This window comes from Novosphingobium sp. BW1 (assembly GCF_008107685.1).
Lineage (GTDB): Bacteria > Pseudomonadota > Alphaproteobacteria > Sphingomonadales > Sphingomonadaceae > Novosphingobium.
On record NZ_VIRF01000082.1, the window covers coordinates 56,119 to 113,789 of the forward strand.

At 65.1% G+C, this 57,671-nt stretch carries 45 protein-coding genes, 2 tRNA genes and 2 pseudogenes (2 of these 49 only partly in view); 28 read left to right on the forward strand and 21 right to left on the reverse strand.

The window, feature by feature from the left end; genetic code table 11:
• The 7 genes from argB to FMM79_RS15070 form a co-directional block, all read left to right on the forward strand.
• On the forward strand, positions 1 to 738 hold the 3' portion of the coding sequence (argB, locus tag FMM79_RS15040; RefSeq protein WP_148628278.1) for an acetylglutamate kinase. 174 nt of this gene lie to the left of the window's left edge; the window shows 738 of its 912 coding nt (coding positions 175-912); its start codon lies beyond the left edge, outside the window; its stop codon occupies positions 736 to 738.
• Between the two features lie 38 nt (positions 739 to 776).
• Positions 777 to 1,331 (forward strand): hypothetical protein, encoded by a 555-nt coding sequence (locus FMM79_RS15045; protein WP_148628279.1) that lies wholly within the window; start codon positions 777 to 779, stop codon positions 1,329 to 1,331.
• 183 nt (positions 1,332 to 1,514) lie between these two features.
• Positions 1,515 to 1,808 carry a YggT family protein gene (locus FMM79_RS15050; protein WP_039388887.1) on the forward strand — a complete coding sequence of 98 codons (294 nt, stop codon included), beginning with the start codon at positions 1,515 to 1,517 and terminating at the stop codon, positions 1,806 to 1,808.
• A gap of 1 nt (position 1,809) precedes the next feature.
• A complete protein-coding gene (gene folD / locus FMM79_RS15055) occupies positions 1,810 to 2,703 on the forward strand; it encodes a bifunctional methylenetetrahydrofolate dehydrogenase/methenyltetrahydrofolate cyclohydrolase FolD (protein ID WP_148628280.1) in 894 nt (297 codons plus the stop codon).
• Entirely contained in the window at positions 2,700 to 3,434 is a 735-nt protein-coding gene (locus tag FMM79_RS15060) for a hypothetical protein (protein ID WP_148628281.1), read from the forward strand. Before folD ends, FMM79_RS15060 begins: the two co-directional genes overlap by 4 nt.
• Positions 3,431 to 4,066: a MarC family protein gene (locus tag FMM79_RS15065; RefSeq protein WP_148628282.1), complete on the forward strand. Its 636-nt coding sequence runs from the start codon at positions 3,431 to 3,433 to the stop codon at positions 4,064 to 4,066. The genes FMM79_RS15060 and FMM79_RS15065 overlap by 4 nt, the downstream gene beginning before the upstream one ends.
• Before the next feature lie 128 nt (positions 4,067 to 4,194).
• Positions 4,195 to 4,584: a hypothetical protein gene (locus tag FMM79_RS15070; protein WP_148628283.1), complete on the forward strand. Its 390-nt coding sequence runs from the start codon at positions 4,195 to 4,197 to the stop codon at positions 4,582 to 4,584.
• A gap of 30 nt (positions 4,585 to 4,614) precedes the next feature.
• Here the strand turns inward: FMM79_RS15070 and FMM79_RS15075 are convergent, their stop codons facing one another.
• Together FMM79_RS15075 and FMM79_RS15080 are read right to left on the reverse strand one after the other, a co-directional pair.
• The gene (locus FMM79_RS15075; RefSeq protein ID WP_148628284.1) at positions 4,615 to 5,226 is read right to left on the reverse strand and encodes an LON peptidase substrate-binding domain-containing protein; all 612 of its coding nucleotides are present in this window, start codon (positions 5,224 to 5,226) and stop codon (positions 4,615 to 4,617) included.
• 24 nt (positions 5,227 to 5,250) lie between these two features.
• A complete protein-coding gene (locus tag FMM79_RS15080; protein ID WP_148628285.1) occupies positions 5,251 to 6,153 on the reverse strand; it encodes a tetratricopeptide repeat protein in 903 nt (300 codons plus the stop codon).
• A gap of 227 nt (positions 6,154 to 6,380) precedes the next feature.
• On the opposite strand from FMM79_RS15080, the gene FMM79_RS15085 reads away from it, so the two are divergent.
• Both FMM79_RS15085 and FMM79_RS15090 read left to right on the forward strand, forming a co-directional pair.
• Positions 6,381 to 6,455: transfer RNA gene (locus FMM79_RS15085), tRNA-Gly, on the forward strand.
• A 190-nt stretch (positions 6,456 to 6,645) separates the two neighbouring features.
• Positions 6,646 to 6,720, forward strand: a tRNA-Gly gene (locus FMM79_RS15090).
• Between the two features lie 99 nt (positions 6,721 to 6,819).
• Here the strand turns inward: FMM79_RS15090 and FMM79_RS15095 are convergent.
• Both FMM79_RS15095 and FMM79_RS15100 read right to left on the reverse strand, forming a co-directional pair.
• Positions 6,820 to 8,166, reverse strand: coding sequence for a TldD/PmbA family protein (locus FMM79_RS15095; RefSeq protein WP_148628286.1), 1,347 nt, complete (start codon positions 8,164 to 8,166; stop codon positions 6,820 to 6,822).
• 132 nt (positions 8,167 to 8,298) lie between these two features.
• Positions 8,299 to 8,715, reverse strand: coding sequence for a hypothetical protein (locus FMM79_RS15100; RefSeq protein ID WP_240339226.1), 417 nt, complete (start codon positions 8,713 to 8,715; stop codon positions 8,299 to 8,301).
• A 237-nt stretch (positions 8,716 to 8,952) separates the two neighbouring features.
• Between FMM79_RS15100 and lptB the strand changes: the two genes are divergently transcribed.
• From lptB to FMM79_RS15120, 4 genes are all read left to right on the forward strand, one after another.
• Positions 8,953 to 9,735 carry an LPS export ABC transporter ATP-binding protein gene (lptB, locus tag FMM79_RS15105; RefSeq protein WP_039388878.1) on the forward strand — a complete coding sequence of 261 codons (783 nt, stop codon included), beginning with the start codon at positions 8,953 to 8,955 and terminating at the stop codon, positions 9,733 to 9,735.
• Between the two features lie 26 nt (positions 9,736 to 9,761).
• Positions 9,762 to 11,312: an RNA polymerase factor sigma-54 gene (rpoN, locus tag FMM79_RS15110; protein ID WP_148628287.1), complete on the forward strand. Its 1,551-nt coding sequence runs from the start codon at positions 9,762 to 9,764 to the stop codon at positions 11,310 to 11,312.
• 288 nt (positions 11,313 to 11,600) lie between these two features.
• A complete protein-coding gene (locus tag FMM79_RS15115; protein WP_148628288.1) occupies positions 11,601 to 13,013 on the forward strand; it encodes a glycosyltransferase in 1,413 nt (470 codons plus the stop codon).
• Between the two features lie 131 nt (positions 13,014 to 13,144).
• Positions 13,145 to 14,749 (forward strand): ABC-F family ATP-binding cassette domain-containing protein, encoded by a 1,605-nt coding sequence (locus FMM79_RS15120; RefSeq protein WP_148628289.1) that lies wholly within the window; start codon positions 13,145 to 13,147, stop codon positions 14,747 to 14,749.
• Positions 14,750 to 14,856: 107 nt separating this feature from the next.
• On the opposite strand, the gene FMM79_RS15125 is transcribed toward FMM79_RS15120, so the two are convergent.
• A complete protein-coding gene (locus tag FMM79_RS15125; RefSeq protein WP_162528522.1) occupies positions 14,857 to 17,076 on the reverse strand; it encodes a tetratricopeptide repeat protein in 2,220 nt (739 codons plus the stop codon).
• Between the two features lie 171 nt (positions 17,077 to 17,247).
• On the opposite strand from FMM79_RS15125, the gene FMM79_RS15130 reads away from it, so the two are divergent.
• The 6 genes and pseudogenes from FMM79_RS15130 (at position 17,248) to FMM79_RS15145 (ending at position 21,075) form a co-directional block, all read left to right on the forward strand.
• Complete coding sequence (locus tag FMM79_RS15130; protein ID WP_148628291.1) at positions 17,248 to 17,853, forward strand: hypothetical protein; 606 nt, start codon at positions 17,248 to 17,250, stop codon at positions 17,851 to 17,853.
• Positions 17,854 to 18,144: 291 nt separating this feature from the next.
• Positions 18,145 to 19,142: pseudogene (locus tag FMM79_RS15135) on the forward strand (IS630 family transposase).
• Positions 19,130 to 19,174: pseudogene (locus FMM79_RS22320) on the forward strand (hypothetical protein); the annotation flags it as partial. The pseudogenes FMM79_RS15135 and FMM79_RS22320, both read left to right, overlap by 13 nt.
• Before the next feature lie 75 nt (positions 19,175 to 19,249).
• Positions 19,250 to 19,450 (forward strand): hypothetical protein, encoded by a 201-nt coding sequence (locus FMM79_RS21935; protein WP_240339228.1) that lies wholly within the window; start codon positions 19,250 to 19,252, stop codon positions 19,448 to 19,450.
• A gap of 42 nt (positions 19,451 to 19,492) precedes the next feature.
• Entirely contained in the window at positions 19,493 to 19,714 is a 222-nt protein-coding gene (locus FMM79_RS22325) for a hypothetical protein (protein ID WP_371710934.1), read from the forward strand.
• A gap of 77 nt (positions 19,715 to 19,791) precedes the next feature.
• Positions 19,792 to 21,075: a DUF3422 domain-containing protein gene (locus FMM79_RS15145; RefSeq protein ID WP_148628293.1), complete on the forward strand. Its 1,284-nt coding sequence runs from the start codon at positions 19,792 to 19,794 to the stop codon at positions 21,073 to 21,075.
• A gap of 9 nt (positions 21,076 to 21,084) precedes the next feature.
• Here the strand turns inward: FMM79_RS15145 and FMM79_RS15150 are convergent, their stop codons facing one another.
• The 5 genes from FMM79_RS15150 to FMM79_RS15170 all read right to left on the reverse strand — a co-directional run bounded on the left by FMM79_RS15150 (position 21,085) and on the right by FMM79_RS15170 (position 30,164).
• Entirely contained in the window at positions 21,085 to 22,599 is a 1,515-nt protein-coding gene (locus tag FMM79_RS15150) for a tryptophan halogenase family protein (protein ID WP_148628294.1), read from the reverse strand.
• 77 nt (positions 22,600 to 22,676) lie between these two features.
• Positions 22,677 to 25,664, reverse strand: coding sequence for a TonB-dependent receptor (locus FMM79_RS15155; RefSeq protein ID WP_240339230.1), 2,988 nt, complete (start codon positions 25,662 to 25,664; stop codon positions 22,677 to 22,679).
• A gap of 260 nt (positions 25,665 to 25,924) precedes the next feature.
• Positions 25,925 to 26,719, reverse strand: coding sequence for a GDSL-type esterase/lipase family protein (locus FMM79_RS15160; RefSeq protein WP_148628295.1), 795 nt, complete (start codon positions 26,717 to 26,719; stop codon positions 25,925 to 25,927).
• Positions 26,716 to 27,714 (reverse strand): alpha/beta hydrolase, encoded by a 999-nt coding sequence (locus FMM79_RS15165; protein WP_148628296.1) that lies wholly within the window; start codon positions 27,712 to 27,714, stop codon positions 26,716 to 26,718. Before FMM79_RS15165 ends, FMM79_RS15160 begins: the two co-directional genes overlap by 4 nt.
• A 14-nt stretch (positions 27,715 to 27,728) precedes the next feature.
• Complete coding sequence (locus FMM79_RS15170) at positions 27,729 to 30,164, reverse strand: glycoside hydrolase family 3 protein (RefSeq protein WP_148628297.1); 2,436 nt, start codon at positions 30,162 to 30,164, stop codon at positions 27,729 to 27,731.
• Between the two features lie 139 nt (positions 30,165 to 30,303).
• Between FMM79_RS15170 and FMM79_RS15175 the strand changes: the two genes are divergently transcribed.
• Positions 30,304 to 31,398: a LacI family DNA-binding transcriptional regulator gene (locus tag FMM79_RS15175; RefSeq protein WP_148628298.1), complete on the forward strand. Its 1,095-nt coding sequence runs from the start codon at positions 30,304 to 30,306 to the stop codon at positions 31,396 to 31,398.
• A 6-nt stretch (positions 31,399 to 31,404) separates the two neighbouring features.
• On the opposite strand, the gene FMM79_RS15180 is transcribed toward FMM79_RS15175, so the two are convergent.
• From FMM79_RS15180 to FMM79_RS15200, 5 genes are all read right to left on the reverse strand, one after another.
• Positions 31,405 to 32,238, reverse strand: a complete 834-nt coding sequence (locus tag FMM79_RS15180; RefSeq protein ID WP_148628299.1) for an aldose 1-epimerase — start codon at positions 32,236 to 32,238, stop codon at positions 31,405 to 31,407.
• Positions 32,239 to 32,240: 2 nt separating this feature from the next.
• A complete protein-coding gene (locus FMM79_RS15185) occupies positions 32,241 to 33,638 on the reverse strand; it encodes a sugar porter family MFS transporter (RefSeq protein ID WP_148628300.1) in 1,398 nt (465 codons plus the stop codon).
• Positions 33,639 to 33,702: 64 nt separating this feature from the next.
• On the reverse strand, positions 33,703 to 34,575 hold the full coding sequence (locus FMM79_RS15190; protein WP_148628301.1) for an SMP-30/gluconolactonase/LRE family protein: 873 nt from the start codon (positions 34,573 to 34,575) through the stop codon (positions 33,703 to 33,705).
• 44 nt (positions 34,576 to 34,619) lie between these two features.
• Positions 34,620 to 35,405 carry an SDR family NAD(P)-dependent oxidoreductase gene (locus tag FMM79_RS15195; RefSeq protein ID WP_148628302.1) on the reverse strand — a complete coding sequence of 262 codons (786 nt, stop codon included), beginning with the start codon at positions 35,403 to 35,405 and terminating at the stop codon, positions 34,620 to 34,622.
• Positions 35,406 to 35,457: 52 nt separating this feature from the next.
• A complete protein-coding gene (locus FMM79_RS15200; RefSeq protein ID WP_148628303.1) occupies positions 35,458 to 36,573 on the reverse strand; it encodes a fumarylacetoacetate hydrolase family protein in 1,116 nt (371 codons plus the stop codon).
• 137 nt (positions 36,574 to 36,710) lie between these two features.
• Between FMM79_RS15200 and FMM79_RS15205 the strand changes: the two genes are divergently transcribed.
• The 5 genes from FMM79_RS15205 to FMM79_RS15225 all read left to right on the forward strand — a co-directional run bounded on the left by FMM79_RS15205 (position 36,711) and on the right by FMM79_RS15225 (position 47,105).
• Positions 36,711 to 38,963: a hypothetical protein gene (locus tag FMM79_RS15205; protein WP_240339232.1), complete on the forward strand. Its 2,253-nt coding sequence runs from the start codon at positions 36,711 to 36,713 to the stop codon at positions 38,961 to 38,963.
• Positions 38,963 to 40,594: a DUF5597 domain-containing protein gene (locus tag FMM79_RS15210; protein ID WP_148628304.1), complete on the forward strand. Its 1,632-nt coding sequence runs from the start codon at positions 38,963 to 38,965 to the stop codon at positions 40,592 to 40,594. The genes FMM79_RS15205 and FMM79_RS15210 overlap by 1 nt, the downstream gene beginning before the upstream one ends.
• A gap of 27 nt (positions 40,595 to 40,621) precedes the next feature.
• Complete coding sequence (locus FMM79_RS15215) at positions 40,622 to 43,498, forward strand: TIM-barrel domain-containing protein (RefSeq protein WP_148628305.1); 2,877 nt, start codon at positions 40,622 to 40,624, stop codon at positions 43,496 to 43,498.
• 282 nt (positions 43,499 to 43,780) lie between these two features.
• Positions 43,781 to 45,433, forward strand: a complete 1,653-nt coding sequence (locus FMM79_RS15220) for an alpha-L-fucosidase (protein WP_148628306.1) — start codon at positions 43,781 to 43,783, stop codon at positions 45,431 to 45,433.
• Between the two features lie 73 nt (positions 45,434 to 45,506).
• Positions 45,507 to 47,105, forward strand: coding sequence for a DUF5597 domain-containing protein (locus FMM79_RS15225; RefSeq protein WP_240339234.1), 1,599 nt, complete (start codon positions 45,507 to 45,509; stop codon positions 47,103 to 47,105).
• Positions 47,106 to 47,234: 129 nt separating this feature from the next.
• On the opposite strand, the gene FMM79_RS15230 is transcribed toward FMM79_RS15225, so the two are convergent.
• The 3 genes from FMM79_RS15230 to pdeM all read right to left on the reverse strand — a co-directional run bounded on the left by FMM79_RS15230 (position 47,235) and on the right by pdeM (position 49,431).
• Entirely contained in the window at positions 47,235 to 47,879 is a 645-nt protein-coding gene (locus tag FMM79_RS15230; protein ID WP_148628308.1) for a trimeric intracellular cation channel family protein, read from the reverse strand.
• A 169-nt stretch (positions 47,880 to 48,048) separates the two neighbouring features.
• Entirely contained in the window at positions 48,049 to 48,570 is a 522-nt protein-coding gene (infC, locus tag FMM79_RS15235) for a translation initiation factor IF-3 (RefSeq protein ID WP_148628309.1), read from the reverse strand.
• A 168-nt stretch (positions 48,571 to 48,738) separates the two neighbouring features.
• The gene (gene pdeM, locus FMM79_RS15240) at positions 48,739 to 49,431 is read right to left on the reverse strand and encodes a ligase-associated DNA damage response endonuclease PdeM (protein ID WP_148628310.1); all 693 of its coding nucleotides are present in this window, start codon (positions 49,429 to 49,431) and stop codon (positions 48,739 to 48,741) included.
• A gap of 66 nt (positions 49,432 to 49,497) precedes the next feature.
• On the opposite strand from pdeM, the gene hemF reads away from it, so the two are divergent.
• Positions 49,498 to 50,361, forward strand: a complete 864-nt coding sequence (gene hemF / locus FMM79_RS15245) for an oxygen-dependent coproporphyrinogen oxidase (RefSeq protein WP_148628311.1) — start codon at positions 49,498 to 49,500, stop codon at positions 50,359 to 50,361.
• Complete coding sequence (map, locus tag FMM79_RS15250) at positions 50,358 to 51,167, forward strand: type I methionyl aminopeptidase (RefSeq protein WP_256376809.1); 810 nt, start codon at positions 50,358 to 50,360, stop codon at positions 51,165 to 51,167. The genes hemF and map overlap by 4 nt, the downstream gene beginning before the upstream one ends.
• 65 nt (positions 51,168 to 51,232) lie before the next feature.
• On the opposite strand, the gene FMM79_RS15255 is transcribed toward map, so the two are convergent.
• The 3 genes from FMM79_RS15255 to FMM79_RS15265 all read right to left on the reverse strand — a co-directional run bounded on the left by FMM79_RS15255 (position 51,233) and on the right by FMM79_RS15265 (position 55,907).
• Positions 51,233 to 52,855 carry an alkaline phosphatase gene (locus tag FMM79_RS15255; protein ID WP_148628313.1) on the reverse strand — a complete coding sequence of 541 codons (1,623 nt, stop codon included), beginning with the start codon at positions 52,853 to 52,855 and terminating at the stop codon, positions 51,233 to 51,235.
• A 95-nt stretch (positions 52,856 to 52,950) separates the two neighbouring features.
• Entirely contained in the window at positions 52,951 to 55,248 is a 2,298-nt protein-coding gene (locus FMM79_RS15260; protein ID WP_240339235.1) for a TonB-dependent receptor, read from the reverse strand.
• 278 nt (positions 55,249 to 55,526) lie between these two features.
• Positions 55,527 to 55,907: a PilZ domain-containing protein gene (locus FMM79_RS15265; RefSeq protein ID WP_162528524.1), complete on the reverse strand. Its 381-nt coding sequence runs from the start codon at positions 55,905 to 55,907 to the stop codon at positions 55,527 to 55,529.
• A 345-nt stretch (positions 55,908 to 56,252) separates the two neighbouring features.
• Here FMM79_RS15265 and FMM79_RS15270 point away from each other — a divergent pair, with 345 nt between their 5' ends.
• On the forward strand, positions 56,253 to 57,671 hold the 5' portion of the coding sequence (locus FMM79_RS15270; protein ID WP_148628315.1) for a bifunctional (p)ppGpp synthetase/guanosine-3',5'-bis(diphosphate) 3'-pyrophosphohydrolase. 675 nt of this gene lie beyond the right edge of the window; only the first 1,419 of its 2,094 coding nucleotides appear in the window; the start codon lies at positions 56,253 to 56,255; its stop codon lies beyond the right edge, outside the window.

A 57,671-nucleotide genomic window follows, 5' to 3' on the forward strand; every position in this document is an offset into this window, starting at 1 on the left:
GTGGGCATCAATCCGGTTGTCGTCCACGGTGGCGGCCCGCAGATCGGGGCCATGCTGAAGAAGGTCGGTGTGGAGAGCCAGTTCGTCGATGGCCTTCGCGTGACCGACCGCGAAACCGCGCAGGTCGCCGAAATGGTTCTGTCGGGCGCGATCAACAAGGAGATCGTGGGCTGGATTGCGCGGGCCGGTGGCCGCGCCATGGGCATTTCCGGCAAGGACGGCAAGATGGTCACTGCGCGCAAGGTTCAGCGCACCAAGAAGGACCCGGACAGCCTGATCGAGAAGGTCCTGGACCTGGGCTTCGTCGGCGAGCCGGAAACCATCGACACCACGGTGATCGAATCGATCTCGGCCTCGGGCATGATCCCGGTCATCGCCCCGATTGCAGCGGGCGCGGACGGAGAGACCTACAACGTTAACGCCGACACTATGGCCGGATCGATTGCGGCGGCGCTGGGCGCCGCGCGTCTGTTCCTCCTCACCGACGTGCACGGCGTGCTAGACAAGGAGGGGGAATTGCTGACCGACCTTCGTCCCTCGGACATTGCCTGCCTGCAGGAAGACGGCACGATTTCGGGAGGTATGATCCCCAAGCTGGAAACCTGCGTCCATGCGGTGGAAGCGGGCTGCGAGGCGGCGGTCGTCCTTGACGGGCGTGTCTCTCATGCCATGCTTCTGGAAATATTCACGCAGGAAGGTGCAGGCACCTTGATCCGCACGGATCCTGCGGCCATCTGAAGATAACAACGGGCAAGAAAAGGCAAAAATCCACCGTCATGCGTACCCAGTTCGTCATCGCCGCCGCTGTGTGCAGTGCCGCCCTGCTGCTCGCGGGATGCGAATCGAAAGGCCCCGAAGCCATTCCGAGCGACGGCGCGACGAATGTGGGTTCGGAACTTCTTGTCCCCGACATGATCCCCACCGATGCCGCGACCGGCGCGGTGAATGGCGGCATAGCCAATGACCTTGACATGGAAGCGCTGACCGAGCGCCGCGATCCCGAACGCCTCCTGCGCTATTACACGAGCGCCATTCGCCTGGGGGACTGGATCGACGCGGCCAAGGCCTGGAGCCTTGATGCGCAGATGAGCCCGGAAAAGCTGCGCGATGAGTTCGGCGGCAAGGCTGGCCCGAAGATCGCGGTCGGCAAGGGCGATATCGCAGGCGCTGCAGGTTCGCTCTATTATGAGGCCCCGATCGTCGTCGATTTCGCCGATGGGCGTCCCTCGCGCCGTGGCACGATCGTGCTGCGCCGCGTGAACGATGTGCCCGGTGCCAGCGAGGAACAGCTCAACTGGCGTATCGAGCGCACCTCGACGCTGACCCAGTAAGCTCGGCCTTGCGCGCCTTCCGGCGTGTCTCATTGCTATCCCTTTGTCGATGCAGGATGGTTCATTGCAGAGCCACCCTTGCCGGAATCGGTCTGCCTCGGCTATCAGCGCGGCAACGCGTGACCGCGCGGGCGTTTCAGTCCATGCGGGCATTGGCCAGTTCCAGCAGGAAAGGAGCAGGGCTTGCTCTTCTTAACGCTTTATCAGATCATCGATTACCTCGTTAACATCATCGTCTTCGTCGTGATCGTGCAGTTCGTGCTGGGACTGCTCATCGCCTTCAATGTCGTGAACATGCACAACCAGTTCGTGGCGACGATCTATCAGGCGTTGAACGCCATCCTCGAGCCCCTCCTGCGGCCGATCCGCAAGTTCATGCCCAACACCGGCGCAATCGACTTTTCGCCCATGGTGCTGATTATCGGGCTCACCATCCTCCAGATCATTCTCGCAAACCTGGCAAGGGCTTACGCATAAAATGACCGCTCAGATCATCGACGGAAAGGCCTTCGCTGCGGGCCTGCGCGAACGTGTCGGCACGGTAGCTGCCGATTTCGAGGCCAAGTCCGGCCGCAAGGCTGGTCTCGCAGTGGTGCTGGTGGGTGAGGACCCGGCAAGCCAGGTCTACGTGCGCAACAAGGGCAAGCAGACGCTCGCCTGCGGCATGAAAAGCTTCGAGCACAAGCTTTCCGCCGACACCAGCGAGGCGGATCTCCTTGCCGTGGTCGAGAAGCTCAACGCCGATCCGGCCGTGGACGGCATTCTCGTCCAGCTTCCGCTGCCTTCGCACATGAACGAGCAGAAGGTGATCGCGGCGATCAACCCGGACAAGGACGTCGACGGCTTCCACGTCGTCAACGTCGGGCGCCTGTCGACCGGCCTTCCGGGTTTCGTGCCCTGCACGCCGCTGGGCTGCGTGATGCTGCTCAAGGACCAGCTCGGCTCGCTCTCGGGTCTCGATGCGGTCGTGGTGGGGCGCTCGAACATCGTGGGCAAGCCCATGGCCCAACTCCTGATCGCAGAGAGCTGCACGGTCACCGTTGCGCACAGCCGTACCCAGGACCTGCCTGAGGTTGTGCGCCGCGCGGACATCGTGGTGGCTGCCGTGGGCCGTCCCGAGATGGTCAAGGGTGAGTGGATCAAGCCGGGCGCAACCGTGATCGACGTGGGCATCAACCGCGTACCTGGTGCCGAGGAAGGCAAGACCAAGCTGGTTGGCGATGTCGATTTCGCCTCGGCCAGCGAGGTCGCGGGTGCGATCACGCCGGTTCCGGGCGGCGTCGGCCCCATGACCATTGCGGTTCTCTTGCGCAACACTATCGTAGCTGCGCATCGCAATGCCGGTATCGAACTGGACGAGAGCACGATTTGAGCGCCGCGCGGCGCCTCCTGGCGCTGACCGTCCTCTCGGCAGCGCTGCTCGCGACGGGCCCTCTGGGCGCGCGGGACCGGCGCACGCCAAGCGGACGTCCCGGCGCCGGTACGGCCAATCCCAGTGCGCTTGTCGCCGCTGAGATCGCGCTTAACCGCCGCGCCCGCGAGAAGGGGCGCTACGATGCGATGCGCAAGTTCGCCGCCGACGAGGCGGTGCTGTTCGCGCCGACCCCGGTCCTGGCCGACGACTGGCTGCGCGGGCAGGCCGAACCGGCCGATGGCCTGCAGTGGGAGCCCGCCGAGATCTGGATGAGCTGCGATGGCACGCTTGGGTTGACTCAAGGCGGCTGGACGCGTGCGGACGGCAGCTTCGGGGCCTACGCCACGATCTGGCAGAAGCGCGAGAAGAAGTCGGAATACCGCTGGGTTCTCAACCTCAGCCTGCCCAGCGCCGAGCCGGTTGCGGTTCCCGATTTCCTCACCGGCAAGGTGACCGCCTGCCCTGCGCCGCAGCCCTGGAACAGGCAGCGCAAAAAGACCGAGGACGAAATCAAGGTGACGGCGGACGGGCCTCCCACGCAGGGGCGCTCGGACGATGGCACGCTGCGCTGGCGCTATGCGACGGCGCCTTCCGGAAAGACCGTGCTCACCGTTTCGCTTCTGACTGGCGGCGGGCTCCAGCAACTTGCGTTCGAGGCCGGGGCCCGGACAGGGGATACACGGCCATGATCGAATTGTTCATCAGCGCGTTCACCGCCTTTTTCGTGGTGATCGACCCGCTGGGCTGCGCGCCGATCTACGCGGGGCTCACGGCAGGGGCCAGTCGCCAGCAGGCGATCAGCATGGCCGCGCGGGCCTGCGCCATTTCGGTGGCGATCCTCCTTGTCTTCGCGCTCTTCGGCAAGCAGCTCCTGGGCGCGCTCCACATCGAGCTCGACGCCTTCCGCATTGCAGGCGGCATCATGCTCTTCATGATCGCCATTGAGATGGTCTTCGAGAAGCGCACCCAGCGCCGCGAGGAGCGCGCCGAGAAGATCATGGCACAGAACGCGGAAACGCCCGAGGTTGAGGACGTCTCGGTCTTCCCGATGGCGATGCCGATGATCGCGGGACCGGGCTCGATCGCGACGATCATGCTGCTCATGTCGCGCGCGCAGGGCTCGGAGCAGACCTTCGCAGTGCTCGGCGCCATGCTGCTGGTGTTGGCACTTACCTTTGCTGCGCTGGCGGCGGCGGGCCCGCTGATGCGCATCCTGGGTGAGAACGTGGAAGCGGTCATCACCCGTCTCCTGGGTGTCCTTTTGGCCGCGCTTGCGACGCAGTACGTGCTTGATGGGATCAACTCCGCGCTGCTGAGTTAAGAGGCATCTGTCGAGCAGTTCACCTGGCATTCAGGTAAAGAGCCCTTTCCTGTCGTCTTTACAAGAGCGATGGGAGGTGCGTCCTGCCCGGTCTGAACCGGCTTTCCTGTTTTGCGGTCCTGGCGCTTGTGCCCGGAGTGCAGGTCCATGCTGCCGAAAACGCGTCCGCCGATCCGGCCTCGCAGGCTGATGCCCAAGCCCCCGCGGCTGCAGAGCAAGTCGACCCTAATCGCCGCGATCCCGCGACCCTCGGTACCGGCTATGACGTGCAGATCTCGCAGCAAATTCGCGACACACGGCGCGATATTGGCAATATGTGCCGGGATGGCACCATGAGCCGTGGGCAGGCTCGGACCTTTCGCAAGCAGGCCAGCGTCCTTTCTGCGGCGAGCGACCGGGCACGCCGCCAGGCTGGCGGTATGAGCGCCTCCGAGGAGCGGGACATGGGTATGCAGGCGGCCATGCTGGACAGCGTCGTCAACGCCCCCATGGCGCACGACCGTTCGGGGCGGCGCTGAGGCGCCGCGCCCAGCGCTAAGGAAAGTTACTTACTGGAGTGTCGCGCCGTCCTCGTCGCTGTCACCGTGCTTGCCATAAAACTGCATGAGCTGGACCAGCATCTCGCAGCGTTCGGCGAGGGACGGGGCTTCGAGCAGGCCCTGCTTGGAGGCCGGATCGAACGGCGCGATCTGCGAGACACCGTTGATCAGCGCCTGGTCGTCGAGCCGGGAAACCTGCTCCCAGTCCACCGCATAACCCTGCCGTTCGGCGAAGCGACGCGCTTCGCGTTCGAACGAGGCGCGCTCGACCGGGGCGAGTACTTCGTCGAGCGGTTCGGCAAGGAGCTCGGCTTCGATCTGGCGGAAGGGTGTCGTGACATTGAGCTCGCGCGTCATGCGGAACAGGCGCTCGCCTTCCAGGATGATGTTGTAGCGCCCGTCCTGCAACGCCTCGACCTCACCGATGCGGCCGAGGCACCCCACGGAGAAGAGCGGGGCCCCCTCGATCGGGCGCTGGGGCTGGATCATGCCGATCATCCGGTCACGGGCGAGCGCATCGCTCACCATTGCCCGGTAACGCGGCTCGAAGATGTGCAGCGGGAGTTGCAAATTGGGATAGAGCACCGCGCCGGAGAGAGGAAAGATGGTGATGCGCGGCACGGCGTGGGTATCCTCTCTTTGGGCTCAGCCGAACAGGATCGTCGAGAGCTTGCGGCGCGTTGCCGAAACCCACGGATCTTCCAGGCCGACCGCCTCGAAGATTTCGAGCAGCTTGGTACGTGCAGCGCTGTCGTTCCACTCGCGATCGATTGCAACCATTTTCAGGAGCGCTTCGGCGGCAATATCTCGCTCGCCCGCAGCGAAAGCGGCGTTGGCGAACGCGAACTGGGCCTCCATGTCGGAAGGGTTGCTTTCCGCGGCGCTGCGCAAGGCAGCCAGTTCTCCGTCTTCGGGCTTGTCCTTGGCCAGCTCGAGGGCCTTGCGGGCGCGTTCTATCTGCGGGTCGCTGGAAAGCTCGACCGGAAGGGAATCGAGCATCTGTGCGGCTTCTTCCAGACGGTCTGCGGCCACCAGTGCGCGGATGAGGCCGGACGCGGCCTCGGCGCTGTCGGGCACGGCCTGGAGGATCTGCATGAACACACCGGCGGCCTGTTCGGCATCGCCCGCCACAAGAGCCTCTTCGGCCATGGCAAGGTGGGGGGCAATGTCGGGCTTGGGCGGCTGACCGCCGGGCTGGACGGGAAGCTGTTCGAGCAGCTTGTCGAGCGTTGCCTTCAGCTGCGATTCGCTGCGCGCCTGGGTCAGGTCGGCGACCGGCTGGCCCTGGAACATAGCGTAGACGGTGGGGATCGAGCGGACCTGGAACTGCGAGGCGATGAACTGCTCTTCATCGACGTTGATTTTGGCGAGCACCACGCCCTTGTCGGCGTACTCGGCTGCGACCTTCTCGAGCACCGGGGTCAGCGCCTTGCAGGGGCCACACCACTCTGCCCAGAAGTCGAGAATGACGAGCTGGGTCATCGAGGGTTCGGCAACCTCCTTGCGGAACCGCTCTGCTGCCTTCTGCTCTTCGATGTTCAGACCCATGCTGGCCACTGCACTGCTCCCGTCGGTCGCGATTTCAAGAGCGGCATAGATCGACATTTCCGGGCCGTTTGTGAAGGGGGGAATGCGGGAAAACGGCGGGAATCCGCAATTTGTATTTTTTCTTTCATTTTGCGCTTGCAGGGTCTGAAACCCACTGCTAATGGGCCGCCTCCACCCCGGAAGGGTGGCGCGGATTTCTGCTTCCAACCTTCCGAACGGACGCCAGAGCGGGCGTAGCTCAGGGGTAGAGCACAACCTTGCCAAGGTTGGGGTCGAGGGTTCGAATCCCTTCGCCCGCTCCAGTTTCCATCGGTAGTGTGAGAGCTCTCTTCCATGTAGGCATGGCATGAGCGCGGAAGTCTTGGCTTCATCTTGCAAGGGGTTGGACCGAAACACATTTTAAGGTCTTGCGGTGCTTCCTAAGCGCTGTTAATGGGCCGCGACTCCAGGCAGGATGGTGCTTCACCGGACTGTTTCGGAAAAAACGCCAGAGCGGGCGTAGCTCAGGGGTAGAGCACAACCTTGCCAAGGTTGGGGTCGAGGGTTCGAATCCCTTCGCCCGCTCCAGTTTTTCAAGCGACATTGTCGGTATTTCGGGCAACGCCGGGCATTTCTGCCGCGGCGTTTTTTCTATGTGCGGCGTTCGCAGCGCCTCGCGGCGACGGGCTATTCGCCCGCCACCGTCATCCCGTCCACGCGGATCGTGGGTACGTTGATCGCGCGGTGCCATTCCAGGTCATTGGCCGGGGTGAGCTGTGCGTACATTGCCGAGAGATTGCCCGCGACCGTTAATTCCGAGACGGCGCCCGCGATTTGTCCGTCGATGATACGGAAGCCTGAGGCGCCGCGGCTGTAGTCGCCTGTCACTCCGTTCACGCCCTGGCCGATCAGTTCGGTGACGTAGATGCCATCCTTGATGTCGGCTATCAGCTCCTGGGGCGAAAGCGTACCGGCTGAGAGGTGGACGTTTCCGACCGAAACGGACGGCGAGCCGCCGCCTGCGCGCGCGGCATGGCCGGTCGGAGCGAGGCCAAGCTGGCGGGCCGAGGCGGTGTCGAGCAGCCACCCCGTGACGCGCCCGTCCTCGACCAGCGTGGTGGGACGGGTGGCGAGGCCCTCGCCATCGAAGGGGCGCGAGCGCAGGCCGCGCTTCATGTGCGGGTTGTCGCCGATCTCGATGCCCGTCTTAAAGATGCGCTCCTCGATCCGGTCGAGAAGGAAGCTGGAACGACGGGTGATCGCGCTGCCTGACATGGCGCCCAGCAGGTGCCCGATGAGCGTACCGCCCACGCGCGGGTCGAAGACGACCGGGAGTGGTCCGCTCTTGACCCGGCCCGGATTAAGACGGCCGACGGCGCGGGTGCCTGCCAGTGTGCCGATTTCGGCGGCCGAGGGCAGGTCCTCGCGGTGGTGCGACTGGCGCCAGGCGTTGTCGCGCTGCTTGGCGTTGCCTTCGCCCGCGACGACCGAGACGCTGAGCGAATGGTTGGTCGAGGCATAGCTGCCGGCAAATCCGTGGCTGGTGGTAAGCGCGAAGACGCCGCTGCCCGAATGGGCCGAGGCGCCGTCCGAATTGGTGACCCCGGCGACGGCGCGCGCAGCTTCCTCGCCTTCCTCGGCCATCGTGCGCAGGGTTTGCGGACTGAGTTCGCCGCTGTCGATCATGTCGAGATTGGGCCAAGGAGCGTGGCTCAGCAGTTCCTCGGGGGCGAGCCCGGCGTAGGCATCCTCCGGCGCGAGGCGTGCCATGCTAATTGCGCGTTCGGCCAGTTCGTCGAGTGCTGCGGGAGACATGTCGGAGGAGCCGATCGAAGCCGAGCGCTTGCCCGCGAACACCCGCAGCGAGATATGCTCGCTTTCGGAACGCTCCACGTCTTCCAGGTTGCCAAGGCGGATCTGGATTCCTTCGGAGGCGTTCGCGGCGTAGATCGCATCGGCGGCGTCCGCTCCGGCGCGGCGGGCGCGCTCCACCAGATCCTGCGCGCGGTCCTGGGCCTGCTGCGGGCTAAGCATGTCGGTTCGTACTCCAATGGCTCGGGCGCGGGCGCGCCTTTGTCATCGGGAGTTAGTGCGCCCCTTCGCCAAGCGCAAATGAAGCTGTGCGATTGTACCCGAAAGCGGGAGGGCAGGGGGGGGGGAATGGGCTCAGGCGAAGAGCAGGCCGAGCACCTTGAACAGGCCGGTGAGGGCAAAGGGCAGGCCGATCGCGATGGCCCACAGGAGCAGGCAGTCACGGCGGCAGGCGGGCGCAAGCGCTGGATCGCGGGCCTCGCGGTCGGTCAGGCTGTTCCAGCGCGCTTCGAAGCGGCGGCACGCCGGGATGATGGCGAGAACCAGCACGATCAGTGCGAAATAGGGCAGAAGCGAACCTTCACCGGCCTTGAGCGCGCCGATGGTCACGAAGATCTGGAGTGCGGTGTAGACGAGGAGAGCATAGGCGATGTGGTCGCTCATACGACGGCGCCAGTCGAGCGTGGCGGCAGGACGGCCGCTGACAGGGGCAGGCTCGTGGGCCTTGCGGTCGGGAAAGGCGGTGCTGGCCTTGGGGGAGTTGCTGTCCATTGGCTGAAAGCCCCATATGTCCTCGTGAGAGGTCAATTAGACCACTCTTGGCGCAGCGAATCAAGATTGCGGGAACTTTTCCAAGCCCGAAACGTGTTGCCTCGACATATCTCCTGCGTTGAAAGGCACGCGGTGCGGATTGCGTAGCACAAACATGCACGAATCCTGCCATTTGCACGGCGACGGTTTAAAACCGCCCTTGCCGAGCCCCCGCGCTCCGCTTACATCCGGCAGGTAATGACTGCACCTACCGATCTGGACGCCGCCCCCGCGCAGGCGATGCGCGCCGAGGCCGCGGGCGATGGCCTCGAAGTGATCTCGATCGCCAAGAGCTATGACAAGCGCACGGTTCTCAGCGATATTTCCCTATCGGTCGCCAAGGGCGAGGTTCTGGGCCTGCTGGGCCCGAACGGTGCGGGCAAGACCACCTGCTTCTATTCGATCATGGGGCTGGTGAAGCCGGACTCCGGGCGAATCCTGATGGACGGTGTCGATGTGACACGCCTGCCCATGTACCGCCGCGCAATCCTGGGGCTGGGCTACCTGCCGCAGGAGACCTCGATCTTCCGCGGCCTTACCGTTGAACAGAACATTGGCGCGGTGCTCGAACTGAACGAGCCGGACCGCGATGTGCGCGCCAGCGAACTGGAGCGCCTGCTTGACGAATTCGGCCTCACCCGCCTGCGGGGGAGCCCGGCAATGGCGCTGTCAGGCGGCGAACGCCGCCGCGCCGAGATTGCCCGCGCTCTTGCGGCCAAGCCCTCGATCATGCTGCTGGACGAGCCTTTCGCAGGCATCGATCCGCTCTCGATTTCGGACATTCGCCACCTCGTGGCCGATCTCAAGACGCGCGGCATCGGTGTTCTGATCACCGACCACAACGTGCGCGAGACGCTCGATATCGTGGACCGTGCCTGCATCATCTATGGCGGGCAGGTCCTCTTCGCCGGTAGCCCCGAGGCGCTTGTCGCCGATGAGAACGTGCGCCGGCTCTACCTGGGTGAGGGTTTCACGCTGTGAGGCCCTTGCCAACGGGAACCTGATCCATGGCGCTGGGGCCAAGGCTGGACTTACGCCAGACCCAGTCGCTCGTCATGACGCCGCAGCTCCAGCAGGCGATCAAGCTGCTGGCGCTGTCCAATCTCGAAATCGAAGCATTCATCGGCGATGCGCTCGATGCCAACCCGCTGCTCGACGTCGGCCGCGATTCCGCGCCCTCGGGCGAGGACGGGGCGACCTCTCCCGACGCGGACGTGCGGCGTACCTCGCTTGAGCAATCCCCGACCGACCGGTTGATCGGCGAAGGCCACGGCGGCGAGGACAATCCTCTCGACATCGATTCAGGGGCTATCGACCGCGATGTGGACACCGGCGATGGCGAGCGTCTGTCCCTGGCCGATGCCGCCATGTCCGGTGCCGCGCCCTCGGGCGAGGCCGACTGGGGCGCGGCGCTCGTCGGCAGAGTGGGCGAGGACGGCCCGGGCATAGACGAACGAGCGGGCGCGGAGGAGAGCCTCTTCGACCATCTCGACGCGCAGGTCGGGGCCGTTACCGGCGATCCAGTGCTAGCGGGCATTGCGCGCTATCTCATCGGGCTTCTGGACGAGGCGGGCTACCTGTCGGTCAGGTTAGATGACGTGGCGCACGATCTCGGTGCGGATCTGGCCAAGGTCGAGCAGGGGCTGGCCCTGGTGCAGTCGCTTGATCCCACTGGGGTGGGCGCGCGCAGCCTGTCCGAATGCATCGCGCTCCAGGCGATCGAGGCTGATCGCCACGATCCGTGCATGGCGCGCCTGATCGCCAATCTCGACCTTGTCGCGCGCGGTGACCTCAACCGGCTCAAGCGCATGTGCGGGGTGGATGACGAGGACATGGCCGAGATGCTGGCCGAACTGCGTTCCTACGATCCCAAGCCGGGGCTGCGTTTTGGCGGCGAGCCGGGCGGGACGGTGACCCCGGACATCCTGATCCGCGCGCGGGACGATGGGGGCTGGGATATCCGGCTCAATGAAGCGACCCTGCCGCGCCTGGTGGTCAACCGGGGCTACTACGTCGCGCTGAAGGGAAGCTGCGAGGACAAGTCCTCGCGCGCATGGCTCTCGGAGAAGCTGGGTGATGCGAACTGGCTGATCAAGGCGCTCGACCAGCGACAGAAGACGATCCTCAAGGTCGCCAGCGAGCTGGTGAAGCAGCAGGACGGCTTCTTCCGTGAGGGCGTCTCGCAGCTGCGCCCGCTCACCTTGCGGGCCGTGGCCGAGGCCATCGGCATGCACGAATCGACGGTGAGCCGGGTCACTTCGGCCAAGTTCCTCAACTGCGCGCGCGGGACCTTCGAGCTCAAATACTTCTTTTCCTCGGGTGTCGCCTCGGCGAGCGGGGAGGGTGGGGCCTCTGCCGAAGCGGTCAAGGCCGCGATCCGCCAGTTGATCGATGCCGAAGATCCCAAGGCGGTGCTGTCCGATGACACCCTGGTCGAACTGCTCAAAGAAAAGGGGTTCGAGCTAGCCCGGCGAACGGTGGCCAAATACCGTGAGGCGATCGGCCTTGGCAGTTCGGTGCAGCGCCGCCGTCAGAAGAAGATCGCAGGCGCCAGCTGACGCGCCCATACGCCGGATACAAAGCGCCTTTCCCCAGCCCGCTGCGGGTAAGGATTGCCATTTGTGCATGACCCTGTCTAAACGGCGCAACGAAACGCCCCCACCCGGGCGGCTGACACCTGCCCCCTTCAACCGGATGGCGCCGTGCTGGAATGCGGCGCCGGTCCGGGAAGGGGGGGCCTCTTTCGCGCTCTTACCTAGGCGCCTTTTTCCACCTCCTTGACCGTCCTTGCATAGCCTTCGCGGCGCGCCGCAGTCCCGGCGTCGAGGCCATGGGGAGGCGCGCGCATGATACCCAAGACATTCCATTTCATCTGGGTGGGCGATGAAAGCCGCCGTCCGGACAACTGCATCGAAACCTGGCGCAAGGCGCATCCGGACTGGGGCTTTCGCCTCTGGGGCAACGCCGATCTCGACGGGCGCGCGTGGATCAACAAGGCCCACATGGATGCGATGCGCGACCGCGAATGGAACGGGGTTGCCGACATGCTGCGCTGGGAGATCCTGCACGAACACGGCGGGATCGTCTTCGATGCCGATTCGGTCTGTACCCGGCCGCTCGACGAAGACCTGCTCGATTGCCCGGCCTTTGCCTGCTGGGAAAGCGAGATCGCCCGGCCCGGCCTGATCGCGGCGGGCTACTTCGGCTGCCAGCAGGGCAATCCGTTCGTGAAGGGCATTATCGATACCATCGCCGCGCAAGCCTCGGTCGTCGAGGACATGGCCTGGAAGACGGTCGGCCCGCTGCGCCTGACCGAGTGCTATCGCAGCTTTGGCTACACGCCCTTGCGCATCTACCCCAGCCACTACTTCATCCCGCGCCACTTCACTGGCGTGACCTACCAGGGCAAAGATCCGGTCTACGCGCACCAGCTGTGGGGGACGACCGCGCGGCAGTACGACACGCTGCACAAGGTGGACGTGAGCACGATCGGGCACGAGGCCGCGCAGCGGGCGGCGCCCGTGGTCGAGGCGGCGGCCGCAGCTGAGCCCCCATCTGCACCTGAGCCTGCGCCCGAATCTGCCTCTGCCGCGCAGGCGCAGGCTGATGCGCCCGCCGCGCCACTCGACGCGCCGACTTCGCCGCTCGAAAAGATCCACGCGCCTTACTTCCTCCAGCGCGTGCCCGTGGGATCAGAGCTTGCGCGCCTGCCGCGTATGGACGTCTTCGCCAGTCTCTTGCAGGGCCAGCGGGTGCTTCACGTGGGCTGCGCGGACTGGCCAATCACCGATCCGGCCACCTCGCTCCATGTCCGGCTGCAGGCGCACTGCGCGCACCTTGATGGGCTTGACCCCCATGGCGAGGCGCTCGCGCAACTGCGCCCGCACGTGACAGGGGAGCTATTTACCGACTTTGCGCAGGTGCATGGCAGCTACGACGTGGTCCTCGCCCCCGAGGTGATGGAGCATGTGCCCGACGTTGAGCTGTTCCTGGCCCAGCTCGAGAGCGTCGATGCCAAGATGTATCTGATCTCGGTGCCTGACGCCTTCCAGTGCCGCGCGCGCCATTTCGATTACCAGGCCGAAACCGAGATCTTCCTCGAGGGCGTCCATCCCGATCACAACGTCTGGTACACGCCCTATACCTTTGCCAATACGTTGCGAAAATACAGCCACCTCGACCTTCAGCGGATGTGGTTTTTCAACGGTATATCGCTGTTGGCCCTGCTCAGTCGACGCGAGCTGGCGCAAGCGGCCTGACCGCGAACTTGCCCGGATGCCGGACGCGAGTTAGAAGGACTTAACCAGCACGCACAAGGAGCCGCACAGCCGTGAACATCTGACACACAGCAATACACCCTGTCTGTCATTGTACCGAGCGAGTGCATCTCATGTCTTTTCTCACGCTGGACGGCGTGGCGTTCCGAACTGCGGAAGGCCGTGCTCTCTTTTCCGAACTTTCGCTTTCCATCGGCCGCGAACGCATTGGCCTCGTCGGGCGCAACGGGTGCGGTAAGTCCACCCTGCTGGGCGCGATTGCCGAAGGGCGCAGCGGCTCTGCGGGACACATCGTGCTTTCCGGGTCTGCGGGACTTCTGGCGCAGGACTGGCCGGGGCAATGGACCCTGGGCCACGTGCTTGGCGTGACCGAACCGCTCGCCTGCCTTGGGCGCATCCTGGCAGGAGAGGGAAGCGAAGAGGACTTCGCGGTGGCCGACTGGACGCTGGAGGAGCGCCTCGCGGCCATCCTCGATCGGTTGGGTTTGCGGGGCCTCGCGCTCGAACGCCGCGTAGCGAGCCTCTCGGGCGGAGAGCGGACCCGGGTCGGCCTGGCCCGGCTGCTGCTGGAGGCGCCCGACCTGCTCCTGCTCGACGAGCCGACCAATAATCTCGACGCCGCAGGGCGGGCCCTTGTGGCCAAGGTCCTTGCCGACTGGCGGGGCGGCGCGCTGGTGGCCAGCCACGATCGCGCTCTGCTGGAGGGAATGGACCGGATTGTCGAGCTCACGCCCACTGGCGTGCGTACGGTCACAGGCGGCTGGTTGCAGTTCGCCGCGATCCGGGATGCCGAGCGACAGCGCGCCGAGACCGAACTGGAGCGCGCCGAGGCAGACCTGGGGCAGGTGCGCCGGGCCGGGCAGGCGCAGAAGGAGGCCAAGGCGACCCGAGACAAGGCAGGCCGCGCCTTTGCGGCAGGCGGCTCTCAGGCCAAGGTCCTGCTCGGGCAGCAGGCCGAGCGCGCGCAGAACAGCGGAGGTGCCCTGAGCCGTCAGGCGACGCGCCAGAGGGACGAGGCCGAGAACCGACTTGCCCAAGCCCGCGGGCAGGTGGAGGTGCGCGTGCCTGTCCGCATGGACGTGCCCGCCTCCGGCCTGCCTGCGAATGCACAAGTCCTTTCGCTACAGGCGGTGGCCTTCATGCGGGCTGGGCGGCAGTTCGGGCCGTGGTCGCTCGACATCAAGGGGCCGCGCCGCATGGCTGTCACCGGACCGAACGGGGCGGGCAAGACGACGCTGCTACGCCTCGCCGTGGGTGAACTGCCCCCGCACACAGGTGGGGCCAGGAGGGCGGAGGGGCGCGTGGCTTGGTTCGACCAGCACCTGGGGCAGCTGGCGGGCGATGCGGACATCCTTGCCAACTACCATCGCCTCAATCCCGGGGCGGAAGAGGAGGGTGCCCGCGCCGCGATTGCCCGCTTCGGCTTCCGGGGCGAAGCCTCCCGCCAGTTGGTCGGCACGCTGTCCGGAGGTGAGCGTCTGCGCGCCGGGCTCGCCTGTACGCTGGGCGGAGCGAGGGCGCCCTGGCTTCTGGTCATGGACGAGCCGACCAACCACCTCGACATAGAATCGGTCGAACTGCTCGAAGGTGCCTTGCGCGACTACGACGGGGCGCTGCTTGTGGTCAGCCACGACCGGGCGTTTCTCGAAGCCATCGGGATCGAGGAACAGGTGAAAATAGGAAGACGATGCAAGGGACCATCGCCCCTTGAACCCTAAATGGGCAATCTCGCCTTTCTCAGCCGCAGCCGCATGCGGGAGGTGAGTGTGACTGGTTCGGGCAGCCTGAGGGCAATGGCTCTCGGATCGCTAATTCCTGTCTCCTTCTATTCCACAAAGAACGATGCCGGAGCATCTCCATCAAGATGGCGCTGGTGCATCGTTTCCAGCGCGCGTTCGAAGCGGCGGGTGTAGGCGGGGGTGTCGAAGAGAGCGCAGCTCATCCGCTCCTCGCTGAGGCGCTGGCGCAGCGCGGCAAGGCGCTCGGGGTGCTGGGCGAGAGCCAGGGCGCAGGCTTCGTAGTCGCCGGCACTGGTCGTCGCCAGTTCGGGAATACCGGCGGCTGTCACCAGGCTGGCGGCGACCCGCGCGGCGAACTGGCGGCCAGCCAGCGTCAGGACCGGGAGACCAGCCCAGAGCGCATCGCTTGCGGTCGTGTGCGCGTTGACCGCGAAAGTGTCGAGAAACAGGTCGGCGAGCGCAAGCCGCCCAAGATGCTCGGCGTGGGGCAGGGAGGGAGCGAAAACGAGACGCGCCGGATCGACGCCGCGGGCCTCGGCCTCGCTCCGCAGGTTCGCTTCGGCCCATTGGTTCGAGCGTAGCAACCAGAGTACCGAGCCGTCCACCTGGCTGAGGAGGCGCATCCAGATATCCCATTCGGCGGGCGAGATCTTGTAGGTGTGGTTGAAGCTGGCGAAGACGAAGCCCTGTTCGGGCAGACCATGTCCGGCGCGCGCCCGAGTGTCGGGGACGATCACGCGCTGGTTGTCGTTGGCTTGGTAGCTTCCGGCAAGGCGCACGACGGCTTCGGAGAAATGCGCCTCGGCGCCTTCGGGCAGGGCGATCTCGTCGGCCACGAAATAGTCCATGCAGGCATGCCCCAGCGTGCCGGGATAGCCCATGTGGGCCACCTGGACGGGCGCCAGACGGTGTCCGAACATCCGCGTGCCGCGCGTGTAGCCCTTGAGATCGATCGCGATGTCAAGGTTGTCCGCGCGGGCGCGGCGCATGACCTCCTCATCGGTAAGGCCGCCGATTTCGGTGAAGGTATCGACCTGCCCTTTCAGCACGGCGCGGTGGTGATCTTCCTCGCGCTGCGGGCCATAGCTGTAGAGGTGGACCTCGAAGCGGCTGCGGTCGTGTTCGCGAAAGAGCCCGCTCATCAGGTAGAGCGTGGCGTGGTTGTGAAAGTCGGCCGAGAAGTAGCCGACGCGAATGCGCCCGTCGCGGCTGGGAGCAGGCGTGGGCAGGTTGGCGGGCCTTGCGGGAAAGACGTGCATTGCACAGGCGCACGAGCGCTGGTGCTGGTGCGCGGGATCGTCGCGGAAAGGCAAGGAGGCGAAGGGCTGTACCGCCCCCACGTCTGCGCCCAGGGTCAGGGCGTATTCGCCGCGCGCCCGCCAGTCGCACATGTGCGCTTCCTCGAAGAGCGCCTGGAGCCGCGCCGAAGCGTCCGAGGGGGCGAGGGCCAAGGCATCTCGAAACGAGGCGACGGCCTCGGGCAGGCGGTTCATGAGGACCAGCGCCTTGCCGCGGTTGACCAGAGCCTTGCCGTTGTCCGGGGTGATCTCGAGGGCCTTCTGGAAACAATCGAGGGCCCGGTCCACCCGGTCGAGCGCCAGCAGTTCGCCGCCCATGTTATTGATGGCATCGGCGTGTTCGGGGCGCAGATGGATGGTCCATTCGTAGCAGGCGATGGCGTCTTCGCGCCGGCCCATCTTCGCGTTGAGATTGCCCAGATTGTAATAGGCATCGACGTAGCTGGGATCGATGGCGAGAGCCTGAGCGAAGAAGTACCCGGCCTCTTCGTCGCGGCCGGTCTGTTCCAGCAGGTTGGCCAGGTTATAGCGTGCATCGGCATAGGTCGGCGCACGAGCGATGACGTCGCGGTAGAGCTCTTCCGCCTCGGCGTCGCGGCCCTGACGGCGCAGCGCGATGGCCAGGTTGTTGCCGCTGGCATGGGCGCTCGGGTCCGCGGCGATGGCGGCGCGAAAGGCGGTTTCGGCACGCGGGTTGTCGCCCAGCGCCAGAAGCGCGGCGCCGTAGAGGTTCTGCACGCCATGGGAATGCGGGAAGGCGCGGGCCAGCGCCTCGCCCTCGCGCACGGCAAGGCCCATGTTCCCGTCGCGATAGGCCGCAACCAGGGTGTCGAAGCGGCGCTGGGCTGAGGTGCCGCTGGGTTCATCCAGAGCTTTGAGTGCGGCGCGCGCACGGGTGTTGTTGGGGTGGCGTTCGAGGACATCTTGGTAGATCGCGCGCGCGGCGTCGGCGTTACCGCGCTTGGCCGCCCCTTTGGCCTTGATCAGCAGGGTTTCCAGTCCGCTCATGCTTCCTCGTGCTCTTCCCGGGATCTGACCTCGACATAAGTGGACGTGGTGGACGTTCGGTGACCTGGTTACTTGGTAGAATTGAGTAGGGACGCCGCCGGGTGCGGGACTTGCAAATGTTTGTCTACCCGCTGGGAGGACGCTTTCACCGCAGCGGGAAAGATCATCCGGATGGCAATCGAAACATTCCACGACGTGATGCGCCGGCAGGGCATCACCTGCCGCAGCTTCAACAAGTTCTGCAGCCTGACGGCTGTGGCGCTCGGGCTCAAACCGGCGCATGCGCAGGACATCCGCCACGCCATGGAGACCAAGCCGCGCTTCGCCGAGGCCACCGAGAAGTACGACGGCAACTTCATCCTTGCAGTCGAAGGCAATCCTCCGCTCAGCCAGGAAGGCATGAGCTACATCATTGGTGGTCGCCCGTTCCTCGAACAGCTCAAGCACGCGGCCGACCACTGCAAGGCGATCATTCCCTGGGGCAGTTGCGCCTCGTGGGGCTGCGTCCAGGCCGCGCGCCCCAACCCGACCCAGGCAACGCCCGTCCACAAGGTGCCGGGGCTTGTCGACAAGCCGATCATCGAGGAGTCCGACGATGAGGGGGCGCGTAAGGGCTATTGCCCCTACGAGGTCGGCGGCAAGGAGCCGACCACCTGCATCGGCTGTTCCGAAGACGGCTTCTGGGACAAGGGCAGCTTCTACGAGCGCCTCTCCGACTCGGCATCGAGGCCGACCAGATCGGCGGTACCCCCGCGGCCGCGGTGGGCGCAGGCGTGATTGCCCATGCCGCCGCGAGCGCGGCCAAGCGGGTCAGCTGGGGCAATTCCCCGCCTTCTGCCGACACCACGACCACCCATGAGGGCGCCTGAGCCTGGCCACGTTGGCACCCCCCAACGGCTACACCCTCGACAACATTGGCAAGCGCGTCGTCGTCGAGCCCGTCACCCGCATCGAGGGGGACATGTGCTGGGCATCGACATCCCGGAAAATGCGAACTCGATCCGCGAAATCATGCAGCTCTAGTGGATTGATCGGAAAAGATGATTCCGTTTTCGGGATTCCCTTGAAATCGGGGACATGCGAAGACGGCGCAGGCGAACGGGCATCATTCCCCTGACAGCTCAAGGGCTGGGAACGCAGGCGATCATGAAGGCGACCTGCAAATCCAAGCCGTGCGTGTGGCGTTGGCAGGAACGCTACATGGTCGAAGGCGTGGATGGGCTGCTGCCTGACAAGACCCGACCTCCGGGGATCGCGCCTCTCGATGCGGCTTTGGTCGACAAGGTCGTTGCGCTAACGCTGGAACCGCCCAGCCCTGAGGCCACACATTGGACGGTGCGTGCGATGCCCAAAGACATGGGTATCACAGCATCATCGGTTGTGAAGATCTGGCACGACCAATCGGTGGCGCTGCTTCAAGCTGTCCAATGACAAGGCTTTCGCCGAGAAGCTTCACGACGTCGTCGGGCTCTATGTCTCGCCGCCTGCCCACGCCATCGTGTTGTCCGTCGACGAAAAGAGCCAGATCCAGGCGCTCGACCGCACCCAACCGGGCCTGCCACTGACGCGCGGTCGCGGGGCAACCATGACGCAACACTACAAGCGTGACGGGACCACAACCTTGTTTGCCGCGCTCAATGTTCTGGATGGCTCCGTGATCGGCCGCAATATGCAGCGGCACCGGCATCAGGAGTTCATCCGCTTCCCTTAACGCCATAGAAGCCGAGATGCCCGCAGACAAAGCCATCCACGTTATCCTGGACAACTACGCTACCCACAAGCAGCCCAAGATCCGTGCCTGGTTGGCAAGGCATCCGCGCTGGACCTTCCACTTCGTGCCCACGTCGTGCTCGTGGCTAAATGCCATCGAGGGCTTCTTCGCCAAGCCCACCCGGGGGAGGCTGAAAAATGGCGTATTCGATTCCGTTGTCGACCTGCAGGCCGCCATCAACCGCTTCATCAAGGAGCACAACGAGGATCCGCGTCCCTTCGTATGGAAAGCCTCCCCCCACGACATCATCGCCGCTGTCCGGCGCGGGCACCAAACGTTGGAATCAATCCACTAGCGCAAGAGCGCGGCCTTCCGCTTGTTACCGTCGATCACCACCACGCGCACCTTGCGGCGTGTCTGGCTGAGAATGGAGTCGAGGCTAGCGAGACGGTCAGAGCCCTGGTGTGCGATGGTACGCTGCCGGGCGGTGAGGTGCTGCGTTGCGGCTATGGCGCGGCCGAGCGGACGGGCGCGCTGCCTGCCGTGGCTCTCCAGGGCGGAGCGGCGGCGATGAAGCCGGCTTGGCGCAACCCGTTCGCGCACCTCCGCCATGCCTTCGGGGACGAATGGGCCGACGCGGTGCCCGCAGCGCTGGACTTGTGAGGGCCGAGCATTTCCCACGATGGCGGGGCGCTCGCGTGCGATCTGGGCGCGGGCGTCCCGCGTGGGAGAAAAGCTGCGCGCTTTCACCTGGGGCTGGCCGATGGGCTTGTCGCGCTTGCAGGCGCGGGGAAGGCTGCCTTATCCCATGGTCGGGTGGCGCTGCGGGGAGGGGTGTTCAAAAAGCGCATCCTGCGCGAGGCGGTAGCGCAGCGAATCGCGTATACGGGGACTGAGCCTGTCATCCATCGCCAGGTCCCGGCATGAGATGGCGGGCTTTCGTTGGGGCAGGTGGCGGTGGCTGCAGCGCGGCTTGATGGGGACTGGCAGGAGGACACGCGGACATGCTGAACGAACACGAGCTCAGGCGGCGTATCGTCGGGGAAATGCACCTGCGGCGCTGGCCCCATGTCTGCGCGCCCTCCACGATCATACAGTTCATGCGTGTGCTCCAGCCCGAGCAGCGTGAGGCCGAACTGCGCTGCGTCGAGACGCTGCCTTCGGGCGGTGTTGCCGGGCGCAGCGAGAACCCGCGCCACCGGGCCGGATCGCTCGGACCCGGAATTGCCTTTGGCTGGGAGCGCCAGAGCGAGGCCAGTACGACGACGCTCTTCATCGACCGCCTGCTGGTGGATGCGCAGGGCAACTTCGCGCCCGATCCGGCCGTGCTGGAAGCACTGAGCTGGGCCAAGGGGATGCCGGGCAAGGTCTTGCGTGCAATCCGCGTGCTGATCGTGCCTGACGAGGATGCTGCCCGCACGTTGATCCCGGCGATGGGCTACGATCCGCTCGACCTCGTGAGTTGCCATATTTCCTGCCAGGACGGTGACCAGGCCGCGCGGGTGTGGTCCGATTTTCGTTTTCGCGACGACGGTTTTGGCCAGATCCTGGTGGCAGCTAACGGCATGGCGGGCGGCGACCTTTCGCGCTCCGTCCAGCGTTTGCAGGAACTGGGCAACTACCGCAATCTGGCGCTGCTTGGCCTGCCGGTGGCGCAGGACGGCTGGAAACTGCTGGATCGGATCGAGGATGAACTCAGTGATCTTACCTCGCAGGTCGCCGACTTCGAAGTGCGCGATGATGATCTCCTGACCGAGGTCACGCGCCTCTCGATGGAGCTCATCGCCCATTCGACCGAGACCGATTACCGCCTGAGCGCGACGCAGGCTTACGCGACCATCGTCAAGGATCGGCTGGAGGGTCTCCACATCCGCGCCTGTCCGGGGTATCCGTCGCTTGCCGACTTCACCCAGCGTCGCTTCCTGCCCGCTGTGCGCACGTGCGCTGCACATCGCCGCCGCGAGGAGCAGCTGGCCCAGCGCACCGAGCGGCTGGTCTCGCTGCTGCGCACCCGCGTCGAGACTCGCATCGAGAACCAGAATGGGCGGCTGCTCGCCTCGATGGAGCGTTCGAGCACGCGCCAGCTTCGCCTGCAGCAACTGGTTGAGGGGCTCTCGGTCGTGGCGCTCAGTTACTACGGGATCAGCCTCATCGCGCACATGCTCGAAGGGGTGGAATTGCTTGCCCCGGACTTCCATGCACACCTTGTCGTGGCCGCACTGACGCCGGTCATGTTGATCGGCATGTATCTGGGATTGCACCACCTCAAGAAGCGCATCCTCGACTGAGCAGGGGCCTCAGGCCGCGGGGGCAGGCTTTGCAGCGCAGGTCTTGGCGATGAAGGTCGCATGGTCGGGCAGCCGCTCGGTGGCGCGGGCCAGCCTGGTGCGGCGCTGGTCAAGGAGGGCGCGCAGGTCCTTCTCAGCCAGCAACTGCGTGCGCGGGTTGACCGCGTGCGGCAGCACGCCCTGACCCAGCAGTATGGCAACCCAGCTGGGTTCCTGGTGCGACTCCATATCGTACATCGGCACGCGGCCGCAGGCATCCCAGGCGTCGAGCTTGGCGCGAAGGGTGTCCGGCAGGTCCATGGCCGCGACCTGGCACCAGAGCGGTTCGGTCCGGCGCGTACGGCAATAATGGGCGATGATGAAATCACGAATGCGCTCGTATTCGAGCGCAGTCTGCCGGTTGTATTCCGCAGCAAGGGCGGGGTCGGGGGCTTTGCCGGGCAGGAACTCGACGAGCCGGGTGACGCCAGTCTGGATCAGCTGGATCGCGGTCGACTCCAGAGGTTCGAGAAAGCCTGCAGCAAGGCCGATGGCGATCACGTTGCCGTCCCAGAAACGCGTGCGGCGTCCGGGCGTGAAGCGCAGCAGGCGCGGGTCGGCGAGCGCCTCGCCGTCAAGGCCGTCCAGCAGCTGCGCGACGGCCTCGTCGTCCGAGATGTGGGCGCTGGAATAGACGTGGCCATTGCCGGTGCGGTTCTGGAGCGGGATGCGCCATTGCCACCCTGCGCTTTTGGCGGTCGAACGGGTGAAGGGGGTGAAACGGCTGGCGCGTGCGCAGGGAACAGCGGCGGCGCGGTCGCAGGGGAGCCACTGGCTCCAGTCCTCGAAGCCGACACCTTGTGCCTGGCCCAGGAGCAGGCTGGCAAAGCCGGTGCAATCGAGGAACACATCGCCCTCGATCCGGCGATCGCCGTCAAGATGGAGGGCGCGTACGTGGCCATTTTGCGCATCGCGCGCGACATGTTCGATGCGCCCCTCGATGCGCGTTACGCCCATGCCTTCGGCGAGGTGGCGCAGGTAGGCGGCGTAGAGCGCGGCGTCGAAGTGGAAGGCGTGGCGAAACTGCGCGGCTTCACCCGAGAGCGCTTCGTGGGGGACGAAGCGGTCCTGCGAGGCCAGCACTTCGGCTATGGAGAGGGCGCCGAGCGGAGGCGCCTTGCCCTCGCGCGCGAGGCGCAGCCAGTGCTGGTGGACAGGAAGTCCGGCAATGTCGGCGCCGTAGTCGCCAAAGCCGTGGAAGTGCCGGTTGCCGATTTCGCCCCAGTCGGCGAACTCAATGCCCAGCTTGAAGGTGCCGTTGGTGGCCGCGACGAAGTCGGGTTCGTGAATGCCCAGGAAGCGGTTGAGCTCGCCGATCAGCGGAACGGTCGCCTCGCCCACGCCGATAATGCCGATGTCCTCGGATTCGACGAGGCTGATCCGCGCGGCGGGAGGCGGGAGAAAACGGGCCAGCACCGCGGCCGCGATCCAGCCCGCACTGCCGCCTCCGGCAATAACGAAATGGACAGGCTGGGGTTCGGCCATTGGAACAACACTCCCTTCGAAAATAGGTCCCGGCTTCTCCCTTGCAGGAAAAGCCGGGACCCAGGGAGGAGCTGGTATCAGAAGCGCGTGCGCACGACCATGGCGACGCGGCGGTCGGTCTCGGTCCAGCTGTAGCGCGGCTTGAGGCCCGGATCGCCAACGCGCAGGTACGTGCGCGAGTCGAGCAGGTTGGTGCCCTGCACACCGATCTTGAAGTGGTCTCCCACGTTGAACAGGATCGATGCGTCGAGCTGGCCGTAGGAATCCGCCCAGACGGGATAGTTGATGTTCGCCGCCGAGGTCGTCAGCAGGTAGCTCGAACGCCAGTTGTAGGCCGCACGGGCCGACACAGCCGAGGTCTCATAGATGGCCGCAACGTTGTACGACCACTCGGACATGCCCTCAAGCGGGAGTTCGAGACCGGCGTTGTCGGTCTGGGCGGTGTCGAACACGTTGACCGCGGTGTTCTTGCCGCCGCTCGAATCGACGTAGGTCACGTTGCCCTGGAAGCCGAGGCCGCTGAGTGCGCCGGGCAGGAAGTCGAGGAACTGGGTATAGGCCAGTTCCATGCCCTTGATCTTCCCCTTCGAGCCATTGGTCTGACGGGTCACGTCGAACGTGATCGTCTGGCCATTGCTGGTGTAGCTCTGCTGCTCGAGACCGGCGAAGATGTAGTCGCTGATCTCCTTGTAGAAGGCTGCCAGCGTCAGGCTGTTCGAACGACCAAAGTAGTATTCGACGCTGAGGTCGAAGTTGTTCGAGCGCGTCGGCTTGAGGTCCGGATTGCCAGCGGTGCCGGTGAAGGCCGTGGTAGCGCCGCCGACACCGGTGCCGTTGGGCTGACCGTCATTGTCGAACGAAAAGTTCAGGTTGGTGTACGGGTTGAGCTGGGTGAAGCTGGGGCGCGCGATGCCCTTCGATGCTGCGAAGCGAATCTGCAGATTATCCGTGGCGAAGAAGCGCAGGTTCAGGCTCGGCAGGACGTCGGTGTAGCTGTTGTCGCCCGAGGTTTGCGTCGCGCCGAGGTCACCCTGGATAAAGGCCTGTGCCGCATCAAGCTCGGGGCAGGAGGTACCTGGTGCGCAGACCGTGGTGATCGTGCCCAGATTGGTCGCCGAGCCGCGTGCGGAAGCTTCGGTATGCACGACGCGCACACCGACGTTGCCGTCGAAGTGGCCGATCGGGCTCTCCCAGGCGCCGAACCGTGCAACGGCATAACCCGCATAGGTCTTCTGACCCTGGATGTTGATGCCGCCACCCGCGGTGGTCTGGGAGTAGTCGTCGCTCAGCGGCGCCCAGCCCCAGCCGTTCGACAGCGTTGCCTGCAGGTAGTCGTACGCATAGCCAGTGCCGTTCTGAACCAGGCTCGGCGCCGGGAACCACAGACCCGACGACGGATTACGGGCCTCGCCGCGGAAGAAGTTGCGGAAATTGACGAAGGTCGTCTGATTGGGGAGGTCGGAAACCTGGGGGCCTCCCGGGTAGCCCGTTTTGTCGAAACGGACCTCGTTACCCGGCTGCCAGTACTGTGCCGAGAGCAAGCCCCAGTTGTAGGTGGTCTGGCGGGTGATCGCGGAACGGTCGGTGTAGCGTGCGCCCAGCTTGATCGACCTGAGCAGGCTGTCATCGTCGAAGGCATATTCGACGTCGCCGCGCCACGACCATTGGTCGGCCTCATTGTCCTCGATGTGATCCATTGCGGCCGCCCACCAGTTCGCGCTCTTGTCCGCGAAGCTCGCCGAGGGATCGGTCGGGGTGATCGAGAGATAGGGGGTGTCGCCGGTGAAGTCGAAGTCGAAAGTTCCGCGCGCATCGATGCCGTTGAAGGCGGTCATCGAATAGACCTGTGCGGTCGACTTAACGTACTGCAGGTCGGTGGTGACGGTCCAGTGTTCGTCGGGCTCCCACTTGGCCTTGAACGAGTAGTCCTGCGTCTTCTTGGTCTGGCTGCCCGCGCGGGTATCCATGTTAAGCTCGCGGTTTTGCGCGGTACCCGAAACGAGTTCGCCAGCCGAGCCATAGACGTAGCTGTCGTTGTAGGTGTCCGGCTGCGCCCAGTCGCCCATCGCATATTCGATGTCGTTGGGGGTCGCCTTCGAGATCAGTGCTTCGGCGGTAAACTCAAGGGTGCTCGAAGGGCGCCACTGCAGCGAGCCGTCGAAGGCGGTGCGCTTCTGCTGCCAGTCGATACGGCGGTAGCCCATCGAGTTAGGGATGTAGACGGTGTCGCCCGCCGCGACCGACGGGTTGGAGGCGTTGGCGATGTCGTCCGCGGTCACTTCGGTCGGCACGTAGCGGCCGGTCGAGATTGAATCGGTACGGTTGCCGATTTTGCTGATCGAATACGAGAGCAGTACCCCGATCTCGCCAAGACCGGTGTCGAAGCGGTCGCTGATCAGCGCGCTGCCCGACATGAAGCTCTCTTCGCGAAGGTCGGCGTAGTTGATGTCACCCGAGAAAGCGGCGACGAAGCCCGGCGAATCGAACGGCTTGCGGGTGCGCAGATCGATGGTGCCGCCGATGCCACCCTCGATCATGTCGGCCGAGGGGTTCTTGTAGACATCGACACCGGCGAGCAGGTCGGCCGAGATGTCTTCGAAGGAGAGTGAGCGGCCATTGGCGGCGGAGAAAACGTCGCGCCCGTTCAACTCGGAACGTACAAAGGAAAGGCCGCGGATGAACACGCCGCCGCCTTCGCCCGAGAGGCGGGCAGGGTCGCGCGCGTCGCTGGTACGCTGCAGGGTGACGCCTGGTACGCGCTGAAGCGCCTCGGAAACCGAACGGTCGGGAAGGGCACCGATGTCCTGCGCGGTGATCGAGTCGACGACGACTTCGGCATCGCGCTTGCGGTCGATCGCGCTCTCGAGCGAGGCGCGGATGCCGGTGACGATGATCGCCTGCTCTTCGTTCAGCGTGGGGTCGCTGGCCGCGCCAGCGGTGTCCTGTGCCGAGGCGAGCGCGGGCATGGCGCAAATGGCCAGTGCGGTCGCGGATGTGCTTGCGCGCAGGAGCATATCCCCACGGATTCCGGTAAAACTGTTACGAATGCGAGTGAACGCTGCCATTTCGGTGCCCTCCTGTCCCAACTCTGCTGCGCTGCATCTATTAGATAGCGCTATCATTTTGCGATGCGGCAAAGCCTATATGTACGAATGCTGACGATTGCCGCGCCGTAGCGCTGGCTACTATCACCGGTGAAATGCCCGTGCAACACAAAATGATGACCGCTAACATTTGCCGGTGCAGTGTTGCGCGAACGCGTCACGGTTGCGCGCTTCCTGCTGGAAAGGCGCATGAAAATTTTCGATTTGGGCGAACTGATCGCTTAGCGATTATCGTTGTCGAGGGCCTGCGAGATCGCCGCTGCGACAATGCGAGTCATGACGGCATAGCCTGCCGCGGTGGGATGGATGCCATCCTTCGTGAATGTCGGTTTCAGCAGGCCCATTTCGGTCTTCATCGCCGGGGCGTAATCGGCGAAGGCGTAGCCGCGTGCGGCGGCAAGCTGGCGTAGCCGAGCGTTGATCGCGCGCAGCTGGGCGGGCTTGCGTTCGGCCTCGATCCACTGCGCCTCGGGCGTATTGGTGACCGGAAGGATCGAGCAAAGGATGACCTCGATGCCGTGGCGTTCAGCGATGTCGGCCATCGCGGTGATGTTGCTGACAATGCCCTCGGCGGTCTCCACCTGCAGCATGCCCGAGACATCGTTGACGCCTCCCAAAATGACTACGGCACGGGGCTTCAGGGCGACGACGTCCTGCTCGAAGCGGACCAGCATCTGCGCGGTCACCTGCGCGCCGATCCCGCGGTTTACATAAGGCTTGCCGGGAAAGAAGCGTTCCAGGTTCCACAGGTCGGTGATCGAATCGCCCATGAAGACGACGCGCTGTTCCCCCGGTGCCGGCGGAGCCAGCTTCTCGTTGGCAGGCGCATAGAGATAGCGCTCGCCGAAATCGCGCATCATCGAAGGTACGAGTTTGTCGCGAAACGGACCGGCCCAAGGGCCCCAGTCGCGGGTCTCCTCGACGGTGCGGCGTTCCGGGCTCGACTGGTAGGGCGCCGGTTCGTCCGCCGCGATGAGAAGGGTGGCTCCGGCGAACAGCAGGGCAAGGCGTTTCATGCCGCGAAAATCCCGTGGCGTGCGCCGAAGGCGTGGAACAGGTCGGGCCAGGCATGGGCCGGCGTGGCCGCATCGAGACGCGCCCCAAAGCCGTGCCCGCCCTTGTCAAAGCCGTGGAACTCGCACGGGCGCTGCCTGTCCAGAAGGGCTGAATACATCGCCAGCGAATTGCCGATGGGCACAAGTCCGTCGTCGCTCGATGCGGTCAGGAACACCGGGGGCGTGTCCGCGCCGACGCGGTTCTCGACCGAGGCGTATTCGGCATCTTTGGCAGGGGCGCCTTCGCCCAGCAGGTTGTCGCGCGACCCGGCGTGGGTGAAGGGCTTGGAGAGCGTGATGACCGGGTAGATCAGCCCGGCAAGGTCGGGCCGAGCCGAAATCTCGTCCAGTGCATCGACCGGGGTGTAGGTCGTTTCGGCAAAGCGCGTGGCGAGGCTTCCGCCCAGGTGCCCGCCTGCGGAGAAGCCGAGGACGGCAAGGCGCTGTGGATCGAGTGCGAAGTCACCGGCACGCGAACGGATGATCCGTATCGCGCGCTGCGCGTCCTGCAAGGGCACCAGGGCGCGATTGGCCCAACCCTCTGCGGGAAGGCGATAGGAGAGGATGAAGCAGGTGACGCCACGCTGGGTCAGCCAGCGGGCCTGCTCTTCGCCCTCGTTGTCCCAGGCGAGGAAGCCGTAGCCACCGCCCGGGATCAGCAGGGTGGCCGCGCCGGTGCGGTAGGCAGGCTGGCGCACTTCGAGCCAGGGCTGCGCGATGCCGGTGATGATCCGTTCGCTGAAGTCGGGATTGTCGCTCGCCTGCTTGTCGTGGCGCACGGGCAAGCGGGCCGGAGCGCCCGGGGGCGAGCCGGGCCAGAGCGGGATCGTGGGGCCCGAAGTGGTGACCGCGGTCGAACCCGCGCTGGCCGGTGGGCCGCGCATGGCCGTGGCGAGGCTCGCCACGGCCATGCCGCCCAGAAGCGCGCGGCGTGACGTGGTGTTGGGGGCCTTCATCGTGCGCGCACTCCTTACTTGGGGCAGACCGTACCGGCCGGGTCGGTGGCGATTCGCATGTCCGAGATCGAGACCGCAAACGGCGCCTTGGCCTTCAGTGCGAAGGGTTTGGTGACGCCGCCGAGGTACGCGCCATGCTCGCCAAAGCACTTGAGCGAGATCTTGAGCGAGGACCACGTGCCCACCTTGGTCAGCGCCTCGTCGATGCGCACCGTGCCCGATCCCAGCGAGAGCGTGACCGGCGCGGACGGTGCGGTGTCGAGGCGGTAGATCACTTCTACGTTCATGTCCGCATTGGCTTCGCGGTCGAGCTTGAGGTTGGGGCCGTCGATGTTCATCTGCCCTTCGCCCGCCCAGTCGAGCCGGATCGCGCCTTCCTGTCGGTCGGCGCTGTCGACCAGGCGCTGCGAAACCGCACCGTCGAGGCTCATCGTGAAGGGCTTCGCAAGAATACCATCGGCGATGTAGGTGCTGGTGTTGGTGGCGCTGGCATCAATGCCGGGCTCTTCGCCGAGCGCGGGGACGTGGCCGGTCTTCGCATAGCTCAGGCCATAGCCGAGCGCGAAGAGCGGGTCGTAGTCTGCCTCGCCCGCGTTGAGGCGGAACTGGTCCGCGCGCTTGGGCCAGCTGAAGGAGAGCTTGCCGGTAAAGTCGGTCTGGCCACCTACCAGCACGTCGGCGATGCCAGCCCCTTCAGAACCCGGATACCAGGCCGCGACGAAGGCATCGGACTGGTTGATCTCGGGGTTCACCCAAAGCGGGCGGCCCGAGAGGAAGACTGAGACGGTCGGGATGCCGGCGGCCTTGAGCTTGCTCAGCAGTGCGAGCGCCTTCTTGTCGCCGGGCTGGAATTCAAGGCTGCGGATATCGCCGCGAAGCTCCGCGTAGGGTTCCTCACCGAAGACGACAATCGCCACGTCGGGCTTCTGCGTGAAGCTGCCATCGACCGAGAGCGTGGCCGTGCCGCCGCCCGCATCAAGCGCCTGCGCGATACCGGCGTAGATCGAGGTCGCGCCCGGGAAATCGGCGTTGGTGTTGCCATCGCCCTGCCACGAAAGGGTCCAGCCCCCCGACTGGCGGCCGATGTCGTCGGCCGCTTCGCCTGCAACGAGCACGTTGGCGCTGGACTTGATCGGTAGGACGCCTTCGTTCTTGAGCAGCACCAGGCTCTCGCGCACGGCGCGCCGGGCGATCGCGCGGTGTTCGGGCGCGCCCATCACGTCCTGCCACTTGGCTTCATAGGGCCGGGCGGCGTCGAACAGGCCGAGCTTGAACTTGATGCGCAGGATGCGGCGCACAGCATCGTCGATGCGCGCCATCGGGATGGTGCCGTCCTCGGCATGCTTGAGGGTCGAGTTAAACAGGCCCTTCCAGCTGTCGGGCGCCATCGCCATGTCGAGACCGGCGTTGAAGGTGTCGGGGCAGTCGGTGTTGGTGCAGCCCGGGATCTGGCCATGGCCGTTCCAGTCCCCCACGACGAACCCGTCAAAGCCCATGCGGCCCTTCAGCACATCGGTGAGCAGCGCCTTGTTGCCGTGCATCTTGATCCCGTTCCAGCTCTGGAATGAGGCCATGACAGTCATCGTGCCGGCATCGACGGCAGGCGGGTAGCCCGCATCGTGGATGCGGATGAGGGTGTCCTCGTCGACCTGGGTGTCGCCCTGGTCGATGCCCTCGCTGGTGCCGCCGTCGCCCAGAAAGTGCTTGACGCTGGCCGAAACGCGGCCCGCCTGGACGGTGTTGGGGGTGCCGGGCGCGCCCTGCAGGCCCTCGATCATCGGCGCGGCGTAGGCGGCAACAAGCGCGGGGTTTTCCGAGTACCCCTCGTAGGCGCGGCCCCAGCGATCGTCCTGCGGTACGGCGAGCGTCGGACCGAAGGCCCAGTGGATGCCGCTTGCCGCGGTTTCGGCGGCGGTCGCCCGGCCGATGTCACGCATCAGTTCGGGATCGTGCATCGCGCCAAGGCCGCTGTTGTGCGGGAAGAGCGTGGCGCCCACGACGTTGGAATTGCCATGAACCGCATCGATGCCGAAGATGATGGGAACGGCGACGTGGCCCTTGCGCTTCTCCAGCGCGACCGCATCGAAGGCATGGCTGGTGGCGATCCAAGGCTCTGCGGGCGAGCGGTCGGGCGCGCCGAGTGGGGGCGAGTTGCCGCCTGCGAGGATCGAGCCGAGCGGATATTCGCGCAGATCCTCAGGGGTGATTGCGGCGGTGTCGGCCTGGATCATCTGGCCAACCTTCTCGCGCAGCGACATGCGCGCCATCAGCTTGGTGATCTTGGCCTCGATGGCGGGATCGATGAAGTCGGGGCTCTTGGCTGCGGGCCACTTGTCCGGGTGCACCGGGGTGGGCGTGGGAGCCTCTTCGCCGAGTGCGGGCTGGGCCAGCGCGAGCGCCGCGCAGGAACTGAGCGCAAACGCCTGCGCGATGCGGTTGAAACGCCTCATGTCATCCTCGTCCAGAAATTCTCTGTGCGAACCCTAGGACATGCAGAATGATTACGCTACCATTTTTCGCCGACGTGAAATTTTTGGCATTGCCAAGGCTACGTCTTTGCCTTTGGCGAAGTCCTGCTAAGGTTGCCTTATGGCAGATAGTGAGCGCAAACGCCGGACCCCGCGATCCCGGCAGACGGGAGCCCCGACGATTGCAGACGTGGCTGCGATGGCGGGTGTCTCGATGATGACCGTCTCGCGGGTGATCAACGCCGAGCCCAAGGTGCGGCAGTCCACGCGCGACACCGTCAACGCGGCGATTGCCAAGCTCAACTACGCCCCCAACCGCGCCGCGCGCAGCTTGGCCGGGGCCTCGCAGATCCGCATCGGACTGCTCTATTCCAACCCTTCCGAAGCGTTCCTTTCGGCCTTCATCGTCGGCAGTCTGGAAGAGGCAGGCCGGCTCGACGTGCAGATCGTCATCCAGAAGGTGGAAGAGGGCGAGGAGCTGGGCACGGCGGTGGAGCGCATGGTGACAGGCGGTGTCGATGGCGTGATCCTGCCTCCGCCGATCTGCGAATCGGATGAAGTCCTAACCGTACTGCGCCAGTCCGACATTCCCACGGTGGCTGTAGCGACCCCCAAGGAGCAGGATGGCATCGCCACCATTCTGATCGACGATGCCAGCGCGTCGCGCGAAATGACCGCGCACCTGGCCTCTCTCGGGCACGAGCGGATCGGCTTCATTCTGGGCCATCCCGACCTTGCGGCGAGCAAGGATCGCCATGAGGGCTATGTGCAGGGGCTTGCCGATGCGGGCTTTGGCTATAACGAGGCGCTCGTCGCGCAAGGCTTCTTTACTTATCGCTCCGGTCTCGATGCGGCCGAGCAGCTGCTTGCGCAGGATAATCCACCCACCGCTATCTTCGCCAGCAACGACGACATGGCCGCCGCCGCTGTTGCCGTGGCGCACCGCCGCGGGCTCGATGTGCCGGGCGATCTTACCGTGTGCGGGTTCGACGATGTGGCGATGGCCACGACGATCTGGCCCGAACTCACCACGATCCACCAGCCCATCGCCGCGATGAGCCGGCAGGCGGTGGAGCTGCTGGCCACTTTCCTGCGCAACAAGCGCAGCGCCGAAGTGGGCGATCAGCGCATCATGGTCGACTACGAACTGGTGCGCCGGCAGTCCGACGCTGCCCCGCGCCGCCGTCCGGCAACGCGGGTTCCCGCAACGGTCTGAGTCCTCTCAGGCCGAGCGGATCGTCATATCGAGAGTGCGTGTTGCGCCCGGTTCGAGCGGAGCAGGGGCGTCGTGGTTGACGGCGTCGGGCATGGTCGTCTGCGGTTCAGCGCAGAAGAAGTCAGCGCCTTGCGGAACGAAGAGGTGGAGATAGGGCGTGCCCGCACTTTCGAGCAGGAGGTCGCCGTCGCGCCGGGCGATGTGCACGGCGCCGTCCCATCCGGTGTAGCAGTTGTCGACCAGGTGCGGCAGGTCGAGCGGGGAGGGCGAGTTCCAGTCCCCAAGGGCGTCGGGGGCGGTGTGCTCGGTCGGGAGCATTTCGGCATCGCCCAGCCACAGACCCTTGGCCCCAAAGGAAACTGCGGTGACTTCCGTGCGCGCGAACCAGGGATGGAAGCCCAGGCCCGCAGGCATCGCGCGTGTGTCGGTGTTGGTGATCTCGAGGCTCGCGGTGAGCCCTTGCGCGCTCAGGCGCAGCGTCTGTGTAAGCGCGAAGGACCAGGGCCAGTCGGCACTGGCTGTATGCGCACAGACCAGCGTGACCGAGTCCTCCCGGCTATCGCGCACCATCCATTCGCCCAACCAGGCGGTTCCGTGGATCGGGTGCGCAATGGCCGGATGGTTGGGGGTGAGGGTGATGGCTTCACCAGCCCAGCTGAAGTGTCCGTGCGCGATCCGGTTGGCGTAGGGCGCGAGGGGAAAGCAAGCGCTTTCCAGAGGCTCGGCGCTGCCCTCGGGCATGGGGCGCAGGATGTCCGCGCCCCGCCGGGTCAGCGCGCGGATCATTCCGCCCGCAGAAGGATCGAGAGTGAGGGCCCAGTCGCCCGCTTCGATCCGCACCTTTACATGTCCTCGAGTTCGCGGCCGCGGGTCTCGATCACCGTGGCTCGCACGAAGAAGAACGAGACGAGCGCGGCCAGCGCGTAGAGCACGTAGGTGACCGAAAGTCCCGGCGTCTTGGCCAGCGTCGGGAAGCTGACCGAGATCACCGCATTCGCGATCCACTGCGCAAAACCGGCCACGGCGAGCGCCGATCCACGGATCTGGTTGGGGAACATCTCACCCAGCATCACCCACATCACAGGGCCCCAACTGACGTTGAAGAAGACGACGTAGGCGTTCGCCGAGACCAGCGCGATGAGGCCTGCGTTGCCCGGCAGGCTCACGGCTCCGTCTGCGCCGGTGACGGCGGTCGAGAAGGCCCAGGCGACTACGCCCAGCGTCACGGTCATGCCTGCCGAGCCGATCAGAAGCAGGGGCTTGCGGCCCAGGCGGTCAATGAAGGCGATGGCGATGAGGCAGGCGCCGATCGAAAGCGCGCCCGAAATGATGTTGATCTGAAGTGCGGAATCCTCGGTGTAGCCCACCGCCTGCCACAGCGTCGCGCCATAGTAGAATACGACGTTGATGCCTACGAGCTGCTGGAACACGGCGATGCCAATGCCCACCCACAGGATCGGGCGGATCTTGCCGGTGGCCTTGTCGACGAGGTCGGAGAGCTTGGGCTGGTGATGGTCGGCGGCGAGCGAGGCTTCGATCTCGGCGACCTTGCGCTGCGCGGTGGCCGCGCCAAAGAGGCGGGTCAGCACGGCGCGGGCTTCCTCGATGCGGCCTTGCGCGACAAAGTAGCGCGGGCTTTCGGGAATGCCCAGGAGTGCGAGGAAATAGATCAGCGCCGGGATCGCCTGGAGCCAGAACATCCAACGCCATGCCGGGAAGTCGAGCCAGAGCGTTGCGGTCGAACCTCCGGCCCAGCGTGCCAGCACGAAGTTGGCGAGGAAGGCGCCGGTAAGGCCGGTGATGATCATTACCTGCTGCACGCTGCAGAGGCGGCCGCGCACTTCGGCGGGCGTCATCTCGGAGATGTAGACCGGCGAGGTTACGCTCGCCGCGCCGACCCCGAGCCCGCCGATGATGCGCGCGATGATGAAGATGGCCGAGGAGTCTGCTGCGCCCGCGAGAAGGGCGGAAACGAGGAACAGCCCGGCGGCCAGCATCATCGTGCCGCGCCGCCCGATCCGGTCGGACAGGCGGCCTGCGATGAAGGCGCCGAATGAGGAGCCGACAAGGATCGCGCCGACGTTGATGCCGATGCCCAGGCTGCCGAGGTCGAAAGCCGCCTCGAGCCCGTTCTGCGTTCCGTTGATGACGCCCGAATCGTAGCCGAACATGAACCCGCCGATGGTTGCCACGGCGACGACGAGCGCCACCAGGCGGGTGTTGATCTCAACCCTGTCCATTCCAGTAATCCTTTCCCAACGGGCCGCCGCAGGTCTTGGGCGCAGCGTGCGGCCCGCGCTCAAATCAGGTGTTGGCGCTGCGTGGAGCGCCTGCGGGTACATCGACCCGGAAGGTGAAGAGATCGCCCGCCTGCGGCTGCGCGGCCAGTTCGGCCTCGTCGAGGCCCTGACGCGCGGTCGTGGCGTAGGCGGTCCGGCCGTCCGGGCCGCCCAGCGCGATCTTGGTGACGTTGCTGACCGGGAAGCGGACCTCGTGGGTCAGCGTGCCGTCAGGCGCGAAGCGGCGCGCGGCCGCCCCGCCGAAGAAGCCCTGCCAGATGCCGCCCTCTGCATCGCAGATCGCGCCGTCGGGGTGGCCCCAGTCGTCGCGCTCGGGCGTGGTGAAGTCGAGGAAGAGCTCGCTTTCACCCGCCGTGCCGTCGGCTTGGATGGCATGGCGGAACACCTGCCTGCCGATCGTGTCGACATGGTAGAGCCAGGAGCCGCACGGCGAGATCGCCGGGCCATTGGTGATGGTGATGGCCGGGATCGCGGTCTCGCGGACCTCGCCCTTGTCGAGGACGAAAACGACACCGGTTTGGCTCTCTTCCAGATTGTCCATCGAGCCGAACCACACGCGGCCCTCGGCATCGATGGCGGCATCGTTCAAGCGGTTGTCGGGCAGGTCGGTGTGGACCTGTGCAATCCGGGTGAGGGTGCCGCTCTCGGGATCGAGGCGATGCGGGCCCGATTGGAGACCGGCGATGAGGCCGCCGTGCGCGCTCGGCAGGACCCAGCCCACATGCTCGGGCGTCGCCCAGCGGCTGAGCGCGTGGGTCTCGGGATCGACCTTGAAGACGGTGTTGCCCTTGATGTCGACGAACCACAGTGCGCCGTCGATCCAGCAGGGGCCTTCGCCCAGGTGTGCACCGACTTTCAGGAAATGGTCTGCCTGCATCGCTCTCTCGTCCTTGTGTTATCTATCGGCTCGAAGGGGCCGGATCAGCGCCAGCCAGCGTCGATCCAGTAATCGTGGCCGGTACACATACGGGCCCCTTGCGAGCTAAGAAAGAGGACAAGTGCGGCGACGTCGTCGGGCATGATGCGGCCCGAAAGGCACTGGGCAGCCACGATTTCCGCTTCGCCCTCGGGGGTATACCACTTTTCCTGACGCGGGGTCTTCACATTGCCGGGGACGACCGTGTTGACGCGGATGTTGTCGCGTCCAAGATCGCGCGCCAGGCTGCGCGTCAGGCCCGAGATGGCCGCCTTGGTGGTCTGGTAGAGGACGAGGTCGGGCAGGGCGAGGTGCCAGGAAATCGATCCGAAGTTGATGATCGAGCCACCGCCGGCCGCCTTCATTGCGGGTGCCACGGCCTGCGCGGCAAAGAATTGGTGGCGCAGGTTCACGTTCATGCGCTCTTCCCAGAACGCGGGCGTGACCTCCGCGATGGAGTGGCGGTCGTCGTTGGCCGCGTTATTGACGAGGACGTCGATCCCGCCCAGTTCGGAGACGAGATCCTTCATCGTCTGCTGGACCGCTTCGATGTCGGTCAGGTCAAGGTGGCGGTAGATCGGAGCATGCCGGGCTTGGGTGGCCAGATCACGCGCAAGCGCCTCGCCTGCCTCGTCCTGAATGTCGATGAAAGCCACCTGCGCGCCCTGTCGTGCGAAAGCCTTGACCAGACCCTCGCCGATCCCGCTCGCGCCGCCCGAGACGATGACCTTCTTGTCCTGAAGGTCAGGGTAGATAGCGTTCGCGCTATCGGTGGAAGCCATGCTCAGCATCGTGTCGTGCTCGCCCAAGTCTATGTTCTCGTTCTGGAAAGTGGAAGAAGGTTCAGAGAAGCCCGCGCTTGGCGAGATTCCGGTAGAAGTCGGAGAGACCAAAGGTCCAGGGCGCGACCTGCGCCGAAGTGCGCACCGTGTTGGTGAGCGTGCCGAGACGGGCGCTGGAGATGGTTACCGTGTCGCCCACCTTGTGGGTGAAGCCCTTGCCCGGCTCGTCGCGGTCCTGCGTGGGAGCGAACAGCGTGCCGCAGAACAGCACGAGGCCGTCCGGGTACTGGTGCTCACTCATGGCCTGACCCAGCAGATCCTCCGGGTCGCGGCTGATCTCGCGCATGGTCGAGTGACCTTCAAGGCGGTAGCCGTCGGTGCCCTCGATGGTCATCGTGACATCGGCGCTGCGCACGTCCTCGATGGTGTAGCCGTCATCGAAGAGGCGGATGAAGGGGCCGAGCGAGCAGCTCGCATTGTTGTCCTTGGCCTTGCCCAGAAGCAGTGCGGAGCGGCCTTCGAAGTCGCGCAGGTTGACGTCGTTGCCAAGCGTCGCGCCCACGGCCTTGCCGTCGGGGCCGGCCACCATCACCACTTCGGGTTCCGGATTGTTCCAGCTCGAATCCGAGCGCACGCCGATTTCGGCGTCCTGGCCTACGGTCGCAAGGACGGGGCACTTGGTGAAGACTTCCGCGTCGGGACCGATGGCGACCTCAAGGTACTGCGACCACAGGTCCTCGCCGATCAGGGCCTGCTTGAGCGCGTCGGCTTCCGCCGAACCGGGGACAGTGGTGCGCACCGAGCCGCCGAGCGCGTCCTCGATCTTGCCGCGCAGTTCCTGGGCCTTGCGGTAGTCGCCGCGGGCGCGTTCCTCGATCACGCGTTCGAGCGCGGAAACCGCGAACGTCACGCCGCAGGCCTTCACGCACTGCAGGTCGATCGGGCTGAGCAGCGTGGCCTCGTCGAGGACCTCGGTTCCGCCCAGTTCGGTGCCGCCGTCGCGCACGTTCTGTGCGATGAGATCAGCGACGGTCGGCGCGACTCTGGCCATGTCGAAGACACGTCCGTCGCGAATCAGAATGGGGCTGGGGCCTTCGCTGGTCTCGATACGGCCAAGAAACGTACCGGCGCGCCAGTCTTCGGGCAGGCCCCTGTTAAGGGCCGGTATATTTTTCATCAGTGCTATTCCCCTCCGCAGGTGTTAGCGTTATCTATGACAACCACGACAGCGTCAAGACGCGACTTTGGGATTGGTCGACCGTAAGGTTCGATCGTGAGGAGAGCGGGAAAGTTATGGCCTGGGGCAAGGCGCATATGGCAGCGTTTTATGCGCTCACATTACCTCTCGCAGGGGCGGCCCTGACGGCGCCTGCAGGTCAGGTCTTTGCCCGCTCTGAGCAAACCGAATCGGCTTCCTACGACTGGCAGCACGTACGCGTCGGCGGAGGCGGCTTCACGCCCGGCATCATCTTCAGCCCCATCGAGAAGGGGCTGGCGTACTTGCGCAGCGACATGGGCGGCGCCTACCGCTGGGACGCGGAGGCGGACCGCTGGGTGCAGCTTCTGGACGGCGTTTCCGAAGGCAGCTTCATGGGCATCGAAAGCGTGGCGGCCGATCCCGTCGATGCGGGCACGGTCTATCTGGCGGCGGGCATGCACAAGGGCGCGCCGGCCGCCATCTTCCGCTCGCGCGACTATGGTGCGCACTGGACGCGCGCCGATGTTCCCTTCGCGATGGGCGGAAATGAGGACGGGCGTGGTCTGGGCGAACGGCTCGCCATCGATCCGTCCGATAATCAGCGCCTGTTTTTCGGTTCGCGGCACCAGGGCCTGTGGCAGAGCGAGGATGCGGGCGCGAGCTGGCGCAAGGTCGATGCCTTTCCACTGGCAGGCATGGGTATCCCTGAAGGTCGACGTGCAACACATGGAGGGCTTTCCTTCGTGGTGTTCGATCCGGCGGTGAAGGGGCGTGTCTTCGTGGGCAACGCCGATCCTGAGGGCGCGCACATCTACCGCTCAGAGGACGGTGGACAGACTTGGCAGGCGGTTGCGGGTGGCCCCGACCACGGCCTCCTGGCGGTCAAGGCCGTGGTCGGCAGCGATCACGTGCTGACGGTTACGCTGTGCGATGCCATCGGACCCAACGGCATAACGCGCGGCGCGGTCTGGCGCTTCGATCCAGCGAAGGAAAGCTGGCATGACGTGACGCCGCAGAAGGGGGCGGATGCGCCCGAGGGTGGCTACATGGGCGTGGCTGTTTCGGCGCAGGACCCCGCCATGCTGGCCGTCAGCACCGTAGACCGGAGCAACCCCGTCGACACCGTATGGCTGAGCCACGATGCAGGGACGCACTGGGACGCGCTGTGGAAGAGCTCGGTGCGCGACGTGTCGGCAACGCCCTTCCTTGACTTCGGCGGCAAGGCCAATTTCGGGCACTGGATCGCGGGGCTCGCCATCGATCCCTACGATGCGGGGCACGCGGCCTATGTGACGGGCGCGACCGTCTATGCAACGGATGAGCTGGACAAGAGCGACACGATGCACTGGCAGCCGTGGACAAAGGGTGTGGAGCAGACCGCGATCATCACGATGGTCAGCCCGACTGGCGGCGCGCACCTGATCTCCGGTTTCGGGGACATTGGCGGCTTCCGGCATGACGACTTCGCGGTCTCGCCGGCGACGCAGCACGTGAACCCGTTTCTTTCCAACACCAACACCCTCGACTATGCGGGCGATGCGCCGCACATCCTGGTGCGCAGCGGCAATACCCACGCGCGCACGGTGCCGGACACCTCGCTTGCCTGGTCGGACGATGGGGCGATGAGCTGGAAGGCGCTCTATGTGCCCGAGGGCGAGCGCCACGCCGATGGCTCTCCCCTCCCGCAGGAGACCGGCAATGCGGCGATCACGGTGTCCGCGGACGGGAGCACGTTCCTTGTCGAGACGGATGAGCCGCTTTACTCGCGCGATCACGGGGCAAGTTGGCATGCTGTCGAAGGTCTGCCCTCCCGTGCGCGCGTGACTTCGGACAAGCGCGATGCACGCCGGTTCTATGCCATCGATTTTGCAAACAACCGTATCGTGCGCAGCTACGATGGCGGCGCGCACTTCATGGAAGCGGGCGGTCATGGATTGCCGGGCGATCTCTCGCCTGCCTACTCGGCCGACCGCGAGGCGCCTGCGCCGATCCTGGCTGATCCGAACCGTGCCGGAAACGTGTGGCTGCAGCTGGGCGGCGACTTGTGGTATTCGAGTGATTTCGGGGAGAACTGGGACCGGACGGGCGGCGATCTCGAAGTCGAGCGCTATGGCTTGGGCAAGGGCGTGTCCGATGCCGATGTGCCGGTACTCTATGCACTGGGGGCGAAGCAGGGCGTGCGCGCGATCTGGCGCTCGCTCGATGGTGGTGCGAACTGGCAGCGCATCAACGATGACCAGCATCAGTGGGGCCTGCGCATCCGCATGGTCACCGGTGATCCGCGCCTGTTCGGGCGTGTCTATATTGCAACCGACGGCCGCGGCATTGTCTATGGCGATCCGAAAAGCGGTGCGGGGGAGAGAAAGTGATGAAGTTTCCACCTATCGCAGCGCCTCTGGCGCTTCTGGCTGGGGCGGTAATGGCCGTCCCGGCGCTCGCCGCGCCCGGCGAATTGCCGCGCCTGGAAAGCAAGGGCGGACGCCATGCGCTGATTGTCGATGGCGCGCCGTTCCTGATGCTGGGCGCGCAGGCCAATAACTCGAGCAACTACCCCGCGATGCTGGACGAGGTGTGGCCGGTGCTCGAGGCAATGCACGCCAACACGCTGGAGATTCCGATTGCCTGGGAGCAGATCGAGCCGGTCGAAGGGCGTTTCGATTTCAGCTATCTGGAGGCGCTGCTCGAAGGTGCCCGGGCGCATGATAAGCGCGTCGTCCTGCTCTGGTTCGGAACCTGGAAGAACACGAGCCCCAGCTATACCCCGGCCTGGGTGAAGCTCGACAACGCGCGCTTTCCCCGCATGAAAGCGCCCGATGGCTCGGACCACTACGTCCTTTCGCCGCTTTCGCAAAATACGCTGGATGCAGATCGCCGGGCTTTCGCGAAGGTCATGGAATACCTGCGCGACCATGATGCGCAAAACACCGTCATCATGGTCCAGCCCGAGAACGAGACTGGCTCCTACCGCGTCCCGCGCGACTATTCGGCCGCAGCCAACGCGCAGTTTGCCAAAGCCATTCCGGCGCCCCTCGCCAAGGTCGAGGGCAAGTCGGGCACCTGGGAAGAGGTCTATGGAAAGCAGGCTCCGCGTGCCTTCCAGACCTGGCATGTTGCCCATTTCGTGAACGAGGTCGCCAAGGCCGGCAAGGCGGTGAAGAACCTGCCAATGTACGTCAACGCCTCGCTCGCAGGCCCATCCAACGTGCCCGATCCCACGGGCGTTGCCAGTGGCGGACCGCAGTGGGACGTGCTCGACATCTGGAAGGCGGCCGCGCCCGACATCGACTTCGCCGGACCGGACATCTATGACCGCGAGAGCGCCAACATCGTGGCCTATCTCGACAAGTACGCCCGGCCTGACAACGCGCTGATGGTGCCCGAGATCGGCAATTCGATCGAGTTTGCGCGCTTCTTCTGGCCCACCATCGGGCGCGGCGGGATCGGCTTTGCGCCGTTCGGCATGGATGACACCGGCTTCTTCAACTACCCGCTCGGAGCGCGGGCGCTGGATGATGAAACGCTGGGCGCCTTTGCACTGCCCTATGCGACGATCGCCCCCATCGCGCGCGACTGGGCGAAGATCGCCTACACCCGCCCGACCTGGGGAGCGGCCAAGCCCGACGACGGTTCGACGCGCGAGACGGTTCTGGGCAAGTGGAAGATCAGCGCGGACTGGGGCCAGTGGCAGTTTGGTGAAAAGGACTGGACCTGGCTCCCGTCCAAGCCGCCCGAATGGGCCGATGCGCCGGTGGGCGGCGTGGCGGTCGCGCAGCTGTCCGAGACCGAGTATCTTGTCATGGGCGATCACGTGCGCGTTCGCTTCAGTCCGGCCGATGGCGCGGCGAACGGCGTGGTTGTCTCGGTCGAGGAGGGCACGTTCGAAAACGGAAAGTGGGTACTCACGCGCCGCTGGAACGGCGACCAGACCGACTACGGGATCAACCTTATCGACCGGCCTCAGGTACTCAAGGTCACCACCGGTTTCTATTCATCCAAGTGAGAGCCTGACAGGGCAGGGGATACGAAAATGAAGTTTGTGAAATTGTCAGCGCTGCTTGCCGGCTCTGCGCTCTGTTCGATGCCAGCGCTGGCCGCCAGCGTGGAAAAGATCGACGGCGGCGTTATCGTCACCCCCGACAGCGGTCCCTCCGACACCGTGACGGTGACTCTCCACGGCGATGGCATCTTCCACGTCGTGGCCGACGCCAAGGGCTTCGAGGCGCCTGCCGCCAACGCCAGCCTGATGGCGCCCAACCCGCCCAAGGCCAGCACCTACAAGGTGAGCGAAAAGCAGGGGTATGTCTTTGTGAGCGCGGCGAAGGCCAGCGCCTCGATCGACACCGCGACCGGGCAGGTACGCTTTTATGACGCCAAGGGCGCGGAACTGCTGAGCGAAAGTGCGCCCGCCGTGTTCACCCAGACCTCGGCCGATGGCACGTCCTATGTCACCGTCTCGCAGCAGTTCAACCGTGGCACCGACGAAGGCTTCTATGGTCTTGGCCAGCACCAGCAGGCGGTGATGGACTACAACGGCAAGGATGTTGAACTTGCCCAGCACAACATGGACATCGGCACGCCCTTCCTCGTCTCGACGAAGAATTACGGCTTGCTCTGGGACAACGAGAGCATCACCCGCTTCGGTAACCCGATGCCGTATACCCTGGTGGGCGAAGAGGGCGGCCTGAAGGTTACCTCGGGCGGCAAGCCCGGCTTCAAGGCGCAGTACTTCCTCGATGGCGAGCTCGCTGTCGAGCAGCAGGAAGCCTCGATCGACTACCAGTACATTGAGGATCAGGCCAAGTGGCCTGAAGCCGCCAAGGCGAAGACCGAAGCCGCGACCGAGGGCCAGAACACGGCCGGTAACGCGGTCCAGACCCAGACCGTGGTGTGGACGGGTACGCTCCACCCCGAGAAGACCGGCACCCACCAGTTCCAGCTCTATGGATCGAGCTACTACAAGGTCTACGTCGACGGTAAGCTGCTGCTCGATCGCTGGCGCCAGAACTGGAACCCCTGGTATGCCGATTTCGAGGTGCCGCTGATCGCGGGCAGGGACGCCGAGGTGCGCATCGAGTGGGAACCCAACGCGGGCTACATGGCGCTGCTGCACAAGGACCCGATGCCCGAGGCCGACCGCCACTCGGTCTGGTTCACCAGCGAGGTCGCGCGCGACAAGGACTACTGGTTCATTCCGGGCAAGGACATGGACGGTGTTGTCGCGGGCTACCGTGAGCTGACCGGAAAGTCGGAAATGATGCCCAAGTGGGTCTACGGTTTCTGGCAGTCGCGCCAGCGTTACGAGAACGAGACCGAACTGCTCGACGTGCTGCACACCTACCGTCAGCTCAATTACCCCATCGACAACATCGTGCTCGACTGGCGTTACTGGAAGGACGATGCCTGGGGCAGCCACGACTTCGACGAGACGCGCTTCCCTGATCCGGCGGCGATGGTCGAGGACGTCCATGCGAACAACGCCGAGATCATGATCTCGGTCTGGCCCAAGTTCTATCCCACTACCGACAACTACAAGCAGCTCGATGCCGCGGGTGCGATGTACCACGGCAACATCGAGCAGGGGAACAAGGACTGGGTCGGCGTGGGCTACCTCAATTCCTTCTACGATCCCTATTCGGAAAAGGGCCGCGAGATCTTTTGGGACCAGATCGAGAAGAAGATCGCGGTCAAGGGCTTCGACGCCTGGTGGGCGGATGCGTCCGAACCTGACCTGCACTCCAACCTTTCGATCGAGAAGCGCATTGACACGATGGGGCCGACGGCAGCCGGACCTGCGGCCGAGTTCTTCAACTCGTTCCCGCTGATGAATGCCGAGGCGTTCTACGATGGCTGGTCGTCCTACAAGCCGGGCGTGCGCCCTTTCCTGCTCACGCGTTCGGGTTTCGCGGGCCTTCAGCGTTACAGCTCGGCCGTTTGGTCGGGGGACGTTGCGACGCGCTGGTATGACCTCAAGGCGCAGATCTCGGCGGGTGTGAACACTGCCATGTCGGGCTTGGCCAACTGGACGCACGACATCGGCGGCTTCTCGGTCGAGCCGCGCTGGACGGTCGAGAACCCGACGCCGGAAGACCTTGCCGAATGGCAGGAGCTGAACCTGCGCTGGTTCCAGTTCGGCGCCTTCAGCCCGATCTTCCGCAGCCACGGCGAATTCCCCTACCGCGAGATCTTCGAGATCGCGCCGGAAGGTTCGGACATGCGCGCCTCGATGGTGTGGTACGACAAGCTGCGCTACCGCCTGATGCCCTACATCTACACCCTGGGCGCGGACACCTACCTCAAGGATGGCTCGATCATGCGCGGCATGGTCATGGACTTCCCCGAGGATGAAAAGGCGCGTTCGGTCAACGACCAGTTCCTGTTCGGCAAGGCCTTCCTGGTCGCGCCGGTGGCAGATTATCAGGTGCGTGAGCGCGAGGTCTGGTTCCCGGGCAAGGGGCTGACCTGGTACGACTTCGAGACGGGCAAGGCCTATGAGGGCGGTACCTCGGCTACCGTACCCGCGCCTGCCGAGCGTATGCCGCTGTTCGTGAAGTCGGGCTCGATCGTGCCGATGGGCCCGGTGATCCAGTACGTGGATGAGCAGCCCGAGGCGCCCGTGACGCTGGTCGTCTACACCGGCGCGGACGGTTCGTTCTCGCTCTACAACGACGATGGCCGCTCGCTCGGCTACAAGAGCGGTGCGTTCGAGCGCATGCCGATCAGCTACGATGATGCCACCGGCACCGTCACGCTCGGCGCACGTGAGGGCCAGGGCTACGAGGGGATGCCCCAGAGCCGTACCGTGCGCGTGAAGTGGATCGCTCCCGGCAACAGTGTGGCCGAGGCGACGAGTTACGATGCGCAAGTGACATGGAATGGCAAGGTGGTGCGGATCGAGCGTCCGTAACTGCCTTGCGGGGGCTGGCCTGCCTCGCCTCTCCTCCTCCAAAAGTGAGGCAGGCCAGTCCTTCCCGTGCAGAAGTGTGTCCCCTCAGGCAAGTCCTTAGGGGGCACTATTGACTATAAAACATAGTTGTATCGCTGAATTGTGCCGTTTTTTCGGCCTCTTGAATTCATTTGAAACAGTCGCCGATGCGCGTGCACTCGGTGGTAGCGATACCATTTCAGGGAGAGCCATAGGCATGACCACACCGCGCCGTAACAGCAACGCCATGGAGCGCTGCGTGCCATGCTGAAGGGACTTCATCCCTCGCGCCGGGCCTTCCTCGGCACCGCCCTTGGTGCTGGCGGTCTCGCCGGACTGGCCGGCTCCGCGCAGGGGCAGGTTGCGACGAAGCCGGGGCCGGTCGAGCCGAGCTGGAACTCGCTGGTGGCAAACTACCGCTATCCCGACTGGTTTCGCGACGCTAAGTTCGGCATCTGGTCGCACTGGGGCCCGCAGTCGGTGCCCGAGCAGGGCGACTGGTACGGCCGCTTCATGTACATGCAGGGCCACCCCATGTACGAGCACCATCTGCGCACCTATGGCCATCCCGCTGATACCGGCATGATGGAGGTCCAGAAGCGCTGGACCGCGGACAAGTGGGATCCCGAAGAGCTGATGGGCCGCTTCGTGAAGGCGGGCGCGAAGTACTTTGTCAGCCTCGCTTGCCATCACGACAACCTTGATTGCTACGATTCCGCGCACCATGGCTGGAACTCGCTGCGGGTCGGGCCGGGGCGCGACGTGGTCGGGACCTGGGAAAAGGCCGCTCGCCGTGCGAACCTCAAGTTTGGTGTCTCCAACCACACCTCGCATGCCTGGCACTGGTACCAGCCTGCCTACGCCTACGATCCGGAGGGACCTCGCGCCGGGAAGCGCTACGACGCGTACCGGCTGACGAAGGAGGATGGTGCGGGCACCTGGTGGGAGGGCCTTGATCCGCAGGATCTTTATACCGGTCGCCACATGGTCGCGCCGGACGGCATCGAGACCATCGCGGCCATGAACGCCTGGCATGACGCGCACGACGGTGAGTGGATTGAGACCGTGCCGCCCGGTGACACCGCCTTCGCGCGCCAGTGGTTGCTGCGCCAGATGGACCTGGTCGCGAAGTACCGTCCCGATTTCTGTTACATGGACAATTACGAGCTGCCCTTCGGGCCCTATGGCCTTGCCGCAGCGGCGGACTACTATAACCGTTCGCTCGAATGGCACGGCAAGATCGACGTGGTGCTGACCGCCAAGCAGCTGACCCCGCGCGCGCGCTTCGGGCTTGTGCAGGATGTCGAGCGGGGCTTCACCGACCATCTCTGGGACGAGCCCTGGCAGACCGACACTTGCCTGGGGGACTGGTTCTACAACCGCGCGCGCTTTACCAACAAGAGCTATGTGCCCGCCGCCGCCGTGGTGCAGCGCCTTGCCGACGTCATTTCCAAGAATGGCAACCTGCTCTTGTCGGTGCCCCAGCGCGGCGATGGCACCATCGATGCCGAGGAAGAGAAGATCCTCGACGATCTCGCGCGATGGTTCGCGGTGAACGGTGAGGCGGTCTACGGCTCGCGCCCCTGGCACGTCTACGGCGAGGGGCCGACCCAGCTTCAGGTCGGCATGCAGAACGAGGGGGGCTTTGAAGGCTTCGTGCCGGGCGACGTGCGCTTCACGACCAAGGATGGCGTGCTCTACCTCTTCGTGCTGGCGACAGGTGATGCGCCGCTTCAGGTCCGGGCGCTCGGCCGCCGCGCGCTGGCGCAGGCAGGTAAGGGGAGGATGGCGCGGATAACGCAGGTGGGCGGTGGCCCAGTGAGCTTCCGCCAGGACGCAGACGCGCTGCACATCGACCTGGTACCGGGGGACCTTTTCGTGCCGGTGCTCAAGATCGAGGGGTCGGGGCTCGTCTGAGCGCGCCGGTAGGCACGGAATAGAAAGGCAGAAGAGAGTGATGTTTCGGCGAATGGTTCGTTGCGGCTTGGGAATGGCAAGCGTCCTGGCGCTGTCTGTCCTGCCCACCATGGCAGGCGCTGAAGAGTTGCCTCGGATCGCCACGAAGGACGGGCGCCACGCCCTGATGGTCGATGGCGCGCCGTTTCTGATGCTCGGCGCGCAGATCAACAACTCCAGTTCGTGGCCCGCCGCGATGCCCGGTGTCTGGTCCGCGATGGAGGCGATGCACGTCAATACCGTGGAGGCCCCCATCGGCTGGGAGCAGATCGAGCCCGAGGAGGGGCAGTTCGACTTCTCCGCTGTCGATACGCTGCTGGACGAAGCCCGCGCACACGATGTGCGCCTGGTCCTCCTGTGGTTTGCGACCTGGAAGAACACCAACCCGCAGTACGCGCCGGCCTGGGTGAAGCTGGATAATGACCGCTTCCCGCGCATGCGCCGGGCCGATGGTACCTTCCACTATGCCCTCTCGCCATTTGCAAAGGCGACGCTGGAGGCGGACAGCCGCGCCTTTGCCGCCCTGATGCGCCACCTCAAGGAGGCCGATCCGCAGAACACGGTCATTATGGTGCAGGTCCAGAACGAGCCAGGCACCTATGGTCTTGCCCGTGACCATTCGCCTGCGGCCGAGAAGGCTTTTGCTGCTCCCGTTCCCGAGGCCCTGCGCCACCGTACGGGCAAGCCGCAGGGGACCTGGCAGGAGCTCTATGGGCGCGACGCCGAACTCTACTTCCACTCCTGGCACGTCGCGCGCTACATTGATGCGGTCGCTGCCGCAGGCAAGGCGGTGAAGCCGTTGCCGATGTACGCGAACGCCGCGCTGACCGGCAACCCCTTCGACTGGCAAGATCCTAATACTTACGCGAGCGGCGGCCCGGCCAACACCGTGGTCGACGTCTACAAGGCGGCCGCCCCGCATCTCGACCTTGTCGGTCCCGACATCTACACCACCAAGCACAAGGATTACCTGGGCTTCCTCGACAGGTACGACCGCTCCGACAACGCGCTTTTCGTGCCCGAGACGGGGCATGCGAAGGAGTATGCGCGTTTCTTTTTCGAAGCGATGGGGCGTGGTGCGATCGGCTGGTCGCCCTTTGGGATTGACCGCCTGCGCTATTTGCCGAGCTTTCCCGTGACTTCGAAGCTGAACGACACGGCGTTGGAGCCATTCTCCGCCAACTACGCCCTGTTCGAGGGGCTTGATCGGCTCTGGGCCAAGTGGGCCTTTGCGGGCAAGACCTGGGGCGCGGCTGAGCCCGAAGACCCGGCGGGCGAACACCGCGAGGTCCTGGACCTCGGGCGCTACAAGGCCGAGGTCAGCTTCGGGCGCGGCGACTGGGGTATGGGGGACGCTAAGGGCAATGACTGGCCCAAGGGCGGTGCGGCCATCGCCGAAATCGCACCCGATGAATACCTTGTCACCGGCCGTTTTGCGCGCGTGACGTTCGAGATGGCGGACCCGGCCCGCGCGAATCTTATCCTCGGTCGCGTCGAGCAGGGCCACTACGACGCGGCGGGGAACTGGGTCTTCGAGCGGGTGTGGAACGGCGACCAGGTCGACTGGGGACTCAACTTCACGGCCGCGAACCAGATCCTGCACGTGAAGCTCGCGACCTATCCGATCCGTTAAGAAAAGGGCTTTTTCGAAGGCGATTGCCCTCGGGCTCCCCAAACTGTCTGCCTCACCTTCCGCGCGCCACGGTTGCTGGGAGAGGTGAGGTCGACATTATGGGGCCAAGGGGCGATGGCCCCTTGGATTTTATCCCTTGTGCCGCGGAAGCCGCAGTCCCCAATGGATTGCCGCGCCGCGCAGGGAGAAGCCGCATAGCGTGGCAAGGATCGTCGCGAGGCCAGAGGACAGTCCCGCCATGGTCAGGCCCAGGAACACGCCCGCCGCCAGCAATGCGGCGGTCACGTAGAGTTCGTTGCGCAGGAGGATCGAGGGGACGCCGGCGACCACGTCGCGGATGACGCCGCCCATGCACGCGCTCATCACCCCCATGGCCACCGCGGGAAGGGGGGCTGCGCCCAGGCTCAGCGCTTTGCCGGTGCCGAAAACCGCAAAAGCGGCAAGGCCGCCCGCATCGAACCATTCCAGCGCACGCTCGGGCCAGATGCGGGTGGGCAAGAGCCAGACCAGGACGCCGACCGCGATGCACAGCACCAACGGGGCCGGGGAGAGGATCCAGTTGACCTGAACGCCCGTGAAGACGTCGCGCAGCGAGCCTCCTCCGATCCCGGCGACGGTGGCGAAGAAGATCGAGGCGATGATGTCGAGGTTCTTGCGTGCCGCGACGAGCGCGCCTGAAACCGCGAACACGGCAATCCCGGTGTAGTTTACGATGTCGAGGATCGGTCCGACGAGAACGAGTTCAGCGGGGACGAGTTGGGTGGCAACAGGCATCACCTAGCCTTAAACACGCCCGGCTGCGGGGGGGAATAGGGGGCGACCCGCAGGAGGTGCGTTGTCCGAAGGAATTTTCGTAACGGAGAAACTCACCCACCCTGAAACGACAGAAGGCGCCCCTGTCGGGGCGCCTTCCGGAAGTTCGTGGCGCGAAGGCCCAAGATGCTTACTTGGGCGAGAGCACCATCAGCATCTGGCGGCCTTCCATGCGCGGATAGGCTTCGACCTTGGCGATCTCCGCGACGCCTTCCTGCACGCGACGCAGCAGGTTCATGCCCAGCTGCTGGTGCGAGAGTTCGCGGCCACGGAAGCGCAGGGTGACCTTCACCTTGTCGCCCGCCTCGATGAAGCGCTGTACGTTGCGCATCTTCACATCGTAGTCATGGTCATCGATGTTCGGACGCATCTTGACCTCTTTGATCTCCTGCGTCTTCTGGGTCTTGCGCGCTGCGTTGGCCTTCTTCTGGGCCTCGTAGCGGTACTTGCCTACATCGAGAAACTTGCACACCGGCGGATCGGCGTTGGGCGACACTTCCACGAGGTCGAGGCCGACATCGGCCGCACGCTCGATTGCGTCACGCGTCGAAAGGACGCCAACATTCTCGCCGTTCTCGTCGATCACGCGGACCTTGTCGGCTTGGATAAACTTGTTGTAGCGCGGTCCGCTCTTGACCGGTGGCGCCATCATGCGCCGGGGTGGGGGTGCTATATGCGTTCTCCTGAGTCGTTACTCTGAAATCGTGCGAATGCGGGCGTCCTTAATGCGAATCGTCGCCTCGCGCAAAGTGCGATTTTCCAAACGTTCCACAATGAATGCCCCGGCCGGAGACCCGGCCTTGTTTACCTATATAGGCAATCAGGCCGCTTTTCGCCAGAGGGGGTAGCGAACGAGCCGTTTTTGCGCCGGGATCAGGGCATCGATGGCCTGAGCGGGTTGCAGCGCGCCCAGGATCGCGGGATCGTCGGCTGGCATGCCTCCGGTGAGCGCGCCAAAGGCGGGAAGGATGAGGCGGGTTTCGCTCGCTACAGTGCAGGCGCGGCGGATGCGGCGCCCCCGCGCGGTTACTTCCAGACGGGGGTGGAAGTGGCCGGAAAGTTCGGGCTCGGTGACGTTGGCGCGCGCTTCGTGGCGCAGCGCAATGCCCGAGACGTGTATCTCTGGCACGCAGGTGCCGCCCGCCGCTGTTCCCAGCTCGGGGTCGTGGTTGCCGGTGATCCAGACCCAGTCGAGCGCGCGGGTAAGGGCATCGAGCATGCCCGCCGCGTGCGGCTCCAGCCGCTCCGGTCCCGCACTGTCGTGGAAATTGTCGCCCAGCGCGAAGACCCGGCGCGCGCCGGTCCGGCGCACCGCCTGCGCCAGACGTTCCAGCGTCTCGCGGCTGTCGTAGGGTGGCAGCATCTGTCCGCTGCGCGCATAGAAACTGGCCTTCTCCAGATGCAGGTCGGCCACAAGCAGCGCATCCTCGCGCGGCCAGTACAGCGCACCGGGGCGCGAACCGGAGCCTTCCAGCAGGACCATTTCCTGTGTGCAGAACGAAAAGGGAACCATGGCTTTCCCTTGCCGTGTCCGGTCCGATTTGGCAAGCGCGTGCCCACAACGAGAAACAGGACAGCTATGACCGATTGGGCCCCCTACACCCGCCGCGCCAGCGAATGGTTCGAAACCCTGCGCAACCAGATCTGCGCCGAGTTCGAGGCGATCGAGCGCGAAGCCGGCAGCGAGGCCTCGTTCCAGTACACGCCCTGGCTGCGCGATGCGGTCGACGATGAAAAGGGTGAGACCGGCGGCGGTACGCGCGGGTTGATGAAGGGGCAGGTGTTCGAGAAGGTGGGGGTCAACATCTCCACCGTCCACGGCGCGTTCGGCAAGGAGTTCGCAGGCTCGATCAACGGCGCCTCGGTGGAGCGCCCGGAATTTTCGGCCACAGGCATCAGCCTTGTTGCGCACATGGCGAACCCGCATGTGCCCGCGGTCCACATGAATACCCGCTTCCTCACCACGACCAAGGCCTGGTTCGGGGGCGGCGCGGACCTCAATCCGCCGCTGCCCTACGATGAGGATACACACGAATTCCACTTGGCCTTCAAGGCGGCCTGCGACGCGCATGGCGAGGACTACTACGAGCGCTTCAAGGCCTGGGCGGATGAGTACTTCTACATTCCCCATCGCAAGGTGCATCGGGGCGTGGGCGGGATTTTCTACGATCACCTGGAATGCGCCGACGAGGCGATGTGGGAATCGAATTTCGCCTTCACGAGGGCGGTGGGCGAGGCGTTCCTCGCTATCTTCCCCAAGCTGGTGCGCCGCCGCATGGGGATGGACTTCACGCCTGCCGACAAGGCGCAGCAACTGGAATGGCGCGGACGCTACGCCGAGTTCAACCTTGTCCATGACCGGGGCACGCTATTCGGCCTGAAGACCGGCGGCAACATCGATGCAATCCTGATGAGCCTGCCGCCCGAGGCGACCTGGAGTTGAGCCGCCAGGATTTTTGCAAGGCACCTTGGGAGGTCGATCTCATGGCTGAGGCCGGGCGTCTACTGGCTTCGGTTTTCGGGCTGATTGACCGTACGCCGCTGGCGGGCAAGTCCACGCTGGAAATCGACACTATGGTGGAGCGCTTCATCGTCGATGAACTGGGCGCCCGCCCGGCGAGCAAGGGGCAGTACGGCTTTCCCTATGTGCTCAATTCCTCGATCAACTCGGTCGTGTGCCACGGCATGCCCAAGGATACCGATGTCCTGAAGGATGGCGATATCGTCAACTTCGACATCACGCTGGAGAAGGGCGGGTACATCGCCGACTCCAGCAAGACCTACCTTGTCGGAGAGGTGCATCCGGCCGCGCGCAAGCTGGTCGAGATGACCTACGCCGCGCTCTGGAAGGGGATTGCGGAAGTGCGCCCCGGCGCGCGGCTGGGCGATATCGGTCACGTCATCGAACGCCACGCACACCGGGCAGGCTATTCGGTCGTGCGCGAGTTCTGCGGGCACGGCATTGGCCAGCAGATGCATGAAGAGCCCCAGGTCCTTCACTTCGGACGCCCGGGCACGGGCGTCCTGATCGAGGAGGGTATGACCTTCACCATCGAACCCATGCTCAACCAGGGCCGACGCGGCGTGCGGCAGGAGAAGGACGGCTGGACCGTGCGCACGCTCGATGGTGGCCTCTCCGCGCAGTTCGAGCACACCGTCGCGGTAACGGCGAGTGGAATGCGGGTGCTGACGTTGCGGCCTGAAGAGCGTGCGATGGCGGCGAAGCTGGAGCGGGCAGGGGCGTTCTAGGGTAAAGAAATAAAGGGAAGTTCCGAGGGTCATGGCCCTCGGAACTTCCTTTTTCTACTTTCCGATCAAGCGGCGGCGAAGGCGTGCGCCCCCCAGCTCACCACGCGCTCTTCCTGGGTCGTGCCCGAGGTCGTGCGCGCGGCGATCGTGCTCATGAAGTGCCAGGCGCCGCGCACGCTGTCTTCGCTCAGGTCGAGCGAGACGTAGCCACGGCGGCTGGCGTCACACAGCGCGAGGCCGGGGTTGGCGCCTTGCAGTGCGCGGGCCAGGTTCTGCGGGGCAACCGAGGGAAGGTAGCTCTCGAAGCCGGGCGAGGTGACCGAGTGGCCTGCATATTCGACACCGACCGGGGTGCCATCGACGCTGAGGTTCTGGCCCCAGGCATTGTGGCTGTCGCCGGAGAGGACGACGAGGTTCGCCTCGGCCTCGCGCGCGGCGCGCAGCAGGCGTTCGCGTGCGGCCGGGTAGCCGTCCCAGGAATCCATGTTGAAGGGCAGGCCGACCTTGCTGGCCGCCGCGATGCCCATGAGCGCCTGGCGCACCTTGGGATCGGCGCCGTTCGGGGCGATGTCGGCCATCTCGGAGGGCGCCTTGAGCGGCCCCATGACGATCTGTTGGGCCAGTACCTGCCAGCGCGTGCCGGATTTGACCGACTGCGCGATCTCGTGGTTGAGCCACTTCTCCTGTTGTGCGCCCATGACGGTACGGGCCGGGTCCAGCCAGGCGCCTTCGCGAAATTCGATCATGGCCCTGGCGATGTCGTCCTTGCCCGCGAGCGCCTTGGCGAAGTCGAGCTGTTCGACGCGGCCGGAGACGCGGGTTTCAGGCCGGAAGATCGTCGCGAGCGTGCCGATCTGGAAGCTGTTGTAGGGGGTGTCGGAGACCGGCATCCATTCGCGGTAGACGCGCTCGGCAATGGCGCGGCGGGCCGACCAGGGGCCTTCGGTTTCGCTCTGGTGGTTTTCCGCGCCGCCCTGCCAGGCATCGTTCGCCAGTTCGTGGTCGTCCCACTGCGCCAGCATCGGGAAGCGGCTGTGAAGGGCCTGGAGGTCGGGATCGAGGCGGTAGGAGGCATAGCGCAGGCGGTAGTCGGCGAGCGTCAGGATCTCGTGGTCGGGCTGAACCTCGCGGCCCGCCATGGCCTTGGCCGGGTAGGACCCGTTGGGCGCGTATTCGTAGAGATAGTCGCCGACGTGGATGACGAGGTCGAGGTCGTCGCGCCTGGCCGCATGGGCATAGGCGTTGAAGAAGCCGAAGGGCATGTTCGAACAGGAGAACAGTCCGATGCCGAAGCGCGCGACATTGCCGGTGGGCAGCGTGCGGGTACGGCCGACATCGCTCATCGAACCATCGGGCGCGATGAAGCGGTAGTGGTACCAGCGGTCCGGGGCGAGGCCGTTGACGACCAGCTTGGCGCAGTTGTCATGCTCGGCTGAGGCGATGACTTCACCGCCCGACACGACCTTGCTGAAGGCTTCGTCGGCGGCGACTTCGCAGCGCAGTTTGGTCTCGCCGCTGCCGACGTAGCGTGTCCACAAGAGGACCGAATTGCCCGAAGGCTCGCCGCTCGCAACGCCGTGGGTGAAGCCCTGGGCGGTCATCGCCTGGGCCAGCCCCGGCAGCGCCAGGGCGCCGAGGCCAAGGAGGCTGCCCTGGATGAGAAGGCGGCGGTCGAGAGTGAGAGGCATGGCAGGCAGTGTCCTGTGTCGCAGGCTAATGGGAAACGCGGATGGGTGGCGCGGCCGGGCGCGGGACGTGTCCTGTGCCCGGCCGCGCCGGATCGTCAGAAGCGGGCTTTCACGGTCACGCCGTAGGTGCGCGGCTCGGCCGGGATGAAGGTGGGGTGCCCGAAGGCGCCGCCGGTGTTGCCCGCATCGAGGAGGTACTTCTCGTCAAAGAGGTTGCGCGCCCAGCCTGCAATTTCGTACTGGCCATTGGCGAAAGTCACGCCGCCGCGCACATTGGCAAGCGTCACGCCCGGCTGGCTGATCGCCTCGGTGTTGGGTGTCTCGAAGTAGATCTTCGAGCGGTAGGTGACGCTGGGCGAGAGGAACAGGCCGACGGTCTCGGTCACCGGGGCATCTATGATGAGCCCGGCCGAGGCCTGCCACTCGGGCTGGAGGCGGAAGCGCGAACCGGCGAGGTTGCCGTTCTCGGGATCGTTGTCGATGCCGCCGTCGATCCAGCCACCGTTGGCGTAGGCGCGCAGCCAGGAGGTGGGGCTCACCTCGACTTCGGCTTCGACGCCCAGGTTGCTGGCCGAACCCGCGCTGATCGTGCGCGCGTTGCCGCCCGCCTCGATCACGGTGACCTGGAAGTCGGAATATTGCTGGTAGTAGACGCCGATCGAGCCGGAGAAGATGCCGCTCGCCACCTTCACGCCGCCCTCGTAGTTCCACACGGTCTCGTTGCCGACCTCGTTGGTGCCCGCATAGCGCGCGCCGGTGTCGGCATCGGTGAGCGTCGTTACCTGGACCGAGGGCGAACGGCGGCCCTTGGAGATGGTGGCGTAGAGATTTACCTCGTCGGTTACGCGCAGCAGCGCGTTGAAGCGCGGCAGGAATGCGGCGTAGCTGCGGTCGGCGTAGACCACCTCGCCATCGGTGTTGGCGTAAGGCAGCAGCGGCTGGCCGTAGATCGGGGCGACCGGCTGGTAGGTCGAATAGCCCGAGCGGCGCTTCTCGATAAGGACGCGCGCGCCCGCATTGAGTTCGAGCGTCGGGGTCGGGATCCAGGTCGCCTCGCCGAACATCGACCAGGATTGGTTGCGGCCCTCGTTCTGGAACCAGCTGGCATAGGGCGCGCTCTCGATCAGGCCGCCCGTGGCAAGGCCGGTGGCAAGCGCGGCGGGCACCGAATTGTCGGGCGCGACGCAGCCAAGGCCAGGTATGATGTTGGCGGTGCACTGCAGGTAGGTGCCGACTTCGCTGGAGAATGGCACGTACTGGCGCGTGTCCTCGATCATGTAGTTCCAGCCGAAGTGGGCGCGCCACTGGTCATCCGCATAGGCGAAGCGGCCTTCGTGGCTGAACTGCCAGCCGTCGGCCTGCTCGGCGAATTCCAGATAGGAGGCGGCCGAACCATCGGCGTCAAAGACCTCCAGCGAATCGAAGTTGCGGTAGCCGTTGACGGTAGTGAAGCTCCAGCCTTCCGCGAAGTCCCAGTTGAAGGTGAAGTTTACGTCATAGACGTCACGGTCGAGGCCCAGCTTGTCCTTGCCCAGGACCTCCTGCGAATTGGGCGAGCCGCCCAGGTACGCATCGCCGTAGACGTCGTTCACGGCCGTCGAACCTAGCGAGCGGGAAAGGAACGGCGTGCCCGAGTTGCGCTGGCGGTCGTAGGTGAAGACGAGGTCGGCGGTGATGTCCGGGGTCGGGGTGAAGCGTAGCGATCCGCGCACGCCCAGCGTGTTGATGCCGTAGAGGTCGTCCTGCTCGGGCGCGAGGTTCTTAACGTAGCCGTCGCGGTTCTTGTATTTGAACGCGACGCGGCCCGCGATCACGTCGTTGCCGGCATTCATGAAGCCGCCCGCTTCGTAATAGTTATAGTTGCCGTAGCCACCCGAAATCTCGGCGGAGAGACCGGATTTGGGCTTGGCCGAAACCATCGAGATCGCCCCCACGGTCGAGGCGGTGCCGAACAGGGTCGCCTGCGGGCCCTTGACGACCTCTATGCGCTCCATGTCGTAGATGCCTTGGTAGGCCCCGCGCGAGCGTGAGATATCAACGCCGTTGTAGTAGAGCGTGACGCGCGCGGCGGCCTGCGCCGAGCCGCTGTCCGAGGTGATGCCGCGGATCACGATGCCCGGGTTGTTGGCGCTCTGCTCCTGGATGTTCAGGCCGGGAACGTAGGCCGAAAGCTCGTCGAGTTCAGAGACGCCGATCTCCTCCATGCGCTCGCCCGAGAGCGCGCTGAGGGTCACGGGCACGTCCTGCGCGCGCTGTTCGTAGCGCTGCGTGGTGACGATGATGGCGTTCTCGCTTTCGCCAATGCCATCGGCCTCGGCGGCCTGCGCGGCAGAGGTTAGCGCGATAAGGGACGAACCGGCGACAAGTGCGGAGAAGGCAGCGGACAGTTTCACGGACAAAAGGTTCCCTCACGAATTAAGCGACACGTTGGAGTGGCCTGCGGGAAGCCCCTAGCCGGTGTTTGTGACAGCCGCGCGAACCCTGCCGCGTGAAACGGGGCAGGGTATGCGATGCCGGGCAGGCCCTTTGTCGCAAATTTACAATTGGGAACAGCGTGTTCGTGCAGGCTCCAGGATGTGCCTTCGGCAGACGCGGAGACGCAGCCGGACGCGGAGGACCGACTGCGTGGGTGTACGGGAGGTGAAGGAGGACGGCGCCGGAGTGCGGCGCCTCAGCAGGCGTAGAGAGGGGCGCTCGCTGCCTTGGGTGTGGCGCGCAAGAGGCGGGTCTCTACCTGTCCGCCCAGAGTTCCGGCCATGTTGCCATTGCGGCGCTGGTTGGCAAGGCCGATTCTGTGCAGGTCAAGCGGGGCTGAGAGTTGCACGCCGAACTCGCGGCCTTCCACCCAGCGGACCTCGCCCTTGAGGCCGAAAGTCCCGGCGAGGTCAAGCTCGATCACTTCGCCGCAGCAGGGAAGCACGTCCTTGCTGGCAAGGCATAGGCCCTGCTCCGAGACGTTGCGGATCATCACCGGGGTACCGTCCAGTCCCGGCAGCATCATCACCGCGCGCATCAAGGTGCGGTGGCGCGGCGCGCGTGTCACGCGGGCCATGCGGCCGCCCCTTGCCTGCATCGCACTCTCTTCCGGCGTCTGCTGCCTACCCGCTGTCGCGGCCTCTCTATCCAGCATTCCCATTGTGTCCGGTCTCCTCATCGGTCTGCCGCTCCGGGACAGCAAGACCCTCCTCACTCAATTTCTGGAGGATGCGCAGGGCAATGCTGGCGAAGCGTTAACCCTCGCCCCGGGGCATTTGCTATGAAATCGATTGAATTTGCGCCTTGCACGGGGGTAGTCTTTTCGGCCCGCCCAAGCCTCGCACGTATTTGGTTGCAAAGACTGCATCTGTGCATGGCAAGGCTTGCCGTGCGGAAAAAAATCTTCACATGACATGGAACGATGCTGCGCCAGTACGAACTAGTTGAACGCGTCAAGGAATACGCGCCCGAGGCCGACGAGGCCCTGCTCAACCGTGCCTATGTCTACACGGTCCAGAAGCATGGAACCCAGAAGAGGGCGAGCGGGGACCCCTATTTCTCGCACCCCGTCGAAGTTGCCGGCCTGATGACCGAGCTCAAGCTCGACCAGCAGACGATCATCACCGCGCTCCTGCACGACACGGTCGAGGACACGCTGGCGACGACGGACGAGATCGAGAAGCTCTTTGGTGCTGACGTCGCGCGGCTGGTCGATGGCGTCACCAAGCTCTCCAAGATCGAGGTGATGACCGAGAACGAGCGCGCGGCCGAGAACCTGCGCAAGTTCCTCCTCGCGATGAGCGAGGACCTGCGCGTCCTCCTCGTCAAGCTGGCCGACCGTCTGCACAACATGCGCACGCTCCACTTCATCAAGAAGCCGGAGAAGCGCCAGCGCATCGCGCGTGAGACCATGGAGATCTACGCGCCGCTGGCCGAGCGCGTGGGCATGTACGAATACATGCGCGAGATGCAGCTTCTCGCCTTCGAGCAGCTGGAGCCGGAAGGGTACGCGACGATCACCGGGCGCCTCGCCCATATCCGCAGCCAGGAAGGCGGGCAGGTCGATGCGATCGCGCTGGCGATCAAGCAGGCGCTTGCCGAAGCGGGTATCGCGGTCGAGGTGACCGGGCGCGAAAAGCATCCCTATTCGATTTGGCGCAAGATGAAGGAACGGCATGTTTTCTTCGAGCAGATCACCGACATCATGGCCTTCCGGGTCCTAACCGAGAACCCGGACGATTGCTACCGCGCGCTGGGCGTGCTGCACCAGCATTGGCAGATGATCCCGGGCCGCTTCAAGGACTACATCTCGACGCCCAAGTCGAATGGCTACCAGTCGCTGCACACCGCGCTCATCTATGAGAACTCGATGCGTATGGAAGTGCAGATCCGCACCCGCGAGATGCATCGCCTGAACGAGTTCGGCCTGGCCGCGCACTGGGCCTACAAGCAGGGCGGATCGCGCCCGGACGGACAGGTCGGCTGGCTTCGCGACCTGATCGAGATCGTCGATTCGACGCACGATGCCGAAGAACTGCTCGAGAACACCAAGCTCGCGATCTACCAGGACCGCATCTTCGCCTTCACTCCCAAGGGCGCGCTGCACCAGCTGCCCAAGGGTTCGACCGCGGTCGACTTCGCGTTCGCGGTCCACACCGACCTTGGCAGTTCGGCCGTGGGCGCCAAGATCAACAACCGCCACATGCCGCTGCGCACGCGCCTCAACAACGGCGATGTGGTGGAGATCATCAAGAGCGCGGGCTCCGAGCCGCAGCTCTCCTGGCTGGGCTTCGTCGTGACCGGCAAGGCCCGCGCCACGATCCGCCGTGCGGTCCGCGCC

What these genes read in the sequence shown, in the direction of transcription:
- FMM79_RS15045 (WP_148628279.1), top strand. Translation starts at nt 777, where the DNA reads ATGCGTACCCAGTTCGTCATCGCCGCCGCTGTGTGCAGTGCCGCCCTG.
- folD (WP_148628280.1), top strand. Translation starts at nt 1,810, where the DNA reads ATGACCGCTCAGATCATCGACGGAAAGGCCTTCGCTGCGGGCCTGCGC.
- FMM79_RS15065 (WP_148628282.1), top strand. Translation starts at nt 3,431, where the DNA reads ATGATCGAATTGTTCATCAGCGCGTTCACCGCCTTTTTCGTGGTGATC.
- FMM79_RS15080 (WP_148628285.1), bottom strand. Translation starts at nt 6,153, where the DNA reads ATGGGTCTGAACATCGAAGAGCAGAAGGCAGCAGAGCGGTTCCGCAAG.
- FMM79_RS15095 (WP_148628286.1), bottom strand. Translation starts at nt 8,166, where the DNA reads ATGCTTAGCCCGCAGCAGGCCCAGGACCGCGCGCAGGATCTGGTGGAG.
- FMM79_RS15100 (WP_240339226.1), bottom strand. Translation starts at nt 8,715, where the DNA reads ATGGACAGCAACTCCCCCAAGGCCAGCACCGCCTTTCCCGACCGCAAG.
- lptB (WP_039388878.1), top strand. Translation starts at nt 8,953, where the DNA reads ATGACTGCACCTACCGATCTGGACGCCGCCCCCGCGCAGGCGATGCGC.
- rpoN (WP_148628287.1), top strand. Translation starts at nt 9,762, where the DNA reads ATGGCGCTGGGGCCAAGGCTGGACTTACGCCAGACCCAGTCGCTCGTC.
- FMM79_RS15115 (WP_148628288.1), top strand. Translation starts at nt 11,601, where the DNA reads ATGATACCCAAGACATTCCATTTCATCTGGGTGGGCGATGAAAGCCGC.
- FMM79_RS15120 (WP_148628289.1), top strand. Translation starts at nt 13,145, where the DNA reads ATGTCTTTTCTCACGCTGGACGGCGTGGCGTTCCGAACTGCGGAAGGC.
- FMM79_RS15125 (WP_162528522.1), bottom strand. Translation starts at nt 17,076, where the DNA reads ATGAGCGGACTGGAAACCCTGCTGATCAAGGCCAAAGGGGCGGCCAAG.
- FMM79_RS15130 (WP_148628291.1), top strand. Translation starts at nt 17,248, where the DNA reads ATGGCAATCGAAACATTCCACGACGTGATGCGCCGGCAGGGCATCACC.
- FMM79_RS15145 (WP_148628293.1), top strand. Translation starts at nt 19,792, where the DNA reads ATGCTGAACGAACACGAGCTCAGGCGGCGTATCGTCGGGGAAATGCAC.
- FMM79_RS15150 (WP_148628294.1), bottom strand. Translation starts at nt 22,599, where the DNA reads ATGGCCGAACCCCAGCCTGTCCATTTCGTTATTGCCGGAGGCGGCAGT.
- FMM79_RS15155 (WP_240339230.1), bottom strand. Translation starts at nt 25,664, where the DNA reads ATGGCAGCGTTCACTCGCATTCGTAACAGTTTTACCGGAATCCGTGGG.
- FMM79_RS15160 (WP_148628295.1), bottom strand. Translation starts at nt 26,719, where the DNA reads ATGAAACGCCTTGCCCTGCTGTTCGCCGGAGCCACCCTTCTCATCGCG.
- FMM79_RS15165 (WP_148628296.1), bottom strand. Translation starts at nt 27,714, where the DNA reads ATGAAGGCCCCCAACACCACGTCACGCCGCGCGCTTCTGGGCGGCATG.
- FMM79_RS15170 (WP_148628297.1), bottom strand. Translation starts at nt 30,164, where the DNA reads ATGAGGCGTTTCAACCGCATCGCGCAGGCGTTTGCGCTCAGTTCCTGC.
- FMM79_RS15175 (WP_148628298.1), top strand. Translation starts at nt 30,304, where the DNA reads ATGGCAGATAGTGAGCGCAAACGCCGGACCCCGCGATCCCGGCAGACG.
- FMM79_RS15185 (WP_148628300.1), bottom strand. Translation starts at nt 33,638, where the DNA reads ATGGACAGGGTTGAGATCAACACCCGCCTGGTGGCGCTCGTCGTCGCC.
- FMM79_RS15190 (WP_148628301.1), bottom strand. Translation starts at nt 34,575, where the DNA reads ATGCAGGCAGACCATTTCCTGAAAGTCGGTGCACACCTGGGCGAAGGC.
- FMM79_RS15195 (WP_148628302.1), bottom strand. Translation starts at nt 35,405, where the DNA reads ATGCTGAGCATGGCTTCCACCGATAGCGCGAACGCTATCTACCCTGAC.
- FMM79_RS15200 (WP_148628303.1), bottom strand. Translation starts at nt 36,573, where the DNA reads ATGAAAAATATACCGGCCCTTAACAGGGGCCTGCCCGAAGACTGGCGC.
- FMM79_RS15205 (WP_240339232.1), top strand. Translation starts at nt 36,711, where the DNA reads ATGGCAGCGTTTTATGCGCTCACATTACCTCTCGCAGGGGCGGCCCTG.
- FMM79_RS15210 (WP_148628304.1), top strand. Translation starts at nt 38,963, where the DNA reads ATGAAGTTTCCACCTATCGCAGCGCCTCTGGCGCTTCTGGCTGGGGCG.
- FMM79_RS15215 (WP_148628305.1), top strand. Translation starts at nt 40,622, where the DNA reads ATGAAGTTTGTGAAATTGTCAGCGCTGCTTGCCGGCTCTGCGCTCTGT.
- FMM79_RS15220 (WP_148628306.1), top strand. Translation starts at nt 43,781, where the DNA reads ATGCTGAAGGGACTTCATCCCTCGCGCCGGGCCTTCCTCGGCACCGCC.
- FMM79_RS15225 (WP_240339234.1), top strand. Translation starts at nt 45,507, where the DNA reads ATGGCAAGCGTCCTGGCGCTGTCTGTCCTGCCCACCATGGCAGGCGCT.
- FMM79_RS15230 (WP_148628308.1), bottom strand. Translation starts at nt 47,879, where the DNA reads ATGCCTGTTGCCACCCAACTCGTCCCCGCTGAACTCGTTCTCGTCGGA.
- infC (WP_148628309.1), bottom strand. Translation starts at nt 48,570, where the DNA reads ATGATGGCGCCACCGGTCAAGAGCGGACCGCGCTACAACAAGTTTATC.
- pdeM (WP_148628310.1), bottom strand. Translation starts at nt 49,431, where the DNA reads ATGGTTCCCTTTTCGTTCTGCACACAGGAAATGGTCCTGCTGGAAGGC.
- hemF (WP_148628311.1), top strand. Translation starts at nt 49,498, where the DNA reads ATGACCGATTGGGCCCCCTACACCCGCCGCGCCAGCGAATGGTTCGAA.
- FMM79_RS15255 (WP_148628313.1), bottom strand. Translation starts at nt 52,855, where the DNA reads ATGCCTCTCACTCTCGACCGCCGCCTTCTCATCCAGGGCAGCCTCCTT.
- FMM79_RS15265 (WP_162528524.1), bottom strand. Translation starts at nt 55,907, where the DNA reads ATGGCCCGCGTGACACGCGCGCCGCGCCACCGCACCTTGATGCGCGCG.